Genomic DNA, 53,850 nt, shown 5'->3' with positions numbered 1-53,850 from the left:
CTGGAGACAGAGATGATCCTGGTGGATATAGGAGGTTAGCTGCCATAGAGGGAAGGGTATACACAAGGCCAGTAAAGCGAAAATCAATGACGTTTTATTTCGTATACCATTTAACCGCTATTTCAGTACCTGATACATCGAAATGCTCATAGCTGTGGCTTATTCACTGAGATATGAAAGGTTGAAAAACCTTGAATTTTCAATAAAAAACACTTGATTATATGAGGAGGTGTTTTATATGTTACTGTCAAACACAGAAAATATCGGAAGACCTTATGAAGTATTGTCACTTGTTACTGGCTGCAGTGTTCTCTGTAAGAATATTGGCCGCGATATTGGTTCAAGCTTCAAGAATCTTGTGGGAGGTGAGATGAAGGCGTACGCAGAGATGCTTGACAATTCTCAGGTGCTGGCTGTCCAGAAGATGATGGCAAGAGCAGAAAGCATGGGAGCAGATGCAGTTGTAAATATCCGGTTTTCAAGCTCCAGTATTGTTCAGGGCGGAGCAGAGATTCTTGCCAGCGGAACGGCAGTGAAATTTAAATAGGCAGAGTACAGTAAAAACGAATGGTGTGAAATGAAAACGGATAGAAGCGTAAAGACAGGAACAGAGAAATAGGAACAGAAGAATAGGACCAAAACAGAATAGAAACAGAAATGACAAGGCTGTCAGCGCAGGAAACTGCACTGTGGCCTTTTCTTGTTTTCAGAAAGACAAAATCTATACTTTTTTTGAAAATTGTGGTAGGATAAAAAGCAAATTTGTTTTAATTCGGAGCCAGGACAAAGGAAGAGGGAAATCAGTATGAAAAGGAGAGGCGTGTATGCTGCAGACAATTGAGAAAATTAACAGTGTGGTGAATAATTTTGTTTGGGGCGTTCCGGCAATGGCCTGTATTATCATTGTAGGTCTTTATCTGAGTGTCCGGACTAGGTTTATCCAGATACGGAAGCTGGGCTATGCCTTTAAGGAAACACTGGGGAAGGTATTTCACAAGAAGGAAGCAGCTGTTGGGGCCATGACGCCATTTCAGGCAGTCTGTACGGCGCTGGCGGCAACTGTGGGAACGGGAAATATTGCCGGTGTAGCAGGTGCGATTGCCATTGGCGGACCAGGTGCGGTATTCTGGATGTGGATGTCGGCACTGCTTGGTATGTGCACGAAGTTTGCGGAAGTAACGCTGGCAGTTCATTATCGTGAAAAAAATACGAAGGGTGACTGGGTCGGCGGCCCATGTATTACATAAAGAACGGACTTGGAAAGAACTGGCAGTGGCTGGCGGTAACCTTTTCAATCCTCGGCGTACTGACTGTGTTCGGAACTGGAAATGCGACCCAGGTAAATACGATTACAACAGCCATTAATTCGGCATTGCTGAATTATGGAGTGATCGGTCAGAATTCGGTAGCAACGTCGAATCTGATTATCGGAATTGTGATCACAGTACTGGTGGCAGTCATCCTGCTGGGCGGAATCAAGCGGATCGGTAAGGTAACAGAGCGCCTTGTTCCGTTTATGGCGCTGCTTTATATCCTTTTGGGAATCGGCGTAATTGTGATCCACATCAATCGTGTACCGATGGTGTTTGCGCAGATTTTTGAGTGTGCGTTCAGCCCCCGGGCGATTACCGGAGGTGCGGTCGGCGGTATGTTCATGGCCATGAAAAAGGGCTTTTCCAGAGGGATCTTTTCCAACGAGGCCGGTCTTGGTACCGGTTCCATCGCCCATGCCTGTGCTGATACGGATGAAGCGGTTCATCAGGGATTATTCGGAATCTTTGAAGTATTTATGGATACCATTGTGATCTGTACGATGACAGCACTGGTTATTTTGTGCAGTGGTGTGACCGTTAACTACGGAGCGGCAGCAGGTGCAGAGCTGACCATCAGCGGCTTTACGTCAACATATGGAAACTGGGTGTCGATTTTTACCGCTGTGGCAATGTGCTGCTTTGCTTTCTCTACGATTTTGGGCTGGGGACTTTATGGAACCCGGTGTCTGGAGTTTTTGGCGGGATCGAAGATGAACAAGCCCTTTATGGTAGTTTATGCACTGGTGGCGCTGCTTGGAGCAACCATGGATCTGGGGCTGTTATGGAATATTGCCGAGACCTTTAATGGCCTTATGGCGATTCCCAACCTGATTGCATTGTTCTTACTGGGAGGAACCGTTGTAAAGCTGGTAAAAGAGTACATGGCGAAAGAAGGATAATCGTACAGAGTATTTATATATGGAAGAAAGGACAACAGGATGGCAGTACGGCTGATTGCGCTGGATCTGGACGGGACAGCGCTTCGAGAGCACAGGGAGATGACGGAGCGGACGCGGGAGGCAATCCTGGCGGCACTGGATGCCGGGATTCTGGTGGTTCCGTCCACCGGACGATCTTACCGGGATATTCCGGGGGAAGTCAGGAATATTCCGGGGATTCCGTATTTTCTGACCTCCAACGGAGCCAGGGTGCTGGAAGGAAATCCGGAAACGTCAGCAGAGACTCTGCCATCCAGTGTCTATACGGATCTGATTCCATGGGAACGGGCGGAGCAGGCACTGCGGATCCTGGAGGAGTACGATGTGCAGCCGTCGGTTCATATGTGCGGGTTAAGTGTGAACTTAAAGACAGCGGATCCCCGTGTTATTGCCAGGTATGGGAATACGGATTATTTTACGAGGAATAGTGCCGATAATCTGGCGGAGCATGTGCGGGAGAAGCGGATCGGAGTGGAAAAGATTTTTGCAATCCTGTTTCGGGACGAGGCAAAAGAAGAAATTTTACAACGGATGGAGGCAATTTATCCCTTTGCAGTGTCGGCATCAGGGGATGATAACCTTGAACTGAACAGCCAGACGGCCGATAAGGGGCGGGCGCTGGGAGAACTGACGCGCTTCCTTGGGATCAGCAGGGAGGATACAGCGGTTATCGGTGACAGCATCAACGATCAGACGATGTTTCAGTTTGGCGGTCATCGGATCGCCATGGGAAATGCAGCTGTTTCGATTAAGAAAATGGCACAGCATACGGCACCCTCCTGCGAGGAGGATGGCGCAGCGTATGCGATGGAACGGCTGATCCGGGGCGAATGGTAAGAGGAGACTGTTTTAGGAGACTGTTTTGACAGTCTCCTTGCTGTTTTCAGAGAAAATCCGGAGAACTGACCGGAATGAAAAGAAATTTTGACAGTTTTTTGTATTTTGTTTTTTTAAAGGACTTGACATTGCAGAAAAAGGGAAGTACAATAGGCAACACGATAAGAAACAAAAACAAATGTCTTTCAGGGAAAGACAACGAGGAGGAATTATTATGAAAAGAAGAGGTTTGTGTCTTGTACTTGCTGCGGTCATGGCTATGACAGCAATGGCAGGCTGCGGCGGAAAGAAGAGTGCGTCCAGCGGAGATACGTTTAAGATTGGCGGACAGGGTCCGACAACCGGAAATGCTGCTATTTACGGAAATGCTGTAAAGAACGGCATGGAGCTGGCTGCAAACGAGATCAACGCGGCAGGCGGAATCAACGGCAAGCAGGTCGAGATCAAATTCGAGGATGATGAGGCAGATGCTGAGAAGGCAGTCAATGCCTACAACAATTTAAAGGACTGGGGTATGCAGGCTCTGGTCGGACCGACAACCTCCGGAGCATGTGAGGCAGTCGTAACCAAGACAAAGGAAGCCGGTATGTTCCAGCTTACACCTTCTGCAACATCCTTAAATTCCATTAAGGAAGATAATGCATACCGTATGTGTTTCTCTGACCCGGCACAGGGTACTGTAGCAGCACAGTACATCGCAGCCAATAATCTGGCAAAGAAGATCGCAGTGATCTACGACAGCGGCGATGCTTACTCCAGCGGTATTTATGAGAACTTCGCAAAGGAAGCTCCCAATCAGGGACTTGAGATCGTAGCGGCTGAGTCCTTTACCTCCGAGAGCAACAAGGACTTCTCCGTACAGCTTCAGAAAGCAAAAGACGGCGGCGCAGATATGGTATTCCTGCCGATCTACTACACCGAGGCTTCTCTGATCCTTGCAAAGGCAAAGGAAATGAATTTCGCTCCCACATTCTTCGGATGTGACGGTATGGACGGAATCCTGACACTGGAAAACTTCGATACTTCTCTTGCAGAGGGACTGATGTTAATGACTCCTTTCTCCGCAGAGGCAGAGGACGAGAAGACCCAGAACTTTGTAAAGACTTACAAAGAAAAATATGGTGATACCCCGAATCAGTTCGCAGCAGATGCTTATGACTGCATGTATGTGATCAAGGAAGCGGCCGAAAAGGAAAATGTAACGCCGGATATGAGCGCTTCTGATCTTTGTGAAGCATTGAAGAAAGGCATGAGCGAGCTTAAATATACTGGTCTGACTGGTAAGGATATTACCTGGGGTACAGACGGCGAGCCTACCAAGGAGCCCATTGCGGTTAAGATCGAAAATGGTGCTTATGTATTTATGTAACAGGTAAAAAAGGCAGGGTGTCCCGAGGGATTGGGACACCCTTTTGTCTATGAAAGGGCTGGTGGAGATCCAATGAGTTTTTTATCCTATTTAATCAACGGAGTGAGCCTGGGAAGTGTGTATGCGATTATCGCGCTGGGCTACACCATGGTATATGGCATTGCGAAAATGTTGAATTTTGCCCATGGTGATATTATTATGGTGGGCAGTTTTGCGGCATACATTGCCATGATCAGTGCAGGGGTCTCCCCCATTGTAAGCGTACTTCTGGCAATGGTCATCTGTACGGTTCTGGGTCTCCTCATTGAGCGGATCGCATATAAGCCGCTCCGGAGTGCACCGTCTCTGGCTGTTCTGATCACTGCCATCGGTGTGAGCTATTTCCTGCAGAATATGGCGCTTCTGGTATTTGGATCGGATACAAAGACCTTCCCCAATGTGGTTTCCTTCGGCGGAATCAGTCTGGCGGGCGGAAGCCTTCAGATCTCCGGTGTGACCATTGTGACGGTTGCAGCCTGTATTGTGATCGTCGTGGGACTGAGCCTGTTCATCAACAAGTCCAAGGCCGGCCAGGCCATGCTGGCGGTTTCCGAGGACCGTGGGGCAGCCCAGCTTATGGGAATCAATGTCAATAAGACCATTGCATTAACCTTTGCTATCGGCTCTGCACTGGCGGCGGTAGCAGGCGTTTTGCTCTGTTCGGCGTATCCGGCACTGAATCCCTATACGGGCGCCATGCCTGGCATCAAGGCATTCGTGGCAGCCGTATTTGGTGGGATCGGCTCCATTCCGGGAGCGATGATCGGCGGAATCCTTCTTGGTATCATTGAAATTCTGGCGAAAGCTTACATTTCCTCCCAGCTTGCAGACGCGATCGTGTTTGCAGTGCTGATTGTGATCCTGTTGGTAAAGCCTACCGGAATCTTCGGCAAGAAGATCCAGGAAAAGGTATAAGGAGGACTGGAAATGAAGCAGATGAAGCAAATGCAGAAAACAACAAAATATAATTTCTCTATTTATGCCATGGTGATCATCTTTGCCATTGTGATGCAGCTGATGTCCGCCCTGGGAATGTTGTCCAGCCTTTTAGAGGGGCTGCTGGTTCCCATGACAGCGTACATGATCCTGGCAGTTTCTCTGAATCTGGTAGTTGGAATTCTTGGGAATTTAAGTCTCGGACATGCAGGCTTTATGTGTGTCGGCGCCTTTTCCAGTGCATTTTTCTCTAAGCTGGCAGAGGGAGCCATGCCTGACGGCCTGCGGTTTTTCCTGGCGTTACTGATCGGCGTCATTGTGGCCGGTATTTTCGGAATCCTTATTGGAATCCCGGTACTGAGACTGCGCGGCGATTATCTGGCCATCGTAACACTGGCATTCGGTGAGATCATTAAAAACGTGATCAATGCCATGTATGTCGGTGTGGACGGAAGCGGGTTCCATTTTTCGTTAAAGGATTCGGTTTCCCTGAATCTGGATTCCACCGGCGAGGTCATCGTCAATGGAGCCCAGGGGATCAATGGAACGCCTCATGATTCTTCATTTATCATCGGGATCCTGCTGTTATTGCTGACACTGGTTATCATTCTGAACCTGATCAATTCCAGAGGCGGACGCGCGATCATGGCGATCCGTGACGACCGGATCGCAGCGGAATCGGTGGGAATTAATATTACAAAATACAAGATGATGGCATTTGCCATGTCGGCAGCCATTGCCGGAGCAGCAGGTGTGCTTTATGCCCATAACCTGTCCTCCCTGGTGGCATCGCCCAAGAACTTCGGTTACAATATGTCCATCATGATCCTGGTTTATGTGGTTCTCGGAGGAATCGGAAATATGAGAGGTTCCCTGATCGCGGCAGTTGTCTTGACGCTGATCCCGGAGCTTCTGCGAGGCCTGTCCAACTATCGTATGCTGATCTACTCCATTATCCTGATCGTGGTTATGATCTTTAACTGGAGCAAGGGCGGCAGGGAATTCAAGGAAAAGCTGGCAGTGAAGCTGCGTAACGTGTTCCGTTCCAAGAGAAAGGAGGCCAGGTAAGATGGCGTTATTAGAGGTTAAAAATCTCGGCATTTCGTTCGGCGGCCTCCGTGCGGTCAATGCCTTTGAGATCCAGATCGAAAAAGGCCAGCTTTACGGACTGATCGGTCCCAACGGTGCAGGAAAGACCACCGTGTTCAACCTGCTGACCGGTGTTTATAAGCCAACGGAGGGAATTATCCGTCTTGACGGCGTGGACATCACAAGAAAAAAGGCGATTGAGATCAACAAAGAGGGAATCGCAAGAACCTTTCAGAATATCCGGCTGTTTAAGGAACTGTCTGTTCTTGACAATGTAAAGGCAGGACTTCATAATAATTATAAATATTCGACAATCGCGGGAATCCTGCGTCTTCCTTCTTACTTTAAGGTGGAGAAGCAGATGAACGAGAAGGCCATGGAGCTGTTAAAGGTATTTGACCTGGATTCCAAGGCGGATTACAAGGCATCCAATCTTCCTTATGGTGAGCAGAGAAAGCTGGAGATTGCCAGAGCGCTGGCAACAGAGCCGAAGCTTCTTCTGCTGGATGAGCCGGCGGCCGGAATGAACCCTAATGAGACAGAGGAGCTCATGGAGACCATCAAGTTTGTCCAGAAGAAATTTGATATGACGATCCTTCTGATCGAGCATGATATGAAGCTGGTCGGCGGAATCTGTGAGCAGCTGACGGTACTGAACTTCGGTGAGATCCTCTGCCAGGGAGAAACGAAGCAGGTACTGAATGACCCGCAGGTAATCAAGGCATATCTGGGTGATGAATAGGAGGAACGGAACATGGCATTACTGGAAGTAAAGGATTTACAGGTATATTATGGCATGATCCAGGCCCTGAAGGGGATCTCCTTTGAAGTAGGACAGGGAGAGGTCGTTGCACTGATCGGCGCCAACGGCGCAGGAAAGACCACGACGCTTCATGCAATTACCGGGCTTCTGCCCATTAAAAACGGAACGGTGACTCTGGCCGGAACGGAAATTACAAAGGCTCCGCCCCATAAGATCGTGGAGATGGGCATGGCTCATGTGCCGGAGGGACGACGGGTATTTGCGAACCTGACCGTTTACCAGAACCTGCGTATGGGTGCATATACGAGAAAAGACAAGCAGGAATACGAAGAAACACTGAATATGGTCTATGAAAAATTCCCGCGTCTGAAGGAACGCCGGAATCAGCCGGCAGGTACACTTTCCGGCGGCGAGCAGCAGATGCTGGCCATCGGACGTGCATTAATGTCCAAACCGAAGATCATGCTCATGGATGAACCGTCCATGGGTCTGTCTCCGATCTATGTAAATGAGATCTTTCAGATCATTCAGGAGGTCAGTGCAGCAGGAACGACCGTTCTTCTGGTTGAGCAGAATGCTAAGAAGGCGCTGTCTATTGCTGACCGCGCGTATGTGCTGGAAACCGGAAAGATCGTTCTTGACGGAAAGGCATCGGAGCTTCTGAACGACGAGTCCATCAAGAAAGCATATTTAGGTGAGTAAAGGGGGATCGCTCATGAAGAAAGCAGTTATTACTATTGCACGGCAGTACGGAAGCGGCGGACGGACCATCGGAAAGATGCTGGCGAAGGAGCTGGATATTCCGTTTTATGACCGGGAGGTTTTAAGACGGGCTTCGGAGGACAGCGGAATCCATGAAAAGCTGTTCGGTGCGGCAGACGAAAAAGCACCACGTGGTGCAAAGCTGTTCGGCTCCAGGGTTTATCAGGGTGAAGTAATTGAACCGGAAAACAAGGCATTTATCTCCGAGGACAATCTCTTTAATCTGACGGCCAGAACGATCAAGAAGATTGCAGAGGAAGAGTCCTGTGTCATCATCGGCCGCTGCGCGGACTTCGTATTAAAAGACCGGGATGATGTCCTCAGCGTATTTGTTCATGCGGATGAAGCGTTTTGTCTGGAGCAGGCCATGGAGCGCAACAGCATGACCCTGAAGGAAATGAAGAGGTTCATCGAGCAGACGGATAAGTATCGCGGCGATTTTTACAAATATTACACCGGACATGAATGGAATGATCTGCGCAACTATGATCTCAGTCTTAACAGCGGAAAGCTGGGATTTGAGAAGTGTGTGGAGATGATCAAGGCATATCTGAAGATTCGGTTTTAAACAGAGAGTTGACAGGAAAATGAGCGGGAAGCCAGAGCTGGCTTCCCGCTTTCTGTAAAAAGAAAGGTACAAAACGCGGAGTTCCTTTTTCCCTCCAGCGACACTTCTACAGGCTGATTTTTTCCACAGCGGTTTCTTTCACATAGATTTCTTTGATGTCTGCCCGGAACTGAGCCATGTGAGGGGTCTGAAGATGGAGAAGCTGTTTTTCCTCGGATTCCCATTTTTCTACCAGAAGAATGGCCTCGGGATCATCGGCGCTCAGAAAATAATCGTAGCGCAGGCAGCCGTCCTCTTTGCGGATCGTTTCCAGAATCCCGGAGGTTTCCATAGCGCGAAGAAAGTCGGCTCTGGCACCGGTACGGGTGTGATAGGTGACGAGAAGCAATAACTGATTCATAAGAATACCTCCGACTTTGTTTTTAATCTTATTATATCGTCGGGTGACGAAGGCCGTCAAGAATTCAGCTTTAGAAAGATTTCAGAAACAAATGGATGACGGACTGCGAAAAATACGGTATGATAAAATAAAATAAGCAGTGCAGGGGAGGGCGTTTCATGGCATTTGTGGAAGTAAAGCATGTAAAAAAGATATATAAAATGGGCGAGGTTGTGATCAACGCGGTGGATGATATGAACTTTTCCATTGAAAAGGGAGAGTTTGTAGTGATCGTCGGCCCCAGCGGAGCGGGAAAAACAACGGTTCTGAATATTCTCGGCGGTATGGATCAGGCAACTGAGGGACAGGTTCTGGTGGATGGTGTTGATGTGGCGTCCTTTGACCGGAAAAAAATGACGAAGTACCGGAGGGAAGACATCGGATTTGTGTTCCAGTTTTATAATCTGGTCCAGAACCTGACTGCACTGGAGAATGTAGAACTGGCGCTTCAGATCTGCCGGGATCATCTGGATGCCGAGGAGATCCTGAAGGAGGTAGGTCTTGGGGAACGGATGGGAAATTTCCCGTCTCAGCTTTCCGGCGGAGAGCAGCAGCGGGTATCCATTGCCAGAGCTCTGGCGAAAAATCCGAAGCTCCTGTTATGTGATGAGCCTACCGGTGCGCTGGATTATCAGACAGGAAAGGCGATTCTGAAGCTTTTGCAGGACACCTGTCGCGAGAAGGGAATGACGGTCATAGTCATCACCCATAATTCGGCTCTGGCGCCTATGGCGGACCGGATCATTAAAATCAAAAACGGACGGGTTTCGTCCATGCGGCTCAATGAGCATCCGATTCCTGTAGAAGAAATCGAATGGTAAAATTGAAAGGACAGGACAGGGAATGAAACAGGCACAGCGTAAAGATTTTTTCCGGGAAATCAGGCGAAGCCTGAACCGGTATCTTTCTATCTTATTTATTGTGGCGCTCGGCGTGGCATTTTTCTCCGGAATCCGTGCAGCTGAGCCGGATATGCGGCTGTCTGCGGATGCTGTGGCGGATCAGGCGAATTTTATGGATCTCCGGATCCTGTCGACGATGGGACTGACCGGGGCGGATCTGGAGGCAATCCGGGCGGTGGACGGGATTTCTCAGGCGGAGGGCGAGCAGTCGGTTGAGGTGCTGACCCAGTGCGGAGAAAAAGAGCTGGTGATTCATGTAGCCACACTGATGACGCAGTTAAATTATGTGACGATTGACGAAGGACGGCTGCCGGAGAAGGAGGGAGAGTGTTTCCTGGATAATCAGCTCTGTATAGCCGGAGATTATCAGGTGGGAGACAGGATCACTCTGAAATCAGGAACAAAGGATCCGCTGAGTGATACGCTGAACCATGAAACGTATACGATCGTCGGTATCGGCTCCAGCCCCTATTATCTGAATTTTGATAAGGGCTCATCAACCATCGGGAACGGGGATATCCGGGGCTTTGTCATGGTGCTGCCGGAGGAGTTCAAGTCGGATATTTATACACAGATCTATGCAACATGCGACAGCCTGAAGCCGTATATTACAGCCAGTGATGCCTATTTTTCTGCGGCGGATCAGATTAAGGCACAGGTGGAGGACATTGCAGGGGAACGCTGTGAGGTTCGTCTTTCTGAGGTGCGGAAGGAAGCGCAGGATAAGATCGATGACGGGCAGCGGAAGTTGGACGACAGCCGCGCGGAGGCAGAAGAAAAACTGGCAGATGCGGAGACGCAGATCACAGATGGAGAACAGGCGCTTCAGGACGGCCGGGAACTGATTGCCGAAAATGAACAGAAGCTGGCGGAGGGAAGGGCCGAGCTTCAGGCCAGTGAAAAAACACTGGAAGACGGAAAGGCTGAGCTTGCAAAACAGGAGCAGGAGCTGTCAGGCGCAAAGAACACTCTTGCGGAGAAGGAGCAGGAGCTCCGGAATGGAAAGGCTGCGCTGGAAGACGGAAAAGCGGCGCTGGCGGAGCAGGAACAGAAGCTGGAATATGGAAAAACGGAAATCCGGAATGCCAGAGCCAGACTTCAGGAACAGGAGGCAGTGCTGGAAGACGGAGAGGCGTCTCTGGCATTGGCGAAAAGCCAGTATGAGAACGGAGCGGCGGAGATCCAGGAGGGATGGCAGGCGTTAGAGACTGCAAAAACGGAGCTTGCGAAGAATCAGGCTGCGCTTGCATCCATGAGAGAGGCTCTTTTGGCAGCCGGAATCGATCCGGAGACAAATCCGGAGTATCAGGCGGCGCAGTCAGCTGTTTTGGCGGCAGAGGAGCAGATCCGTGCACAGGAAGCAGTGCTTTCGGCGCAGGAGGCAGAGCTTTCCGAAATGAAAGAGCTGCTGAATGAAAAGGAAACAGAGCTTCTGGCGGGGCGGCAGGCGCTGGAGAGCGGAAAGGCGGAGCTTGATCATCAGGAGGCAGCACTGCAGGCAGCGGAGGTACAGCTGAACAGTGGAAAGTCAGAGCTTTTGGAGAAGGAAGCACAGTTAAAGCAGGGAGAGGAAGCTCTTGCGGCAGCAAGGTCGGAGCTGGAGGCCGGAGAAAACCAGCTTGCAGAAGCAAAGGCGAAGCTGGCAGAGGGGGAAAATCAGCTTCAGTCAGCAAAGGCTCAGATTGCAGACGGAGAAGCTCAGCTTCTGGATGCAAAACAGGAGCTTGCAGATAATGAGGAAACGCTTAACGATGCCAGAGCGGATTATGCGGAAGCAAAGGCGGATGCAGAACAGCAGCTTTCCGACGGAGAGCAGGAGCTTGACGATGCCCGGGCAGAGCTTGATAAGCTGAAGCTGCCAGAGTGGTATGTGCTGGGCCGTGACACAGTTCAGTCTTATGTGGAATATGACAGTGATGCAGATCGGATCGGCGCCATTGGAAAGGTCTTCCCGGTGATCTTTTTCCTGGTGGCAGCACTGGTGAGCCTGACAACCATGACACGCATGGTGGAAGAGAAGCGGACGGAGATCGGCACCATGAAAGCGCTGGGATACAGTACCTTATCCATTGCGGCGAAGTATCTGGGGTATGCAGTCTCAGCCAGTGTGCTGGGGAGTGTGCTGGGATTCCTGGTGGGAGAAAAGCTTCTTCCCTGGGTCATCATTACATCCTATAAGATTTTATATGTGAATCTGACAATTATCCGCGTGCCCTATAACTGGGGCTATGCGCTGGGGGCTTCAGCTATCGCAGTACTTTGTACCGGCGGAGCAACGCTGGCGGCCTGTTATCGCGCAGCCCTGTCCCAGCCGGCGGAGCTGATGCGGCCGGCGGCACCTCTGCAGGGAAAGAAAATTCTTCTGGAGCGGATCCGCCCGATCTGGAAGCATCTGAATTTCAGCCAGAAATCAACGCTTCGGAATCTGTTCCGGTATAAAAAGAGGTTTTTGATGACGGTGTTCGGGATCGGTGCCTGTATGGCACTTCTGATCGTAGGCTTTGGCCTGCGCGATTCGATTTATGCCGTATCGGAAAGCCAGTATGGAGAGCTCTGGCGGTATGATGTGGTGGCTGGGATCGATACAGACTGCGGGGAAGTGGATCGAGAGAAGCTGGATCAGACTCTTTCGGAGACAGACAATGTCGATGAGGTGCTGACGGCACATACGGCAACCCTTGATGCGGAGGCTAACGGTGTAACCAGGGAGATTAATCTGGTTGTACCGAAGGAAATCGGGGAGTTTCCGGATTTCTTTGTGCTTCGCGACCGGATCTCGAAGCAGGTCTATGAGCTCGATGACGAGGGAGCTGCAATCAATGAAAAGCTGGCAAAGTTTTTGGACTTGCAGGTAGGAGATTCGTTCCGGTTAAAGGAGAGCGATACGGAAAGTGTAACGGTCACGGTGTCTCATATTGTTGAAAATTATGTTTATAACTATGTATATCTGTCTCCGACGCTTTATGAGAAGCTGTATGGAGCGGAGCCGCAGTATGACAAGGAGTATATCCGTCTTCATGAAAACGGGAAGGAACCGGAGCAGAGGCTGGCGGAGCTCCTTCTGGAGGAGCCTGCCGTTTCCGGCGTGACACTGGTGACAGACATGAACCAGACGATCCTGGATATGCTGGAGAGTCTTGATTCCGTGATCGGGGTGTTGATCACCTCTGCCGGACTGCTGGCGTTTGTGGTGGTTTATAATCTGAACAATATCAACATCACGGAGCGGCGGCGGGAGCTGGCGACAATCCGGCTTCTGGGCTTTTATGATATGGAGCTGGCGGTGTATGTGTATCGCGAAAATGTGCTGCTGACAGCCATCGGTATTGTAGTCGGAATTTTCATGGGAAATCTTCTGCATCGGTTTGTCATTAAGACCGTAGAGGTAGATCTCATCATGTTCGGACGGGTAGTCCATCCCATCAGCTATGTTTACTGTGCGGCGCTGACGGTGCTGTTTGCGCTTCTGGTGAATGTATTTATGTATTTTAAGCTGCGGAAGATCGACATGGTGGAGTCGTTAAAGAGTGTGGAATAACTGTCAGACGTGAACGAAAGGCGCTTCGGGAGACCGGGGCGCCTTTTCAGGCCGAACTTTACACAAATTTTACATGCTCATGGTTTTGATTTGACCTGAATTTTGTATAGTGGTAATTGTACGAATATGAAAAGAGCAGAAATGTGGAGGGTGTTATGGCACTGAGCGATGTAAAGCTGTTGTTTGAATTTATCGGCGGCCTCGGAATGTTCCTGTACGGCATGAATATCATGGCGGACGGACTTCAGAAAGCAGCCGGCGGAAAGATGAAGCGGATGCTGGGATATATCACCAACAATCGTTTTCTGGGAGTTCTTCTCGGAGCGCTGATCACAGCGATCATTCAGAGCTCTTCGGCAACGACGGTTATGGTGGTCGGTTTTGTAAATGCAGGAATCCTGACTCTGAATCAGGCGGTTGGCGTTATCATGGGCGCAAACATTGGTACAACCATCACGGCATGGCTGGTTTCCATGAGTGAGTGGGGCGAGGTCATGAAGCCGGAGTTTTTTGCGCCGGTACTGATCGGAATTGGTGCGTTTATGCTGCTGTTTGCAAAGAAGGAGCGGAAGAGGGAGATCGGTACTATTCTCGTCGGCTTCGGCGTTCTGTTTATCGGACTGAGCTTCATGTCCGGGGCGATCAAGCCTTATCGTGATGCACCTGTTTTTTCAACGATATTTGCAACACTGGGAAGCAATCCCATCTTCGGAATCCTGGCCGGTGCGGTTATCACCGGTATTATCCAGAGCTCTTCGGCATCGGTCGGAATCTTACAGACGCTGGCCATGAACGGTGTCGTGACCTGGAGTGCGGCTGTTTATATTACGCTCGGACAGAACATCGGTACCTGTGTAACGGCGCTGCTGGCCAGTATGGGTGCCCATAAGACCGCGAAGCGTGCTGCTGTAATCCATCTGATGTTCAATGTGATCGGTGCGATCCTGTTTGCGGTCGTGATGTGCGTGGTATTCTTCCTGAATCCGGCATGGGGAGGTTCGACCATCAGCAGTACCCAGATCTCCATCTTCCATACCGTGTTTAATGTGGTGAATACGATCCTTCTGTTCCCCTTCGCCGGAAAGCTGGTGGCGTTATCGGGAAAGCTGGTTCGCGAGAAGAAGCCGGATCAGACCGAGTCGGCAGAGCAGCAGGTTATGTCCCATCTGGACACCAGAATTCTGGAGAACCCGTCCTTTGCCATTGAGACAGCAAAGCGTGAGGTGATTCATATGGGCGAGCTGTCCATGGAAAATGTGCGTCTGGGCGAGGATGCGGTCTTAAATAATAACCAGGAATCAGTGGAGAAGATTTATAAAAATGAGACACTGATTGATTTCATAGAAAAGGCGCTGACGGAATATCTGGTGAAGATCACCAACCTGTCCCTTATGGAGGATCAGTCAGAGCAGGTCAAGAACCTGCTGTACTCGGTCAATGACCTGGAGAGGATCGGTGACCATGCAGAGAACATTGCCGAGCTGGCGGAGTCGAAGATCCAGGGTGATATCCAGTTCTCGGAGATGGGGCAGGAGGATCTGAAGGAAATGTTTGAGTGTGCGATCGGAGCCGTAAAGAATGCGGTGGAAGCCAGAAGAAGCGGCAGTGTCGAGGCAATCCGACAGGTGATCAAGTTTGAGGATCAGGTAGATAGCATGGAGGAGGATCTCCGCGACAAGCATATCGCCCGGCTGGCAAACAATGAGTGCCGCGCGTCCCATGGTGTGATCTTCCTGGATATCATCGGAAATCTGGAGCGTGTGTCCGACCATGCGTATAATGTGGCCGGATACGTAAAAGATGAGATGTAGGAAGAAGCAATCCTAAATGAAGTTTACGGCAGGTGGCCTGAATGGCCGCCTGTTTTGGAACAGAAAGAGAGTGTGAGAGATATGGAAGAAAAAGAATTGGATAAGCATATGAGGGAGCAGAAAAAGGAAGAGAAGAAGGCAGAGAAAAAGCACATGAAGCTGGAGAAAGCGGTACAGATGGAGGAGAAGCCCCTTGTAACCTATGACCTGCTGCGCCAGTCGGAGGAAATCCGGGCGTATGTTGCGCAGGGAAACCTGGCACTGGGAGTTCTGGGCTTCACAGACCATTCAGAGATTCATGCAGTTAAAACGGCGGAAACCGCAGGGAAGATCTTAAAGGAACTCGGATATCCGGAACGAATGGTGGAACTGGCGCGGATCGCAGGTTATCTTCATGATATGGGAAACTGTGTGAATCGCAATGACCATGCCCATAACGGGGCACTGATGGCGTTTCAGATTCTCCGGGAGTATGGAATGGATCCCAAGGAGATCGCAGTGGTGGTCAGTGCCATCGGTGAGCATGATGAACATACAGGAACGGCAGTGGATGCTGTTTCGGCGGCACTGATCCTGGCGGATAAGACCGATGTACGGCGGAACCGTGTACGCAATAAGAAAAAAGAAACCTTCGACAAGCATGACCGGGTGAATTATGCGGCAAAGTCTTCAAAGCTGACGGTGCGCCGGGATAAAAAGGTTATTACGCTGGAGATCGAGCTGGACGAGAATATCTGCTCCATGATGGACTATTTTGAGATCTTTCTGCAGCGGATGCTGATGTGTCGCCGGGCAGCGGAGCTTCTTGGCTATCGATTTAAGCTGACAGCAAACGGAAGCAAAATCGTCTGAGCCATTCATGTTTCATACTCCTCCATCATAGGATAGAAATAGTCATTTCGGGGATTTTCAGGGTTTGGAGGGGTGAATGTGAATGAGCGGGGAACCGGAGTATTGGAACAGTATGAGCTGGAGGTTTACAGAACCTGCCGCGCACGGGGCGCGGTGCTGTGTGAGACCGGTAAGGGATTGAAGCTATTAAAGGAGTGGGCCGGTTCCCGTAAGCGGATCTGGCTGGAGTACGAGATCCTTTCGGCTCTGGAGGAGGATGCAGGGATCGCGGTTGATAACTGTATGCGGAACCGGGAGGGTGAGCTTCTGGCTGTGGATGGGGATCAGACGGCCTATGTGCTCCGAAACTGGTACGAGGGACGGGAATGCAGCACCAGAGAGCCGGGAGAGATTCAGGAAGCAGCACGGATGCTGGGAAAGCTTCATCTTGCCTTTGAACGGTTTCAGAAGGAAGGAATTCTGGAAAGCCGTCATGAGAAGCTTGCAGAGGAAGAGCGGAAACGGCAGGAGGAGCGGGAGAAAGCCCGGCAGACGGAGACAGAACAGGTGGAAGGAGAGACTTCGGAGAACGACGGAGAAACAAAACAGCCGGAGTGGAGCCGGACAGAGCAGCTGTTCGGAGGCGGTGAGGAAACCAATGAAGAGAGTCTGGCAGCGACGCTGGAACGCCACAACCGGGAGCTGAAACGGACACGGAGCTTTGTCAAGGGAAGAAAGCGGAAAAACGGGTTTGAGCTGATGGTTATCGGCGGATTTGAGAAGTTCTACCGCCAGGCCATGGAGGCGGCGGAGCTGGCAGAAGGACTTTCGGAAATTCCGGAGCAGGGCTGGTGTCATGGAGAGTACAGCCATCATCATGTGCTGCTGGGCAGAAATCTCTGTGCGGTGACTGATTTTTCCAGGCTTCATAAGGGCGTTCAGGTGACAGATCTTTATTATTTTACAAGAAAGATCCTGGAGAAGCATCGGTGGAATCTGAGGCTTGGATGTCAGATCCTTGATACCTATGCGGCGGTGCGGCCCATGACCGGAGCAGAGTGGCAGTATCTTTATATTTTATTTCTATATCCGGAAAAATACTGGAAGCAGATGAATTATTATCTGAATTCCAATAAGGCATGGATCCCCGAGCGGAATATCGACAAGCTGAAGGTCCTGGAAAATCAGTTTGAGGTCAGATCCTGTTTCCTGGACGAATTGAAGCTGCGGACGGGGTAACACAGGAGGCAGGAAAAGACGGAGCGGGAAAGCGCGGAAAACAGGCTGACTGGAATGAAAGCGGGAAAAGAAAAAACAGGAAGATTCGGTCGAGATCAGACGGTGAAAAAAGTGGTTTCGGCTGGATCTTCCTTGTCATTTGGAAACGGATATACTATAATAAAAGACAGAGGGACGGAGAAAAACGGGACAGGCACTTGCCGGAGATGAGAAAAGCCCGAATACTCCGCCGGACAGTTAAAAGAAAACAGGCGGTCTGCGAAAAAACGGAGATCTGCCACAGGGAGGGTTAGTACAATGGACTACCGTAAAGCTTATGAGGACTGGCTTTCCAGCCCGTACATTGATGAGAAGACAAAGGAAGAGCTGAGATCCATCGCCAATGATGAAAATGAGATCAAGGAACGTTTTTATACGGAGCTTTCGTTCGGAACGGCAGGGCTCCGCGGAATTATCGGCGCCGGAATCAACCGTATGAATATGTATACTGTGAGAAAGGCGACCCAGGGGCTTGCCAATTATATCCTGAAGGCCGGCGGCAAGGACAAGGGCGTTGCCATTGCCTTTGATTCCAGAAGAATGTCTCCGGAGTTTGCCGATGATGCGGCATTATGCCTGGCGGCAAACGGGATCAGGGCGTATGTGTTTGAATCTCTGCGGCCGACACCGGAGCTTTCCTATGCAGTAAGAAAGCTGGGCTGCATTGCGGGGATCAATATCACCGCAAGCCATAATCCGCCGGAATACAATGGCTATAAGGTATACTGGGAGGACGGCGCACAGATCACACCGCCCCATGATACCGGTATTATGGCTGAGGTGAAAGCGGTAACAGACTTTGCTTCCATGAAGACGATGGATAAGGCGGAGGCTGTAAAGGCCGGATTGTATGAACAGATCGGGGCCGCCATTGATGATGCGTACATTGCCGAGTTAAAGAAGCAGGTAAAGCACTGGGACAGCATTGAGGCTGAGGGAAAGAACTTAAAGATCGTTTACACGCCCCTTCACGGAACCGGAAATATTCCGGCCAGACGGGTGCTGAAGGAGCTTGGCTTTACCAATGTCTATGTAGTTCCGGAGCAGGAGCTTCCGGACGGTAACTTCCCGACGGTAAGCTATCCCAACCCGGAGGCGGCGGAAGCGTTTGCGCTGGCCTTAAAGCTTGCAAAGGAAAAGGATGCAGACCTGGTTCTGGCGACCGATCCCGATGCAGACCGTCTCGGTGTTTATGTAAAGGACAGCAAATCCGGAGAATACATCTGTCTCACCGGAAATATGTCCGGCTGTCTGCTGGCAGATTATGAGATCGGACAGAAGAAGGCTCTGGACGGCGGACTTCCCGCCGACGGTGCACTGATCAAGACCATCGTAACCTCAAATCTGGCAGATGCCATTGCTAAGTATTACGGCGTGAAGCTCATCGAGGTGCTGACCGGCTTTAAGTACATTGGCCAGCAGATCCTGAACTTTGAGCAGAGCGGAAAGGGAACGTATCTGTTCGGCTTTGAGGAAAGCTACGGCTGCCTGATCGGAACCCATGCAAGAGATAAGGATGCCATCGTGGCAACCATGGCGCTCTGTGAAGCGGCAGCTTACTATAAGACAAAGAACATGACACTGTGGGATGCCATGATCGAGATGTATGAACGCTACGGCTATTATAAGGATGGCGTGAAGGCCATCACACTCGGCGGAATCGAGGGGCTGGCGAAGATCAAGGAGATCATGGAGACACTGCGGAACAATACACCTGCGGAAGTTGCCGGCTATCAGGTGCTTTCCGCGAGAGATTATCAGAAGGATACCGTCCGTGATCTGGCAACCGGCGCCGTGACAACGACCGGTCTGCCCACCTCCAACGTACTGTACTATGATCTGAGCGACGGAGCATGGCTCTGTGTACGCCCGTCCGGTACCGAGCCGAAGGTGAAGTTCTACTATGGCGTAAAAGGAACATCTCTGGCAGATGCGGATGAAAAATCGGAGAAGTTCGGAAAAGAAGTTCTGGAAATGATCAACAAGATGTTATAGGTGCGGAGGCGCTCATAAACGAATCATTCCCGGCATAGACTGCAAAGAGAAAGCCGGGAGAATCGGAAATGAAGCCAGGATTCCATAAGCGGATCAGCCGCTTCCTGTACCTGGAGATGGAAGCAAAACGAAAAAAACAAAAGAAACTGCGGTCTGCGGCAGCATGGTTCTGCCTGCTGGCCGCAGTTTTTCTTACCGCCTGCGGACAGGGGCGCGCGGGAGAAAAGGAGGGGCTGGAGTATGAGGTCGTCACCGAGGCGGAGCTTCCGGCGGAGCTGGCATCCATCATTTCAGAAAAGAAGGAGGGCGAGTTCAAGCTGACTTATGTATGTGACGGCTCGTTGTATCTGGTGGCCGGTATGGGACAGCAGAAGACCGGCGGTTACAGCATCGGGGTGAAGGATCTGTATCTTCAGTCCGGATCCATCTGCCTGGAGCTGGAGACCATGGGGCCGGAGCCGGGAGAACCGGTGTCCAATGCGCCGTCCTGCCCGTATCTGGTGCTGCGGCTGCCGTACCGGGAAGAGCCGGTGGTATTTCTTTGAGCAGCAGGAGGAGATCATGGAGTTAATCAAAAAGCGTATCCGTATGTGTCGACTGAAGAAAAAGATTGTTTCACAGATTACTATGGACGAGGATTTTATTGTTCCGGACGTGAAGCCGGACATGGAAAAGCTGGTGCTGGAGGACGGAACGGTGGAACTGGAGGAGATCCAGCGGCTGGAGGAACGGGTAAGACTACGTGGAAAGCTGGTCTGCCGCCTGCTGTATTATCCGGCGGAAAGCGGCAGCCTCCAGTCCATGGAGGCGGAGCTTTCTTTTGATGAGATCATCAACGCGCCGGAGCTGGCAGCCAAGGACTATTTACATACGGAGGGGGAGCTGGAGGATCTGACAGTGGAAATGATCCATTCCAGAAAGGTGAGTGTAAAGGCGATCCTGACCTTCCGCCTGATCCTGGAGGGAATCGAGGAGGCAGCGGCGGTGACGGAGATTGAGTCGGAGCAGCCGGTGGAACAGCGAATCCGGCGGATCCGCGCCGCGCAGACCGCTGTATGCCAGAAGGACACGTTCCGAATCCGGGAAGAGCTGGAGCTGTCGGGAAATCAGCCGGACATGGAGGAGCTTCTGTGGACTCAGTGCCGTCTGAAGCAGGTGGAGACAAAGCCTCTGGATGGCCAGATCCGGATCCAGGGAGCTTTGCAGGTTTTTGTGATCTATCGTGGTGCGGAGGAGCATGTTCCGCCCCAGTGGATCGAGAAGGAGGTCCCTTTTTCAGGCACCATCGACCAGGCGGACGCGGTGGAAGAGATGTATCCGGAGATTCTGGTGCAGATGGGACACTGCCAGCTTGAGATCCAGCCGGATTACGACGGGGAGAACCGGAAGCTGTCCTTAGATGTGGTGCTGGAGCTGGATATCCGGCTTTATGAAGAGGAGGAGCTTTCCGTCATCAGCGATGTCTACACGCCGGTGAAGACGCTGATTCCACAGGCCGTTCCGGCGCAGATCGATGAGATTCTGGTCAAAAACTGTTCCAGAACAAAGGTATCGGGAAAGATTTCCGGTTCATTTACCGATCAGCTTCTTCAGATCTGCCATGTGGACGGAGCAGTGAAGCTGGACAGCGCCGAGCCGGAGACCGGCGGTCTTATGCTAGAGGGAGCACTCTGCGTGACGGCACTGCTCATGACCGATAACGACAGCCACCCGCTCCAGTCGGTGAAGGGCGTGATTCCGTTTCAGTACCGGGTCGAGGCCGGCGGCATGGACAAAAACAGCATCAGCCAGTTAACAACCGGGCTGGAGCAGCTTGGGGCAGTGATGCTTGGTGGTGGTGAGATCGAGATCCGTGCCGTGCTTCTGTTTGATCTTCTGGCAAGGCGGACCAGTGAAGAACAGTTCATCACTGAGATCACCGAGGAGGCCGCAGACTGGGCAGAGATCAGCCGCCTTCCGGGAATTGCAGCGTATGTGGTGCAGCCTGGGGATTCCCTGTGGACAATTGCGAAAAAATTCCATACCTCTGTGGATTCCCTGAAAAAGCTCAACAGCTTATCCGGGGAAGAGATCAAGCCCGGAGACCGGCTGCTGGCGGAAAAGATCGCGGGGTAAGGAAAGAGTAGACAAAAACACGGAAACCGCATAAGATAAAGTAGATGCAGTGCAGAATACAGCCCGCGCCGGAGAAACTTACGGGGCAGTTGACAGGCGGCGGATCGCCGGGAAACCGGCGGAAGCCCTGCCGCGGATGCAGCAGGAGACGCCGCAGCTCCATGGCTCAGCCGTGGAGCGCTGGTGGATAATACAGAGCAAGGCAGCTTCCGGCGCTTCAGATAGATGGCGTGTACGCCCGGACATCATGGCAGACAGGACAGGAAAGGCGTCACGCTTACATAGGAGGCACAAAAGAAAAATTTATGAGTGATCGAAAGTGGAATTACACGTATATGCTGAGGTGTCGGGACGGAAGTCTTTACACCGGCTGGACAAACCATCTGGCAGAGCGTGTTGCTGCCCATCAGGCGGGCCGCGGCGCTAAATACACAAAAAGCCGGGAGCCGGTGGAGCTTTGTTATTATGAGGTGTTTCATACAAAGGAGGAGGCCATGCGGCGGGAGTATGCGATCAAGCAGATGAGCCGGAGTGAAAAGCTTGCTCTGACGGAACGGAAAAACGGGAGCCGTTTTCTTCATGGTATGAAGGGTGTGATTTTTGATTTCGATGGAACCATATTTTATGACGAAGGGATTCAGGGGAAAAAAGAGGCTTACAGTCGGGAGTGTTGCCTGAAAAGCCCGGATTTTCATCTGGCGCCGGAGTTTCCGGCTTTCCTGGACAGGCTCCTGGAGGAAAAGATCCCCTTTACCATTGCCACAGCCTCCGGGAAAAACAAGGTCCGTTTTTTCTTTGAACATCTGGAGCTGGAACGGTGGTTTGATCCGGAGCAGGTGGTTTATAACGACGGGACGCTTTCGGAGAAGCCGGAGCTTTATCTGAAGGCAGCAAAGCGGCTGGCAGTTTCGCCGGAGGAGTGTATGATCTTTGAAGATTCCGTTTCCGGGCTTGAGTCTGCCAGACAGGCAGGCTCAAGCCAGATTATTGGGATCTCATTCATGAAGCCCGCAGAGGCACTGAGAAAGGCCGGGGCAGATGAAATCATAAGATGTGAGCATCTACCGGATTAACGGCATAGTTGATACAAACCGGTACATCAGGATAAAGTGGCAGAGGCTTCCGCCCATGACGAACAGATGGAAGATCTCATGGGAGCCAAACGCTTTATGTCTGGAATTGAACAGCGGTAGCTTCAGCGCATAGATAATCCCGCCAACGGTGTAGATGATCCCGCCTGCCAGAAGCCAGCCGAAAGCGGCACGGCTCAGGTTATTGAGAAGCTGGGTAAAGGAAAGAACGCAGACCCAGCCCATGCCGATATAAAGAACGGAGGAAAACCATTTGGGGCAGGTGATCCAGCAGGCCTTGATGATCATGCCGGCGATGGCAATCACCCAGATCAGGGTTAAAAGCAGTATTCCCTGAGTACCGCCGATGACGATGACGCAGACCGGAGTATAAGTGCCGGCGATCAGGATAAAGATCATCATATGATCCAGCTTCCGCAGGATCCGGTTGACTCTGGGAGAAATATCAAATGTGTGGTAGATCGTACTGGCACCGTAGAGCAGGATCATGCTGACGATGAAAACGGCCAGACAGATCACATGGATCCGGTCATGTTCCTTTGCCGCACGCAGGAGTAAGGGAAGCGCTGCAAACACTGCCATGAGCCAGCCGATGAAGTGAGTGATAGCACTGCCGGGATCCTTCGGTTTCATTTTTCTGATATATTTCATGATCGATGCCTCCTTATATACAATAACATATCATGTAGTTTTTAAAACTAGATTATCTATATGCAGATAATACAACACATATGACCGGCTGTCAAGAGGAGACCGATAAATTTTGAGGCGGCTGGCAGTACTGCGTTTGGAAAATCTGATTTGAGGAGGACATGGGAAGAGATGGGAAGCATCTGAAATGAGATAGAGGAGGACATGGGAAGAGATGGAAGTGTCTGAAATGAGATAAAGGAAGCTGTGCACATGAAACGAAAGGGTTTTGCGTACAGCTTCCTTATTTTTTAATCGCTATTTTTTATCGGTGAAAATAAGTTGGAAACAGATAATTTATGCGCATCCTACGGTCAGAAGGATGTTGGCGAACACACGCTTCTCACCGGTAGAAATGGCCAGAACAACATCAGGCTCACAGCAGAGATCATAATATTCAAAGCGTCCGACACCGGATAACGGCAGCCCCAGTTCTTCTTCGAATTCCTTGAAAATTTCGGGGGTGGAACCGTCGCCGGGGATCATGACCTCGGCCTTTTCGATTTCAATCACCGAATGGATGGCCTTCAGCACATCGGTAACGGTGGGGAGACCGGGGGTCAGTCCGAGGTAAACCTTATCGGCATCACCGCTTTTTTCAGCCAGCGGGTAATTGCCGTCTGCGATCAGGATTTTGCTTCCGTGGCCGCAGTAGGAAAGTGCGCTCATGATTTCCGGGTGGATCAGTTTTGTCGTCAGCATAAGAAATACCTCCTTAAATTCAGAATGGTTTCCGCCACAGACGGAAAAAACCGTCTGTACGGAGCCGGTTGGTTTATTTTTCGCTGTCCCGAAGCTTTCCAAGGCTTCCGCCGGGATGCCACTTTACATACTGTTTCGGAGAAACAGCTTTATGTGCCTGCAGGGCAACGGAAAGAGCCTGGAGTACCAGGGTTTCTGCCAGGATAGACATTCTGGGAGCGCGGTCAAGCGGTCCGCCTTCGCTGGGAACGCCGGCAAAAATATGTACGGCACTTTCTGCGGCGAGCCAGGAGTTCGGGTTTCCACTGACGCCGATTACCTTACAGTCATTGTTTTTAACTGCCAGGACAGTAGATCGCATTTCAGCAGTTTCTCCGCTGTTGGAAATAAAGATTACCACATCACCGGGAACAAGCTGGCCGCAGGAGCCATGAACGGCTTCTGTTCCGTGAAGGAAATAAGTCGGATTTCCGGTGGAAGACAACAGGGAAGCAATGTAACCGGAGATGTGACCGGGCTTGCCGATACCGGAAATATGGACACGTCCGCCGTTTTTCTGTGCTTCCACGATCAGATCTGCCGCCTTCTCAATCTCAGAATAATTCATCTGTTCAATAAATGCGGGCAGGTCCGTTTTTACAGTGTTAAGAAACGAATCATAAGCGTTTCTGCATGTTTCGTCCATGTGAACCCCTCCAAGTCTATATTCCATTCGTATATCTGGTTTACTTCAATACGGAAGTATCAGGAACCTGACGTCCTTTTTCGTTCATAAATGCCTCTACCTTGTCAAGAGTCGGGAGCGAAGGCATTGCGCCGAGAGAGGAAACGGTCAGGCCGGCGGTGTGATTTGCAAATACAAGCGCATCTTCATAACCCCAGCCACAGCTTAAGCCGACACAGAGTGCACCAACGAAGGAGTCACCGGCAGCAGTCGGGTCAACAGCCATGATGCCGTCTACACAGGGGCTGTGGAAGAATTCGCCGCCTTCAGTATCAAGAACCGCACCGGCCTCGCCCAGAGTGATCAGGACATTTTTAACACCCTTTGCCTTTAATGCAGCGGTGGCCGCCTTTGCCTGTTCCAGGTTTACGCTCTTTCCTTCGTGCTCGATCCGGATGCCGATCATGTTGTAGGCCTCATGCTCGTTGGGAGAGATGTAAGCCAGGTGAGACAGCAGCTCATCGGACAGGGGGGCACTGGGAGCGGAGTTCAGCATAACCGGAACGCCCTTTGCATAAGCATAAGAAGCTACCAGCTCATTGATTTCCATAGGGATCTCCAGCTGTAATACCACGAGATCATAATCAGCGATCTTTTCCTGTAAGAAGGAAACATCCTCGGGGGTGATGGTCATGTTAGAACCGGAGAGAACCAGGATGCGGTTTGCGGTCTGCTTTCCGGGAGCCTCCTCCAGAATGATCATGCTGCAGCCGGAGGGCTCTGTTTCATCATAGAGCACGTAATCCGTGTTGATGCCGGCATCCTGGCAGGTTTTTAACATATCTGCGCCGTTGGCATCATGACCAAGCTTTCCGACCATGGTAACATCCGCACCGAGACGGGACATCTGAACTGCCTGGTTGGCACCCTTTCCGCCGGGAGCCTTGGAGAACTTTCCGCCGAGAACGGTTTCACCCTGTTTCGGGAATACGGTTGTCGTACCGATCTGATCCATAACAAAACTTCCAACAACAAGAATTTTAGGTTTAGCCATTGTAAAAAACTCCTTCCTATAGTATAATGATTAAAAATAAAAACGTTTTTATTTTCAGCTAACAATATTCTATCACAAACCTGTTCAAGGGTCAACGGGGGAGGAGGAACTTTATGGAACGGGAACGAAAAAACGTTACCATTAAGGACGTGGCAAAGCGTGCGGGGGTGGCGATTTCAACAGTTTCCAGAGTCTTAAACGGGCTGGATAAGGTCAGTGAGAAAACGCAGAAAAAGGTGCGGGACGCTGTGGAGGAGCTGGGCTATGTTCAGAATGCGCTTGCGGTATCCATGGTGACAGGGCAGACGAAAACAATACTTATGGCAGTGCCGGATTTTACCAATGATTTTAACGCGGCGGTGATCCAGGGAGCGGAGGAAGCCCTGAAAGCCCGGGGCTATACCATGCTGATCATTTCTACCAAGGATTATACCGAGGAGGATTATCAGCTGCTTCACCGGAGGTTTTCTGCCCTGGTGGATGGAGTTCTGGTAATTCCATCCAATCCCGATGTGATGGACTATACCTTATGGGAAAAGCCGCTGGTTCAGATCGACTGCTACCGGCCTCAGGGAGATTGTTATACGGTGGAGATCGAGAATGCCAGAGGAGCTTATCTTTTAACGGAGGCACTGATCAAAAAGGGTCATCGCCGGATTGGGTTTGTGGGCGGAATTCCCGGCCAGAATCTGGGCGGACGCCGGATTGCCGGCTATCGTCGGGCGCTGCTGGAATACAAGATCCCCAGTGATGAGTTTCTGGTGATGTACGGGTATCATTTTGAGGAGACCGGTTACAAGGGGATGAATCGCCTGCTGGATCTGCCGCCGGAGCTGCGGCCGACGGGGGTAGTGGCAGTCAATAACCTGACCTGTATCGGCTGCATCCGGGCACTGGAGGAGCGGGGACTCCATGCCGGACGGGATATATCCCTGGCCGGATTTGATGATCATCTGCTGGCAAGGTATTCAACACCCGGAATTACCGTTATCGACCGTCCGACCCTTGGCATGGGGAAAAAAGGAGCGGAGCTTCTCCTGAAGCTCCTTCGCGGTGAGCAGGTGGAGAAACGGAATATCATGGAGATCTCGCTCATAGAACGGGAGTCCATTCTGCCGGTGGAGAAGCAGTAGAAACGGTCGATGAAGCCGGAAAAAGGAAAGAAACGGAAGTGGATGGTGCTGCCGGAGTGAGAGAAGAGAAGGACAGCAAAAGTAATAAAAAACAGTGGAAAAATTTTGGTAAAAATAGCTATTTGCCAAACCGGATCAGATGTTTTATAATGACACAGAATAACGAGTAGCTGAGAGGCGTAAATCCAGTTTTGGATTTACGCCTTTTTGCGTTGTATGAAAGGTATGGTGTGTCTTCTGAGACACAGAAAGGCACATGAAAGGAGAAAGCTGTGAAAGAGAAAGAACAGAACAAAATGGCGGCGGCGCCCATGAACAGATTATTCTGGAAGATGGGGCTGCCTATGATCATTTCCATGGTGCTGCAGGCACTTTACAACGTGATCGACAGTATTTTTGTGGCAAACATGGAGGGAACCGGTGCGGTGGCCAACCAGGCATTGACCTATGCGTTTCCGGTGCAGATCATGATCATTGCGGTCGGTGTCGGAACCGGCGTGGGCCTCAATGCCCTGCTGTCAAAAAGCCTTGGAGAAAATAACCGGGAAAAAGCCAATAAAGCAGCAGGAAACGGAATCTTTTTAAGCATCTGTATTTATGCGGTCTTTCTGATCTTTGGCCTGTTGGGATCCCGATGGTTTATCTCACTGTTTACGAAGGAAACGCAGGCACTGGAGTTGGGAACAATGTATCTTCGAATCTGTACCTGTCTGTCCCTGGGCTCCATCGGATTCACGGTTTATGAGAGATTTTTACAGGCGACCGGAAAAACGATGTTATCCACCATCGCTCAGATTTCCGGCGCAGTTACCAACATTGTTCTGGATTATGTGTTTATCTATCCTCTGGGCATGGGGGTTGCCGGAGCGGCATGGGCGACGATTATCGGACAGTTTGTATCTCTGTTTATAGCCATGCTGTTTCACTATACAAAGAATAAGGAGATTGACGGTGCACCGCGCTATATTCGTCCGGAGGCAGCAGTTATCCGGGGCATTTACAGCATCGGGATTTCCGCGGCGCTCATGCAGGCCCTTTTGTCGGTGATGATGGCGGGAATGAATGCGATTCTGGGACTGGCCGATGTGAATCAGACGGTTCTCATCGGATCCTTTGGAATCTATTACAAGATCCAGCAGATTGCCCTGTTTTCAGCATTCGGCCTTTCCAATACCATGATTTCAATTTTGTCATTCAATTATGGAATGCAGGATAAGAAGCGGATCGATGACTGTATCCGCTTTGGAATTCAGGATACCGTTATTGTGTCACTGGTTTTGACGGTACTGTTTGAGGCATTTGCAAAGCCGCTGGTAAGTCTGTTCGGTCTGGCGGGCGGGACAACAGAAGAAATTATCACGGTCTGCACCCGGGCGCTGCGGGTCGCCAGCGTAGGCTTTATATTTATGGGGATTTCGGTAGCAATTCAGGGTGTACTTCAGTCGATCCGGTACGCGCTCCGTCCGCTTCTGATCTCTCTTTTGCGGCTTGTGATCTTTGTATTTCCTGTAGCATACGCCTTTACGCGGTCGCCGAGAGTGACGGAGCTTGTCTGGTGGACATTCCCCATCGCAGAGGTCCTGACAGCGGTGATTTCTCTCTTTATTTTGAAGGATTCCTATAAGAGGCGAATTGCAGTACTGGAAACGGCAGAGAAAAAGGATCAAAAAGGGGCTGGCATCTCCGGATTATACGGAAGAGGAGCTGTATGACCGGTATCTTTCTCTGGATGCAGGAAGAGAGGCTGTGATCACTCAGAGAAAGGTGATCGAAAAAATCGCAGAACAGGGGAGTGCAGTGATCGTGGGGCGTTCGGCAGATTATATTCTGAAAAATCAGCCGGGGCTACTGCGGGTATTCCTTTATGCGCCGATTGAATATAAGGTTCAGAATGTCATGCGAAAATATGGAGATACAGAAAAGGAGGCGCGGAAGCATATTCAGACGTCAGATCGGTCCAGAGCAGATTATTACAGTGTGATCACAAATCGTGCCTGGGGAGATAAGCAGGGATACGATCTCTGCATCAATACCGCAATGGGTGATGAGGCGGCGGTGGAGCTGATCTGTACCTGTGCGAAAGAACAATCAGTACGGTGATGAAGCCAGAAGAATGTGGATGTTGTGAAATTTTGTGTTTGCTGAAAAAAATCCCCTGATCTGTGCTATAATAAAAAAGATAGCAACAAAAAGAAAAAGCAGTGTTTACTGTGGGGAGTGATTGTATGCGACGAATCTTGCATAGTATGGGGGATACGCTCCGGACGAACTGGGGCGGAATCCTCCTTTTTGAAATGATATACAGGCTGTTTTCGACAATTCTGATCGTAGAGACGGCGTCCCATGGGATCCGGTTTGCGCTGAAAAGGGCAGGGTTCAGTTACCTGACGGCGAAGAATGCGCTGCGTTTTCTCTGCTCTCCCATAACGATCCTGGTATTGCTGGGACTGGTGTTTCTGATCCTGTTTTTAATTTGTCTGGAGATGTGTGTGCTTTATACGGCATTTCAGGCCGGAGTTGTCCGGGAAAAAATGAGTCCGGTGAAAATGCTGGTGTTCGGAGTAAAAAATCTCTGGGAGCTGTTTCAGACGGGAAACAAGCGGGTAATTTTACTGAATATCAATTTTTTTCTGCTGATGCAGGGCTGGATCTGCATCCGGCTTCTGGGACATGTCCGTCCGCTCAGCTATCTGATAGCGGCTGCCGCAGGAATTAAGCTGGTGCAGATTTTAAAATGGGTTCTTCTGGCGGCGCTGGCAGCAGTGGCGGTTTCCTATCTGTATGTGCCGGTGATTGCAACGCTTCGGGATATTTCCTTCCGGGAAGCCACGGAAAAAGGGAGGAAGATTTTTAGACGCTGCTGGATCCAGACGCTGGCGCTGCTGTTATGTGCCAATGGCGCGACGCTTCTCTTTTACTATGGTGTACAGTTTCTGGCAAAGGTGATTGCAACGCTTCTGGTGGTGCTGTTTGCAAACAAATCAGTGGAGCTGGCATTGATTCTGACCATCAGCCATGAGATTGAGGTTGTGGTGCTGATCGTCGCTTCAGTCCTTGGGCTGTTCCTGAATCAGGGGATCATGACTTTTTTACTGTACCGTTATCAGAATCCCAAATATCAGTGGGAGATTCCGCCGTATCATTATCAGCTCCCGATGAAGGTGCGCCGTCTGATGACGGTTCTGGTCGTAGGAGCGCTGGCGATCACGGGTGCGGTTTATGCCTACGACAGCGTTTACACCGGTGCAGTGAAAGCAAGCTCTGTGATTTCAGCGGCCAAGATCACTTCTCACCGCGGGAATTCCTATGAGGCGCCGGAGAACACGATTCCGGCGATCCAGGCGGCCATTGACAATATGTCGGATTATGCGGAGATCGATGTGCAGGAGACAAAAGACGGTGTGGTGGTCGTGTATCATGACGCCACCCTGCGGCGGATCACCGGTGATACGGGGCGGCTCTGGGAATATACCTATGAAGAGCTGCTGATGAAAGATTTCGGAAAATGGTATTCAGACGAGTTTGAAGGAACGCAGATCCCAACGCTGGCCCAGGTGCTGGAACTGTGCAAAGGAAAAATTAATCTGAATATCGAACTGAAAGCAAACAAGATGAGCGACACGCTGGTGGACAAGGTCCTGGCGTTAATTGAACAGTACAGTATGGAAAATCAGGTGGTTTTGAGTTCAACCAGTTATCGTTATCTGCGAGAAGCAAAAGAACGGCAGCCGTCTGTTAAAACCGGTTACATCCTCATGGCAGCGTATGGATATAATTTCGATGATGAGAATATTGACTTTTTCAGTATTCGTTCCAGCTTTGTGACGCAGGCACTGGTGGAAAATGCGCATGGAAATGGTAAAGAGGTTCATGCCTGGACGGTTAATACCAAATCGGAGCTGAGTCGTCTGAAGCGTCTTCAGGTCGACAACATCATTACAGACCGTCCTGTCCTGGCCAGAGAGATCCTGTATCGGGAGAAAGATACGGAAGGGATCTGGGAGTTCTTTAAGCTGGCACTGAAAACCGGAAAATGAGATACAAAAAAGCGAGCGGAAATCCACTCGCTTTTTCGATTTCTGGTTTAATTACAGCTTTACTACGTTAGCTGCCTGCTTGCCACGGGGGCCTTCAACGATGTCGAAAGTTACAGACTGACCTTCGTCAAGAGTCTTGAAGCCTTCGCCAGTGATAGCGGAGAAATGTACGAATACATCCTCGCCGCTCTCAGCAGTGATGAAGCCATAGCCTTTTTCAGAGTTAAACCACTTTACTGTACCGTTGTTCATTTTAGGTACCTCCATTTATATAGATTTCCATGTTACGTGTGTTTTCACATACAAAAATTCACATATTATTACAGACCATCGAGTAAACATAATCTCTAATAATATGTGAATTACTTTAAATCTGTGAACACAGTCTCATTATAACAGAAATCCCAGGAATTACAAGCAGTTTTTGCATAGAATGTTCACAAAATTTTTAAAAATTTAAAAATCAGAAACAACAGGGAAAGGTTTCATTTTGCTGTGAGTTATGTTATACTGCGTAATGCGACAAGCAGTGCAAACAGCTGGGGTCATTGCCTGAAGAAAGCTTGCATTTGCAGGGAAATGACCCCAGCTGTTTATAGGGCGTCCGCCCGACAACGAGGAAAACCGAAGGTTTTTCGAGTATGCACTGCGTGGATTGCACGCGGATAAAGCGCAGATCGCGCGCGGATAAAGTGCGCAGATCGCAGGCAATTGCACTGCCTCAGAAATCAGAAAGGAATGGAAATCAGAATGAAAAAAAGTATTGCGGTTATGCTTGCTGCAGTCATGACATTATCCATGGCAGCATGTGGAAGCAAGAAATCCGATGACACGACAGCAGCGGCGGAGACGACCGGTGCACAGGAGACAACAGCGGCAGCCGGGGAAACATCTGCGGCTGAAATGCCGGAGTATGTAAGCGCCTTTGACCTTGGAGATATCTCCGAGTATGTGGAGCTGGGCGAGTACAAGAACATTGAAGTGACCGAGCAGGACACGACGGTTACCGATGAGGATGTGGAGAAGGAACTTCAGTCTCAGGTGGAGAATGCAACTCCCGAATATGCGCAGATCATGGAGGGAACCGTAAAGGACGGTGATGTGGTCAATATCGATTTTGTCGGCAAAATGAATGGAGAAGAATTTCAGGGCGGAAGCGGAAGTGATTTCAACCTGACCATCGGTTCCGGCCAGTTTATTGACGGTTTTGAGGATGGACTGATCGGAAAGAATGTTGGAGATACGGTGACACTGGATCTTACGTTCCCGGAGGATTATTCCAAGACGAACACCGAGCTCAACGGTGCGGCTGTGGAGTTTACCGTAACAATCAATTATATCCAGGGCGAGGAGCTTGCAAGAGAACTGAATGATGCATTTGTTCAGAAGCAGACAAATGGTCAGTATAATACCGTGGATGAGTATCGTGCGTATATTCGTGAGGATCTGGAGTCCTCCAATCAGGACACTGCAAAAAAAACGGAGATTAATGAGGCATGGGGCAAGATTAAAGAAAATGCCACATTCAAGAAAGATCCGGAAGAGCTGATCAACTATATTCACGACAGCCAGATGTACCAGTTTGAAAGCATGCTTTCCATGTATGGAGTAGATAAAGCGACCTATCTGGCCCAGATGGGACAGACGGAGGAAGAATTTGAAGAGAGCCTGATGGATTATTGCAGAGATTCGGCTCAGACCTCCCTTCTGGTTCGTGCGATCATTGAGGCAGAGAACATTGACCTGACGGATACGGAGTATGAGGAGGGACTTCAGACTCTTGCCAAAGAGAATAATATGGATGCCGATACCATGAAAACGACTTATGCAGAGGCGATGCTCAGAGATGTTCTGAGACAGAGAAGGATCCAGGATTTTGTTGAGGAGAACCTTGTAAGAGTTCCGGCAGCAGAAACCAGTGCAGCAGAAACCAGTGCAGCAGAAACCAGCGCAGCAAACTAAAAACAGAAGCATATAAAAATGAGCCGCTTATTCCGGACTGTGAGGGAATCCCTCTGTGGAACAGGCGGCTCAGTTTTTGTGCCGAAAAGCGTTCTGGTACAAAGCATATTCGTTTCTCGGAAAACCGAAAACTTAATCAGCGAATCCTTCGGCGCGGTTCTTCGGATCAAACAGATGATTATACTGGAGGATCTCGTAATCGTTCAGCAGATCCTTCACCTGATCAAAGTCATCGGCGCTGTAAAAGTTTCCCTCTGCATCATAGCAGTAGTTGGCAGTGAGGACGGGGAGCTGCTCGCGCAGGCTGGTTAAATAGTCCTGATAAGCGGTCTTTTTAAGGCCCGCAGTGTCCATAAGCAGCGAGCTTAAATAGTTGGCGCTGATATTGATTCCTTCGGCTTCGTCAATGTCATAGTTTGCCCAGAGGACAAAGGGCGTCTGATAACGGAGGGAAAGCTCCTCTTCGGTCAGATCATCGTAATCCTTGCCATAAAGCTGTTCCAGAAAGCTGGTTTCCACATTGGGCTGATGATCGCCGAACATGAGAACAATGGTTTTTTCCTCACACTGAGAAAAGTAGGAGATCAGCTCCCGATAAGCATCATCGGTCTTTTTTAACAGTGTCAGATAGGCGTTGATGCGGGGGAGCTTCCGATCATCCATGTCTTCGACCGTGATGGAGCGGGTGAAGTCTGTCCAGTCCTTGGAATAGCCGCCATGGTTCTGCATGGTGACAAGGAAAGAGAAAAACGGGCCGTTCTCCTTCTTTTCTTCATAGGCCTTAATGACTTCTTTGAAGGCTGATTCATCGGTGATGTAGCCTCTGAGCCGTTTTTTGTAGGTGAAGTCGCCATTGAACAGGCTTTCCTCAAAACCAAGAAGCGGGTAGATCTGATCCCGTTTCCAGCCGGTGGAGTTATACGGATGCAGCGCTGTGGTCGTATAGCCATAGCTCTTCAGGAGCGATGGGAGAGCCGGAAGCTCGCCGGTAATAAACTGCTGGTAAGGAATACTTCCTGTGGGCAGAAACGCCATGGTGTCACCGGTGAGAAATTCAAACTCCGTGTTGGCTGTGTTCCCGCCGAGGACCGATACCCGAAGATTTCCAGAGATGGTATTTTCGCTTCCGTACAAGGAGCGGAAATACGGGAGATAATCTTCGGAGGTTTCAAAATCGCCAATGACGGAAAGATCTGAAAAGGCCTCATTCATGATGACAATGATATTGGGCTTTTCTTCAGCCTGAGAAGAAGAGGACGAGCCGGGGGCTATAGGACTTCCGGAAGCAACAGCGGTACTGCCGGAAGCAGATTCCTGAACAGAAGCGTCTTCGCGTGCGCCATCCAGAAGCTCCTGTGCTTTCTTTGCAGAATAGCCATCTGGTTTTTCCACCTTTAAATATTTCGTGTTTACCAGGAAGCTTACATAAAATCCGTTCTGTTCGTAGGTGTAATCCTGGGTGAAGGGCATTTCATAAACATCCAGATAATCGGTGATGGATTCATTCTGAAGGCAGAGCACATAAAGAACGGACAGAACTGCCGCGCCGGTCAGCCCGCCGAGACGGATCAGCCAGTGCTTTTTCAGCCGGAGTTCCACCTTGATGCTGAGAAGGATCAGCACAAGAAATCCGATCAGGCTCAGGATGAGCCTTGCAGACGGAGTAAAGGAAAAATGGTCTGCCACCGATACGGCGGTTTTCATGGATGCGATATCCCATGGCAGGATCGGCGAGGAACGGAATTCCAGAACAAAGTAGTTGACTGTACCAAGAATCGCCTGGAACAGTGTGCCAAGGATCAGACTTACGTTCATACACCCCGTTAAGAAAAAGAGGATCGCTGTAAACAGCCAGACAAACAGCCAGCCGAAAAGCTGGAGCTGAAAAGGGATTTCAAATGGATTATGAGTCAGCGCCTCCAATAGATAGTAGGCGAGAACCGGAATCACAAGTGTCATGACGGCCACAAGCCATCGGGGATATGTAAGAGATTTCAAACGTTTCAATGGGGTACTCCTTATAGAAAGAATTACAAAGACTGCCCTAATATTATAAAGCATATTTTGGAAAATTCAATGGGCACTGAACCAAAACGATGATCAGGATTTTGACTTTGTCCGGCCGGTATTATATAATAAGAATTAAATAAATGAACCGGATCCGGGAAAGTATAAGGACAGACTGATTAATGTGAGGGATAATTATGAGATGGAATTTTAAAAAGATCGAAGCGGAGGATGTGGAGATTCTTCCACGCTTTTATAAACTGCGATCCAATAAGACTTGTGACAGTGTTTTTCTGGATACCTTTTTATGGAAGGATTATTATCATGTAGAGTACTGCGTGGTGGACGAAAAGGCTGTGGAGTGGAAAATGAAGGTGGACGGTGTGCCGTTTGCGGCTCTGCCGCTGTGCACCGAGGAGGATCTTCCTTATTATTTCTTTGATATGAAGAACTATTTCAATGAGGAGCTGGGCGAGAAGCTTCGGATTTATCTGGCGGACGAGGAGGCGGTAAAGCTCCTGGATCTGGATCCGGAGCAGTTTGATGTGGTGGAAAATACGGATGCGGCAGATTATCTGTATGACGGAGAAGCGCTGCGGACGCTGGCCGGGAAAAAGTATCATAAAAAGAAGAATCATGTGAATGCGTTTATGAAAGAGTATGAGGGGCGGTATGAATACCGGACGCTCTGCTGTTCCGATCGTGGAGATATGTGGAAATTCCTGGATCGCTGGCGCGCCATGAAAGGTGCTCAGATGGAGGGAACGCTGGATCCGGAGGTGGAGGGGATCCACAGCATTCTGAATCAGTGCAGTGATCTTGGCGTCCGCATGGGCGGAATCTATGTGGATGGCCAGATGGAGGCATTCACCATGGGCAGCTATAATGAAGCAGAGGATATGGCAATCATTCATATTGAGAAGGCAAATCCGGAGATACGCGGTCTGTATCCGTTCATCAATCAGCAGTTCCTGGTTCATGAATTTCCAACAGTAAGTCTGGTAAACCGGGAGGATGATGTGGGGCTGCCGGGACTGCGGAAAGCAAAGCAGTCCTATAATCCGATCGGATTTGCCAAAAAATATCAGATCAGGGAGAAGTAAGGTGAAGGACTGGATAGCAAGAAGGCTTTCCCGGCAGGAAAAACCTCTTTGCAGAGCACTGTGGCGGGAGATTTTTACAGAGGATTCGGAGGCGTTTCTGGATTATTATGACCGCTGGAAGACAGAAGAAAATCAGTGCTATGGAATTTTTGAGGAAGACCGGCTGGTTTCTATGCTGGAGCTGAATCCATATCGGCTGATGGTACTGGGGCATGAAGTGGAGAGCCGCTATATTATTGCCGTGGCAACCAGGCCGGAGTACCGCCATCAGGGGCTTATGAAGCGGCTGCTGAAAAAAAGCCTGGAGGATATGCGGACGGAGGGGCTTCCGTTTTTGTATCTTATGCCGGCGGCGGAGGCGATTTATGATCCGTTCGGATTTCGGTTTATCTATGAAGCAAATGCGGGGACGGGAATCAGTTCAGCGCCGGATCGGATCACTGCAAAGGTGCAGCAGGATCCGGAACGGAGCATGTCGGAAATCCTGGAGTTTTCCGACCGTGTACTTCCGCATATTTCCGACTGCTATACCAGGCGGGATGCGTCCTATTATCGAATGCTTTTGGCTGAGCTGAAGAGTGAGAGCGGCGGATTGGTTCAGGTACGGGAGCGGGACAGAATCATCGGTCTTGTTCCGTTCTGGGGCGGGAAAAATCCGGAGATCCGGGAAATCCTGTCATTGCCGGAGGATGGTGAGGCGGTGTTGAGAGCGGCGGTTTCGGAAATCGCCGGCCATGGACAGAACCAGCCGGTTGACGGGCCGGTTCCCGAGATAAAAATTCCGGTCATGGGGGCATCGTTCCCAATGGAGGAAAAGAAACCGGTCATTATGGCGCGGATCTGCCATGCAGGACGATTTCTGGAGCTGTTTCGGTTGAAAAAAGGGAATCTGGAATTGGAGCTTCATCTGACGGACGCGCTGATTCCGGAAAACAGCGGCGTTTACCGGTGGTATCTGACGGAGCACGGAAGCCGCGCGGAAAAATCCGGAAGCGGGAACCATGATGCAAAAACGGTTTTCTGTACCGAGGCGGAGCTGGTTTCCTGGCTCCTTGGAAATCGGACGGAAGGATTCCCGAAGCAGGTGCAGACCTGCCGGGCGCCGTTTATCAATGAGATCGTATAGAAAGAAAAGCAGGAAAATCAGAAGACGGAATGTGTTTGCCGGACAGAAAGGAGAGCGGACAGATGGATGAGCGGGAACAGTTGAAGCAGTGGGTCATGGAAAGTGACAATATCGTATTCTTCGGAGGCGCCGGTGTGTCTACGGAGAGCCATATCCCGGATTTTCGGAGTGTGGACGGGCTGTATAATCAGGAGTATGAATATCCGCCGGAGACGATTTTAAGCCATACCTTTTTCGAGCGGCATACGGAGGAGTTTTTCCGGTTTTATAAAAAGAAGATGCTTTTTCCGGAGGCTGAGCCAAACAAGGCGCATCTGGCACTGGCGAAGCTGGAACAGGAGGGAAAACTGAAGTCGGTGATCACCCAGAACATCGATGGGCTGCACCAGAAGGCAGGCAGTAAGGAGGTTCTGGAGCTCCACGGCTCGGTGCTCCGCAATTACTGTACCCGCTGCGGAAAATTTTATGATGAGGAATATGTGCGTCATGCAAAGGGGATTCCGCTTTGCTCCTGCGGTGCGGTGGTGAAGCCGGATGTGGTGCTTTATGAGGAAGCACTGGATTATGGAACCATGCAGCGGGCTATCGCGCGGATCGCAGCGGCAGAGATGCTGATCATCGGAGGGACCTCGCTGACAGTCTATCCGGCGGCCGGCCTGATTGATTATTATCATGGAAAAAAGCTGGTTCTGATCAACAAGAGTGCGACATCCATGGACGGCCGGGCAGATCTGATCATCAAGGCGCCCATCGGAGAGACTCTGGGCATATTTTTATAGGAGGAAAAAGATGGATTTTCAGCTTGGAGATATTGTAAAACTGAAAAAACCTCACCCCTGCGGCAGCAGCGAATGGGAGGTCCTGCGGGTCGGTATGGATTTCAGGTTAAAGTGCATGGGCTGCGGCCACATGATCATGGTGCCGCGAAAGCTGGTGGAGAAAAACTGCCGCGGACATAAGCGGGCCGACGGAACCGAAGTAAAAGGAACATAAAAAATACCGAAAAAAAGGAACATAAAAAGTGCTTGCCAAACAGGGAAAAGCATGATAAAATCTAGATTTGTGACAGTATTTATTCCTTGCTCCCCGGTGAAACAGACAGGGGGCCAGAGACCAAAAGGAGGTAAACAGCATGAACAAGTATGAATTAGCAGTTGTGCTGAGTGCAAAGCTTGAAGAGGAAGACAAAGCAGCCGCTTTAGAAAAAGTAAAGGGCTACATTACCCGTTTCGGCGGCACCATCACAAACGTGGATGAATGGGGCAAGAAGAGACTTGCTTACGAGATCCAGAAGATGAAAGAGGGATTCTACTATTTCATTCAGTTCGAGTCTGATTCTAACTGCCCTAACGAAGTGGAAAACCATATTCGTATCATGGAGCCTGTAATCAGATATTTGTGCGTAAGACAGGACGCGTAATCAGGGAAAAGAGGAGATTACATGAATAAAGTCATGCTCATGGGTCGTCTGACCAGAGAACCCGATATCCGTTACTCCCAGGGGGAGAACGCAATGGCAATCGCCAGATACACATTGGCGGTAGACCGCAGATTCAGCCGCAGCGGAAACGGCGGAAATGATCAGTCTGCTGATTTCATTTCCTGTGTCGCTTTCGGAAGAAGCGCAGAGTTCGCTGAGAAGTATCTTCATCAGGGAACCAAGATCGTAGTGACCGGTCATATCCAGACGGGAAGCTATACCAACCGGGATGGTCAGAAGGTATATACCACTGATGTTGTGGTGGAGGATCAGGAGTTTGCAGAGAGCAAGAGCGCTGCTGCACAGAACGGCGGAGGTTCTTCTTACCGTCAGGAATCCAGACCCCAGCCCAGCAGTGCGGTCGATGATGGGTTTATGAACATCCCCGATGGAGTAGAAGACGAAGGTCTCCCGTTTAACTAAAACCAGTTACGATGATATGAGATGAAGGAGGTTTTAACCATGGCTTATACAAAAGGCGATAGAGCAGATTCTCCTATGAAGAGGAGAGGCGGACGCAGAAGAAAAAAGGTTTGTGTATTCTGCGGAGATAAGAACGGTGTTATCGATTACAAGGATGTTGCAAAGTTAAAGAGATACGTATCTGAGAGAGGAAAGATCCTTCCCAGAAGAATCACTGGAAACTGCGCAAAGCATCAGCGTGCCCTGACGGTTGCAATCAAGAGAGCAAGACACGTTGCACTGATGCCTTATACAATGGAATAAGATCCGGAAATAAAACTGGCGGGACGCTTCGGCGCCCCGTTGTTTTTGTTTCATAGGAAAGTTCGTCCTATGAAATAAAAAACGCTCCGCGGGGATCGCACTGCGGCGGAATGGAAGATTGCCGCTTTGCGGCCCGTCACAGAGTGAATATTCACTGCAAAGGGTGAATGAAGGGTGAATATTCACTTTCGGCATTGAAAAAAGTGAAAAACGGGATATAATAAAAATAAGATGGATCGGAGGTGCAGTATATGGAATATGAAAGTGAACGTATGGAATATAAATCCAGGCTGACAGATGAAATTTACAAGGAAGTCATTGCGTTTGCCAACACAGAAGGCGGTGTGATTTATATTGGAATTGATGATCAGGGGAAAGTGGTTGGCATTGATTCGGTAGATGAAACCTATACACGTCTGACTAATGGAATCCGGGATGCCATCCAGCCGGATGTGACGATGTTTGTACGCTATGTACTGCAGGATAACCACGTGATTCGCATTGAGATTGGCGAGGGGAGTTATAAGCCGTATTATTTAAAAGGAAAGGGGATTAAACCAGCCGGGGTATATGTGCGTCAAGGAGCAGCCAGTGTACAGGCGTCTCCGGAGCAGATCAGGCAGATGATCAAGGATTCAGATGGTGATGTATTTGAGGAAATGCGTACCATGCAGCAGGATCTGACTTTTGAGGAGGCGAAAGCAGCATTTAAACGATATAAAGTTGTGTTTTCGGAAGATAAGTTTATCGCGTTGGGATTACGGAATATTCATGATGATCAGTATACCAATCTGGCGCAGCTTCTTTCCGATCAGTGTCATCATACTACGAAGATCGCTGTGTTTGGTGATTCGGAGAATCTTACTTTTAAAGATGCAAGGGAATTTGGCGGATCGATTTTTAAGCAGCTTGATGACAGTTATGCTTATCTTGCATTATGTAATCGGACAGCTTCGAGGTTTCAGGGACTGGAACGGGTTGACAAATCCGATTATCCTGAGGCGGCAATTCGTGAAGCATTATTGAATGCTTTTGTTCATCGGGATTACAGTTACAGCGGCAGTATCATTATCAATGTCAATGATGAGTGCATGGAATTTATTTCCATCGGCGGATTGCTGCCGGGGCTGTCGGCAGAGGATATTCGCAGTGGTATTTCCCAGCCGCGGAACCGCAGGCTGGCAGAGATTTTTCATCGGCTGCGTTTGATTGAATCATATGGTACGGGGATCCGTAAGATTTATGCGCTGTATAAATCTTGTCCGGTTCAGCCGAAGATTGAAGTGACCCATAATACGTTCAAATTGCTGCTGCCGAATATGAATGCCGCTTCATCTGAGCAGACTGACCAAATTAAAAAGGCGGATAATGAGATTGCGGATTCTGCTGTTACCCCGCAGATGAAAATTGTTCTGGATTATCTTCGGGAATATGGAGAAATGAATGACGAAGAGTTGCAAGAATTGCTGAATATCAAAAAGACGAGAGCTTATCTGCTGACCCGCCAGATGAATGAACGCGGATTGCTCGAAATCAACGGGCGGGGAGCAGGAAAAACGTACCGGCTGAAATAACCGAAATTCTTATAATTTCACCTTCACAAAGGGATGTCCCATGGCGGGAATCACTTTTTCCACCAGATCACTGGTCCGGAATCTGATACTGGAGGTGTTGATGCAAGGATGGCAGCCCACAAACTCACTGCTTAACACATCTTCATCGATCAGGAGCTGCACGCGGTGTTCGGTATCATTCATCAGTCCCAGAACGCTGACGGAGCCAGGGGTGATGTCGAGGAACTGTTCCATGTATTCCGCCTTGGCAAAAGACAGACGCGCGGAGCCAATCTGTGAGGAAAGATCCTTGGTGTGGAATACTTTGGTGTCTGGGATCATCAAAAGATAGAATGAGGTCTCCTGCCGGTTGCATAAAAACAGGTTTTTGCAGATCACGGCCTGTAACACCTTGTCGATTTCCTGACAGATCTCCATGGTCATGGCCGGTTCGTGGTCAACCCGGTCATAGGAGACGCCCAGCCGGTCAAGCAGGTCGTATGCACGAAGCTCTTTTTCCGTCCTGCCTGCGGTGTCCGCAGGCCTTCCATGCTGTAATTCCATTTAGTTATCCTCCATATGCAAGTAATTGCGGTGTGGTTACAGATTCCGGTAAAAATTCCGGATCCGGGAAAAATCTGCCGCAGCAGCCTTCTGGAATGTCATAAATTTCTCCCTGGGTTCATTCATGAAACAGAATCTGGGAAAAATACCGGATTTTCCCGTCATTTCCCCAGCAGATCATGCCGACGGCATCTGCCATCTTCTGGGCATCCACACAGTAGGCGGACATACAGGAGTGATTCTTGTAGGGACCGGCGGTCATGAGCAGCAGATCGGTTTTTCCGTCCAGCTTCATCTGTTCCGCCAGGGCTTCCGTGATCTTGTTATGCTCCAGCTTTTCCTTTTTATAATCCATATCCGGTTCACGTGTGGTCTGGAGAACCAGTGTCTTTTCATAGGAATACGCCCGCTGATCCATTTCCTCCACCGTACCGCTCATAGGCGGACAGGCAGGATTGTGGTTATAGCAGCCGCAGAGGTTTTCCTCGCAGAAGACCCGGTATTCCGGCTTGAATACAAGATTCTTAGTGTCCATAACGGCGGCATCGGAAAAGCCAAGTGCCTTGGCAGCGGCGATAACATCCATAAATAAAACCTTCTTTCCATAAAATTGTTGCCGGGATTCAGTATAGCACAGATGAGCGCGGTTTTACAGTTGCTTTAACCAGTATACCATTGGACGGCGGTTTATTCCATACGGAATTGCTTTACGCCGGAACGACGTCAAAGCGCGAACAAATTTTGTATTCTGGTGTAATGTTTATAGAAAACGAATATTTTATGATAGGCTATGACATAGGAGTGCGCTATAATAAGAGAAATATCGCAGAAGAGGGGGAGACGTGCGTGCAGTATATCAGCGATTATGAATCGCCGCTTGGGAGAATTTTGCTGGCAGCCGATGAAACCGGGCTGGCGGGAGTATGGTTTGAGGGACAGAAGTATTTCGGACGGTGTCTGGAAGCGGAACGGGAGGAGAGGGAAATACCGGTTTTAATACAGACAAAACGCTGGCTGGATCGTTATTTTTCCGGGAAAAGACCGGAGATTCCCGTGCCGTTTCATTTTATCGGAACAGCCTTTCAGAAGGAGGTCTGGGAAATTCTCTGCACCATTCCCTACGGACAGACCATGACCTACGGAGAGATCGCACAGCTTCTTGCGAAGCGGCGCGGAATCGATCATATGTCGGCGCAGGCAGTTGGCGGTGCGGTGGGACATAATGAAATTTCGATTCTTGTTCCCTGTCATCGAGTGGTCGGAACCGGCGGAAGCCTGACCGGATATGCAGGCGGGATCGACCGGAAGGTACAGCTCCTTACATTGGAAGGTGTAAACATGGACTCCCTGTTTGTACCGGAAAAAGGGACGGCACGGTAAAGCCTGCGCCTGTCAGTCGGAAATTTCCTTTCTATTCCGTTAATTCAATTAAATTCCCCTCAAATCCCACAAGACAGCTTTCATAATAGCCGTCGCCGGTGATCCGCGGCCCGCTGAGAACCTGACAGCCGTCCTGTTTCATGGTTTCGGTCAGTTCATCGACAGCAAATCGGCTTCCGAGGCTGAATGCCAGGTGAATATAGCCGGTGCGGTCTGGATCTTTTTGCACATCATGAAGCCCCGGCTTTGTCATAAGCTCCAGTCTGGAACCGTCGGAAAAGCTTAAAAAGTAAGAAGAAAAATCGGTATTTTTGTTATGATACTTCTCACCGGAAACGGCATGAAAATACTTTATAAAAAACGCGCGGGCCGCTTCCAGATCATTGACATACAGCGCCAGATGTTCGATTCGGATTGTTGGGTTCATAGTCGGTCCTCCTGTTAAAGCTGCGGAAAAAGCCGGGGCATGGTTTACGGAGTTGAGTTCCGCGTTTCGTCCATAAGCCGGTTCAGCAGATGGGAAACGGCAAACATGACTGTCTCATAGTGCATGAAATCAAGAATGTTTTTCGGAACCAGGATCTGCAAGCTGGGCGGGAAATCCTCATCAGATTCCCAGAACCGGACGGTGACCGGAAGAAAAGAGAAAAACTGTAATTCACAGGCGGCATCCCCGCCGGAAACAGGTATTCCGTGAAGTGCTTTGCAGGCATGCAGAAATCCGGAAGTATTTCCGTCAAAAAATTCGGCGGCATGCTGAAAAAAGTCCGTTTTTTGTCCCATATTTCCGGTATGAATACTGGAAAGCGTATTCACAGGAACCAATTCTGTACTGGCGGGATTCGGACGGTCAGACCGGCAGAGAACATCATAGATGGTCATAGCTTCATTGTAGTCAGCTGCGTTTGCGGTCTGAGAAAAATCTGCCGACCATTCTACTTGGCCGGATTCCCGGCTGATCCGATACATACGGTCAACAAAAGAAAGATAAAGATATTGAGTATCATGTTCTAAAGAAAAATTTCGGATCATAAGATCCTGATCATGCTGCAGAAAAGAAACAGCCATCTGAGTCTTCATTAACTCATAGTTAGAACGACTGGGATTCATGGAAGCTCCTCCAATTCGCATTTTGTACTAAATATAACACAGAAATGAGGGCGATGCCAGAAGCAGCTTCCGTATATTCTGACTGATTGATGTAAGTGGGGGATGTAAGGAATAGAGAGCTTGCGCAGGCCACCCTCCCGGTCAGAGGCAACTTCGATATGTGCCGGTTGACCGGGAGGGTGCCTGCGCAAGCCATACCCATACATTACAGATCCACGTCCTGAAATCGTTTCATCGCGTATTTCATACTTCCCCATGTTCCAATCGCGTAAACAACTGCGGCGGCGGCCAGGCTCAGCCACAGATCGGTGTTTCTCATGGTGCTGGTATTGTTGAGAAAGCCAAGGCCAGGCAGATGATGGAGGGTTTCTGCAAGTCCGATGAGCAGAAGCGCGGCGATTCCGAAGTACAGAAACGGTATGCCGATCCGATAGCCGGTCTTAAAAAATCCGCAGATAAAAAGCAGATTGAACAGCAGAAACAGAAGAAGCGTAAATGCCAGATAAAGCTGGTTGGCATTCATCATGACGTTGTTCACATATGGTTCGGCATGGGCGAGAACAGTCATGCGCAACAGTGTGAAAATCCCCATGAGCAGAAAGCCGGCGAGCTGGATCATGATGCTGAAGGCGAATTTGCCTTTTACTGTGTCCGACTTTGACAGCGGAAGGAGAACGGAATAGAGGATATCGTTGGTTTCCCGTGTTGCCTGAAAGGAGTGAAAGATCCCGAAGCAGACAAAGAAGCTGCCCACCAGGATCGGATAGCCGGGGATCAGTGCCATGACTGAAAAGGCCAGAAACAGGAAGGAAAGAGGTGAGGCCGCCAGCCGGATTTCTTTAATGAGCAGTTTTTTCATGAAATGCCTCCTGTTCGTCATGGATCATAATTTCCTCAAGAGTTTTTCCGAGACCGCGGGAGCGGCAGTCTGCCAGATAGTCCGGCAGAGCCCCGGAGATCTGCACGGTACCGTTTTTCAGATAGGTGATCATATCTGCACAGTTTTCCAGATCTGTTGTGATATGGGTGGAAAACAGGATCGCTGTGCCGGTCTCCTGCGCCAGATAACGAAATATAGTCAGAAGCTCGCTGCGGGAAACAGGATCAAGTCCGGAGGTGGGTTCATCAAGAACCAGAAGCTCGGCGTGATGGGAAAGAGCCAGTGCCAGGTTCAGCTTCACCCGCATGCCCTCGGACAGCTCCTCCGGTGTCTTTTCTTCCCGCAGAGAAAACAGCTCCAGATAATGACGGTAGGCTGCGTCATCCCAGTTTTCATAGAACAGCTTTGTCACGGCGGCAATGTCACGGATCGGTTTTTTCTTATAATAATCCACAGCACCGCAGGCGTAGCCGATCCGTTTTTTGATTTCTGCTTCGTGGGAGGACAGCTCCATGCCGAAGCAGGAAATGGTTCCGCCGGAAGGACGGATCAGCCCGAGCATGGATTTGATGGTTGTCGTTTTTCCGGCACCGTTGCGCCCCACCAGTCCCATGATGGAGCCGCGGTTCAGAGAAAACGATACATGATTTAAACGGAAGCCGGGATATTCTTTTCGGAGATCCGAAATCTCCAGGATGGTATTTGTATGATGTGTCGGATTCATATAGTCACTGCTCCTCCCGTCTGGTGTTCCGGTTTAGCAGGATCATCAGATCCGCCTCTTTGATGAGAGCCAGTCCCTGAGCTTCATCGCCCAGCAGGATCAGCGAGTCGCCGGGGTGGATGTTGAAGATCCTGCGTGCTTTGGCCGGAATGATGATCTGTCCTTTCTCACCAACAGTCAGAACGCCGAACATGTGTCTGCCCTTCGGCGCAATGCCGAGGCCGGTACCGTCCGGCTCGTAGGTCACCAGATCATCAAGGCTTACATTGAATACATCGGCGATCATCCGGCATTTTTCAATGTCCGGAAGTGACTCGCCGGTTTCATATTTGGAAAGTGTCTGGCGCGAGATGTCCAGCTTTTCCGCCAGTTCCTCCTGTGACAGACCGGCGGCTTTTCGCAGCATGAGCAGATTGTCTTTAAACATCGGAAAATTCCCACCTTTCCTGATTGTAATGTCGCATTTTCTGCCTTCAATGTAACACAGATCCGCTGGAAAGACCATAACGGAACCTTAACAAAAATCCCTGATTTTGTTAAAAATCGTTGCGGCATAAAACCGGTCGGACGGAGCATACTGAGAACAGAAAAAGGAGGCACCTCATGAAAAACAGGCTTACGGAAAAACAGAAAAAGGCGCTGGCAGTGCTCGGAACGACGGCCGGCGTATATCTTGCGCTCAAGTATGTTCTGCGGCTGTTTTTCCCGTTTCTGCTGTCCTGGTGGCTGGCGGTTCTGGTGGGGCCGGCAGCCGTTTCCCTGGAACAGAAAACCTGCGTTAAGCGGACAGTCTGGGCCTCGCTTTTTATTACGGCTCTTTCAGCAGTACTGCTTTTTCTGGGCTATATCCTGGGGAGGCTGTTTCTGGAACAGCTCATAAAAGCAGCGGCACATCTGCCATCATGGTTTGAGGAGCTTTGCGGCTGGCTGGATGGTGTCTGCCGGAACTGTGACCGGTTTCTCGGATTTTCCGGCGGAACGACCATGGAATTTGTGGAATCCAGGGGACAAAGGTTTCTGGAAACTGCGGAGCGCCAGGCCGGAACGTATCTCATGATGTTTTCTCCGGGAATTTTTGCGGGAACCGCGAAGCTTGGCGGGCTTCTTGCTGTTGCGGGGATCGGCGGAGTTCTGGTGGTGGGAGCCCGGGGACGGATCCTTCACTGGAAAAACACCTCGGTTTTCCGCCAGGAGCTTTCGGCGGCGGCCGGCTGCATCAGCCGTGTCGGAAGAAGCTTTCTTCTGGTACAGCTGTTTATCATGCTCCTTACCAGTATTCTCTGCGGCGTGGGATTGTATGCTCTGGGAAATCCCTACGCAGTGCTTCTGGGCGCCGGGCTCGGACTTCTGGACGCACTTCCAGTGTTCGGAACAGGAACGGTCCTGGTTCCCTGGGCCGTGATTATGTTGTTTACCGGAAACTGGACCTATGCCATCGGACTGATGCTCCTTTATCTTCTCAGCTATTTTCTCAGAGAAATCCTGGAGGCAAAGCTCATGGGCAGCCGCATGGGAATCCGCCCGCTGGAAATGCTCATGAGTATGTACGCCGGACTCCTATTATTTGGCGTAACCGGCTTTCTTCTGGGACCGCTGGGGTATCTTCTGGTGCGGGAGCTGAGCGGACTTTACACCGGGGAAGGGTGAATTATCGTTTGACAGACAGAAAACCGCTGGGTTATACTGATAGCATAGAAACAGAGATCATTCATGAAGATATTCCTGCACATGGAGAGAATCTGCCGATGGTCTGCGGCCCGGCGGTTGTCTGCCAGAGTCCGGACGGAGAAAGGAGCTTCTATGTTTTGTACAAACTGCGGATATGAATTGAAGGCGGGTGACCGGTTCTGTGAAAACTGTGGAACGCCGGTAGAGAACCCGCCGGTGGAGAACCCTGTAAAAACCATAAAAGAGGAGCCGGTGCCGATACAGCCGGAGAACACTGCGCTGCCGCCGGAAAGCACAGAAGAGCAGACAGGCATGACAGAGTCGGAAGCAGCTGTAAAAATGCCGGAACAGCCGGAAGAAGCGGCTTCCGGAGACGCCATTCCGGAGCTGGAAAAGCAGATCATGAAAAATATGGAAAATGAGCTGATCCTGGAAATGCCGGAGGAGGCCATGAGGAAGGGAACGCGGGTATATGGCGAAGCAGGCCGCGCGGAACACGGCAGAGAAATGCATCGGGAAGCGGGCAGTGCGGAACGCGGCAGAGAAATGCATCGGGAAGCGGGCAGTGCGGAACGCGGCAGAGAAATGCATCGGGAAGCGGGAAACGGAGAAGCGGGAGCGAAGCCGCAGCGTACGGATGGATATCGGGAAACGGAGCAGCCGGGCAGTCATCCGCCTTATGAATACATACCGGGGAACCGGAAACCGGAAAAAAGCAAAAAGAAAAATGGAAAGAAAAAGGCGTGGATCATTGCATTATCGTCGCTGATCGCGGTGATGCTCCTTGTTCTGGCAGTGTTTGCGTTCGTGCTGTCCAACCCGGCTAATAAGCTTAAGGCGGCCATCAGGGACCGGGACTGGACGAAGGTAGAAGCGATTTATGAGAAGAGCTTTTCCGGAAATGAAAAGAAAAAGGCACAGGCTGATGAGCTGATAAAGAATCAGGTGGAGGCGATTACTTCGGCGTACACCTCCGATTCTATGGATTATCAGACCGCAAAGGGACACTTGACTGCCATCGCAGCATTCTGGGATGATGCGTCTGTGTCGGATGCACTGGTGCAGATCCGGGAATTATATGATTCCAGAAGCGCCTTTGCCGATGGCGAAAAGGCAATGAAGGCTGAGAATTATGAAACAGCCATCGCAGAGTATAAAAAGGTGATCAAGGCGGATTCCAATTATGAGACTGCCCAGAAGCAGCTGGAAGCGGCGGAGAAGGCTTACCGCGAGGCAGTTCTCGACGAAGTGGAAGCGCTGGAGAAAAAGGATGATTATGAGGAGGCGGCAAAAAAGCTTGCCCAGGCGCTGAAAATCCTTCCGGGGGATGAGGCGCTGATCAGGAAACAGGAGGAGCTCGAAGAGGCTCAGGAGGATTATGGAATTCAGTCCGTACTGGAGCAGGGCAAAAAAGCAGCGGATCAGGGGAATTATTACACCGCCATGGAGGGAACCAGGGAGGCTCTGGCAGAGTATAGCGGAAATGCAGAACTTCAGGCTGCACTGGAGGAATACAAAGCGAAGTATCAGGAGGATATCCTGAAAAAGGCGGCGGATGCCCTGGGAACAAATCAGAATTATGAAGCGGCGCTCATTGTGCTTGATGGTGCACTGAATACGCTGGGAGGTGATTATCCGGAGATTGAGCAGGCACTGCGGGAACAGAAGGAGGCCTATGTACAGGAACAGTTAAAGCAGAGCCAGGAAGAGACAGATATTGCGGCGTTTGTCGGAAGCTGGCGCGGCAGCCAGGTGACTTTTGGCGGAATGACCATAGATGCAGATACGTATCTGCAGTATGCGGGGCTGGCTTCTGATCAGCTGCGGATGAATATGCGGTCTGATGGTTCTATGCATGTCCAGCTTCTGGGTGAGACGGCAGATGGCACCTGGAAGAAGACGGGGGATCATGCTTATGTACTCACAATAGAGGGTTCGGATCAGAACGTAACGCTGGAAAACGGACGACTGATCATGAATCTGGATAATGTGGAGCTGATTTTTGTTCGGGAAGCTGCGGCTTGACAAATGACGGAAATTCGCCTAAGATAGAAGCAAAACATGGCGAAGATAAGGAATAGTAGAGATCAGACGGCCAACCCAGAGAGAGGACGGAAGCTGGAAAGTCTTTTTGGCACAGATGTTGAACCCACCTTGGAGTCCTGTATGAAAATACAGCGTAATTCCGGCGATAACGGATCGAGAGTGAGCCAGCCAGATGGCTAACAAGGGTGGTACCGCCGATATTCGGTCCCTTGCTTCGGATGATTCCGGAGCAGGGGATTTTTGTTTATCGGGAGAGTCATTTTCTGATAAATTTCATAGAAGATTGTTTCAGGACAAATTGGCCGGGCCACGGAATTATTATGGAAATTTACAGTTTAAAAGGAGAACTTATCATGGCAAAGGAAAAGAAATTAGTGGAATCCATCACCTCCATGAGTGAAGATTTTGCCCAGTGGTATACCGATGTGGTAAAGAAAGCGGAGTTGGTGGAGTATTCGAACGTGAGGGGTTGTATGATTATTCGTCCCAACGGATATGCGATCTGGGAGAATATTCAGAAGGAGCTGGACAGACGCTTCAAGGAGACAGGGGTAGAAAACGTATATATGCCCATGTTTATTCCGGAGAGCCTGCTCCAAAGGGAGAAGGACCATGTAGAAGGATTTGCGCCTGAGGTTGCATGGGTGACGCAGGGAGGGCTGGAGACCCTGCCGGAGCGGCTTTGTGTGCGTCCGACCTCTGAGACTCTGTTCTGTGATTTTTACTCCAGAATTATCCAGTCCCACAGAGATCTGCCGAAGCTGTATAATCAGTGGTGCTCCGTTGTGCGCTGGGAAAAGACGACCCGTCCGTTCCTGCGTTCGGCAGAGTTCTTATGGCAGGAGGGCCACACCGCTCATGCAACGGAGGAAGAGGCTGAGGCAAGAACCATTCAGATGCTGAATATTTATGCAGACTTCTGTGAGGAGGTCCTGGCCATTCCGGTCATCAAGGGAAAGAAGACCGACAAGGAGAAGTTTGCCGGAGCACAGTCTACCTACACCATTGAGGCGCTGATGCATGATGGAAAGGCACTTCAGTCCGGAACCAGCCATAACTTCGGCGATGGCTTTGCAAAGGCATTCGGTATTCAGTATTCAGATAAAGAAAACAAGCTTCAGTATGTACACCAGACCTCCTGGGGAATGTCCACCCGTATCATCGGTGCACTGATCATGGTTCACGGTGATGACAGCGGATTAAAACTGCCGCCCAGAATTGCTCCGGTTCAGTGTATGGTAATCCCGATTTCTCAGCGGAAAGAGGGCGTGATGGAAAAGGCGGCCGAGCTTCGTGATATCTTAAAGGCAGCCGGTGTCCGTGTAAAGCTGGATGATTCTGATAAGAGCCCGGGCTGGAAGTTCAGTGAGCAGGAGATGCGCGGAATCCCGATCCGTGTGGAGATCGGACCGAAGGATATGGAACAGAACCAGGCGGTGATCGTCCGCAGAGATACCCGTGAGAAGATCACGGTATCCATCGATGAGCTGGGCGAGAAGGCACTGGAGATCCTTGATGTGATCCAGAATGATATGCTTGCAAAGGCAAAGGCTCATCTTCAGAGCCATATCTATGAGGCTCATACCTATGATGAGTTCAAGGATATCGTGGCGAACAAGCCTGGCTTTGTGAAGATGATGTGGTGCGGCGATCAGGCATGTGAGCTGAAGATCAAAGAGGACACCACAGCGACCTCCAGATGCATGCCCTTCAAGCAGGAGCACATCGGAGATGTATGCCCGGTATGCGGAAGACCGGCGAAGACTATGGTATTCTGGGGCAAAGCATATTAAAAGCTGCGAACATATAAAAAAGAATCCGGCGGACAGGAAGCTTCGCTGAAAAACAAGAGACACGGTGCAGAGAATGAGGTTCCTGCATCGTGTCTCTTTTATGAGAAGTTTTAATTTTGGAGATTCTTCATTGCTTTTTTAAACTGGAAGGTGAACAGGACGATGGTAAAAAGGACTGCGGTCACATCTGCAGCCGGCTCAGCCATATAAACGCCTCTGGTGGAATCAGAGACCAGGTGAGGCATGAGATAAATGAGCGGCAGCAGCAGTACAAACTTTCGGACAACGGCGACGATGATCGAGCAGACTGCTTTTCCCAGAGAGGTAAAGGTCATCTGGCAGGCAATCTGGATTCCAAAGAGTCCCAGTCCGCCAAGATAGATCTTCAGCATGGGAGCAGTAAAAGAAACAAGGGCGGCATCGGACGTAAAAATACTCACGAACAGCTTCGGGAAAAGCTGGACAGCAGTCCAGAGAACCATGGAGTACGTAAAGCAGGTGATCAGCAGAAGACGGAAGGTCTTTTTTACACGGTCCGCATTTCTGGCACCATAATTATAACTGGAGATCGGCTGAGCACCCTGGGCAATGCCCTGAAGCGGAAGCAGCGCGAACTGCATCACACTGGTGAGGATCGTCATAGCGCCAACAGCAATGTCACCGCCGTAACGGAGCAGGGAGGAATTAAAGCAGACGGTCACAACACTCTCGCTTGCCTGCATGATAAAGGTAGCGAGACCAAGTGTAATACAGGGGATGATAACCTTTGCCTGCATACGCAGATACTTCTTTCGGATATGGAGAAGCGTCTTTTTTCCACAGAGGAACCGCAGGACCCAGATACAGGAGACGGCCTGGGAGAGTACCGTTGCCAGAGCGGCACCCCGGACACCCATTCCGAAAGCAAAAATAAAGACCGGATCCAGAACGATGTTGCAGACAGCACCGATCAGAACGGAGATCATGGAAATGGTGGTAAAGCCCTGGGCAGTGATAAAGGCATTCATACCGAGCGTGAGCTGTACAAATAAGGTGCCGACCGCATAGATATTCATATAATCCACGGCGTAGGAAATCGTATTTTCGCTGGCACCGAAAGCAAGAAGCAGATCCCGGTTCCAGAGCAGCAGAATTACAGTTAAAATGGCAGAGATCACGATCTGGAGGCTGAAGCAGTTTCCGAGGATTCGTTCTGCTGCTTCCGGATCCTGTTTTCCCATGGAAATCGAGGCTCTCGGAGCACCGCCGGAGCTGATAAGAGCTGCAAAGGCAGAAACAATCATGATGATCGGCATACAGACGCCGACACCGGTAAGAGCCAGACTTCCGTTCAGGGGAATATGGCCGATGTAGATCCGGTCAACGATGTTGTAAAGCATATTGATGAGCTGGGCGATTACAGTTGGAATCGCCAGCTTCAGAAGAAGCTTTCCGATGGGCTCTGTGCCCAGAAAGTTTTTATCCTGCATGGTGTCTCCTTTAGCGTTTGATCTGTCTGGGATTGACAGTACGGTCGGTTTTTCCGGTAAGCGGTTATGGCAGATAGCTCGGTTCCGGTCAGCGGGGGTCATCGTCCTTCCGGTCAGGCGGGAAAGGCTTTGCGGATGACGTTTCTGCCGTCATGGAACGGGCATGCTCCGCCATGGTTTCCATGAGCTTTTGATAGAGGGTAAGTTCCCGCTGGGGAATATCAGCGGTAAGCTGATCAACAAAGGATGTTTGCAAAGCAATGCCGGCGTCTGTAATGGGAACAGCCTTTTCCGTGCAGAAAAGAGCGATTTTCCTGCGGTCGCCGGAAACGGCTCCTCGTTTTAAATAGCCGGCTTTGACCAGTTTTTCCACATGAACGGAAACCAGGTTCTTTTTAATGTTCCGAAACATACTGATCTGCTGAGCAGTACAAAGCTCCGGATTATTTTTTAAAAACATCAGGATATCAAAGGATACCTGAGAAATCCCGAATTTTTGAAGCAGCGGTTCACACATCTGATTATAAGCGTTCAGGATGTCGTGAGAAAAGGCAACAAAAAATGTGGGGGAGTAGTTTTGTTTCATAGGGCATCTCCAAATAGTATTTTTTTGAACTGTATTTAATAATACAATATTAAGGAGAAAAGGTCAAGACGGATCTGCTTTATGTCTGTGTAAAAAATGGATAAATTTTTATCAAAATGCTTGACAAAGGTTTGTCAATGTGATAGGATAAGACCATCAACAAAAGGTTCCGGTTACTGACGGATAATTGTGGAGAACCACAGTGCAGCCGGAGCAATAAAGATAAGCCGACCGTCTGGGCAGCATTTAACATTTAAATGCTGTCCTTTTTTGTTCTTAAGGCGAAGCCTTGTTTTCGCCGTATAGGAATTGGGGAAGGGCAAAAAGGGACAGGTACAACTTTTCTTAAGGAGGAACACATTATGGGATTTAAGACAGACATTGAAATTGCACAGGAGTGCCAGCCGGAACTGATTACCAAGATTGCCGAGAAGGCAGGAATCGATGACAAATATCTGGAGCAGTACGGAAAGTACAAGGCAAAGATTGATTACAATTTATTAAAGGACTCTGACAAGGAGAACGGCAAGCTGATCCTGGTAACAGCGATCAACCCGACTCCCGCAGGCGAAGGAAAGACGACCACCAGCGTAGGTCTTGCAGACGGATTATCCAAGATCGGAAAGAACGTTATGGTAGCGCTCCGTGAGCCCTCCCTCGGACCGGTCTTCGGTGTAAAGGGCGGCGCAGCAGGCGGCGGCTATGCACAGGTGGTTCCCATGGAGGATATCAACCTTCATTTTACCGGTGACTTCCATGCCATCGGTGCAGCAAACAAC

Annotated in this window: 51 protein-coding genes, 2 pseudogenes, 1 riboswitch and 1 other annotated feature; of the genes and pseudogenes, 37 read left to right on the top strand and 16 right to left on the bottom strand. The window is 50.1% G+C overall.

All coding sequences use genetic code 11. The features are described 5' to 3' along the window. The first annotated feature begins 238 nt into the window (after positions 1 to 238). The 9 genes and pseudogenes from ACTQ3K_RS10705 (at position 239) to ACTQ3K_RS10665 (ending at position 8,614) form a co-directional block, all read left to right on the top strand. Positions 239 to 547 (top strand): heavy metal-binding domain-containing protein, encoded by a 309-nt coding sequence (locus ACTQ3K_RS10705; RefSeq protein ID WP_441567812.1) that lies wholly within the window; start codon positions 239 to 241, stop codon positions 545 to 547. Between the two features lie 277 nt (positions 548 to 824). Then, positions 825 to 2,212: pseudogene (locus tag ACTQ3K_RS10700) on the top strand (alanine/glycine:cation symporter family protein). A gap of 39 nt (positions 2,213 to 2,251) precedes the next feature. After that, a complete protein-coding gene (locus ACTQ3K_RS10695; RefSeq protein ID WP_441567813.1) occupies positions 2,252 to 3,088 on the top strand; it encodes an HAD-IIB family hydrolase in 837 nt (278 codons plus the stop codon). 214 nt (positions 3,089 to 3,302) lie between these two features. Next, entirely contained in the window at positions 3,303 to 4,457 is a 1,155-nt protein-coding gene (locus tag ACTQ3K_RS10690) for an ABC transporter substrate-binding protein (RefSeq protein WP_441567814.1), read from the top strand. 72 nt (positions 4,458 to 4,529) lie between these two features. Beyond that, entirely contained in the window at positions 4,530 to 5,411 is an 882-nt protein-coding gene (locus tag ACTQ3K_RS10685; RefSeq protein WP_441567815.1) for a branched-chain amino acid ABC transporter permease, read from the top strand. 12 nt (positions 5,412 to 5,423) lie between these two features. Next, positions 5,424 to 6,500: a branched-chain amino acid ABC transporter permease gene (locus ACTQ3K_RS10680; protein ID WP_441567816.1), complete on the top strand. Its 1,077-nt coding sequence runs from the start codon at positions 5,424 to 5,426 to the stop codon at positions 6,498 to 6,500. A 1-nt stretch (position 6,501) separates the two neighbouring features. Then, on the top strand, positions 6,502 to 7,263 hold the full coding sequence (locus tag ACTQ3K_RS10675; protein WP_441567817.1) for an ABC transporter ATP-binding protein: 762 nt from the start codon (positions 6,502 to 6,504) through the stop codon (positions 7,261 to 7,263). Positions 7,264 to 7,275: 12 nt separating this feature from the next. Beyond that, positions 7,276 to 7,986, top strand: coding sequence for an ABC transporter ATP-binding protein (locus ACTQ3K_RS10670; protein WP_441567818.1), 711 nt, complete (start codon positions 7,276 to 7,278; stop codon positions 7,984 to 7,986). Positions 7,987 to 7,999: 13 nt separating this feature from the next. Continuing rightward, a complete protein-coding gene (locus ACTQ3K_RS10665) occupies positions 8,000 to 8,614 on the top strand; it encodes an AAA family ATPase (protein ID WP_441567819.1) in 615 nt (204 codons plus the stop codon). A 106-nt stretch (positions 8,615 to 8,720) separates the two neighbouring features. On the opposite strand, the gene ACTQ3K_RS10660 is transcribed toward ACTQ3K_RS10665, so the two are convergent. Further along, a complete protein-coding gene (locus ACTQ3K_RS10660; RefSeq protein WP_441567820.1) occupies positions 8,721 to 9,014 on the bottom strand; it encodes a putative quinol monooxygenase in 294 nt (97 codons plus the stop codon). A 158-nt stretch (positions 9,015 to 9,172) separates the two neighbouring features. On the opposite strand from ACTQ3K_RS10660, the gene ACTQ3K_RS10655 reads away from it, so the two are divergent. The 10 genes and pseudogenes from ACTQ3K_RS10655 to ACTQ3K_RS10610 all read left to right on the top strand — a co-directional run bounded on the left by ACTQ3K_RS10655 (position 9,173) and on the right by ACTQ3K_RS10610 (position 22,596). After that, entirely contained in the window at positions 9,173 to 9,874 is a 702-nt protein-coding gene (locus ACTQ3K_RS10655; RefSeq protein ID WP_441567821.1) for an ABC transporter ATP-binding protein, read from the top strand. Between the two features lie 22 nt (positions 9,875 to 9,896). Next, on the top strand, positions 9,897 to 13,493 hold the full coding sequence (locus ACTQ3K_RS10650) for an FtsX-like permease family protein (RefSeq protein ID WP_441567822.1): 3,597 nt from the start codon (positions 9,897 to 9,899) through the stop codon (positions 13,491 to 13,493). A 155-nt stretch (positions 13,494 to 13,648) separates the two neighbouring features. Then, complete coding sequence (locus ACTQ3K_RS10645; protein WP_441567823.1) at positions 13,649 to 15,304, top strand: Na/Pi cotransporter family protein; 1,656 nt, start codon at positions 13,649 to 13,651, stop codon at positions 15,302 to 15,304. A gap of 177 nt (positions 15,305 to 15,481) precedes the next feature. Beyond that, entirely contained in the window at positions 15,482 to 16,156 is a 675-nt protein-coding gene (locus ACTQ3K_RS10640) for an HD domain-containing protein (protein ID WP_441567859.1), read from the top strand. A 78-nt stretch (positions 16,157 to 16,234) separates the two neighbouring features. Further along, positions 16,235 to 17,374, top strand: a complete 1,140-nt coding sequence (locus ACTQ3K_RS10635) for a spore coat protein CotS (protein WP_441567824.1) — start codon at positions 16,235 to 16,237, stop codon at positions 17,372 to 17,374. 297 nt (positions 17,375 to 17,671) lie between these two features. After that, on the top strand, positions 17,672 to 19,408 hold the full coding sequence (locus ACTQ3K_RS10630) for a phospho-sugar mutase (RefSeq protein ID WP_441567825.1): 1,737 nt from the start codon (positions 17,672 to 17,674) through the stop codon (positions 19,406 to 19,408). 68 nt (positions 19,409 to 19,476) lie between these two features. After that, the gene (locus tag ACTQ3K_RS10625) at positions 19,477 to 19,953 is read left to right on the top strand and encodes a protease complex subunit PrcB family protein (protein WP_441567826.1); all 477 of its coding nucleotides are present in this window, start codon (positions 19,477 to 19,479) and stop codon (positions 19,951 to 19,953) included. Positions 19,954 to 19,969: 16 nt separating this feature from the next. Continuing rightward, on the top strand, positions 19,970 to 21,523 hold the full coding sequence (locus tag ACTQ3K_RS10620) for a DUF3794 and LysM peptidoglycan-binding domain-containing protein (RefSeq protein WP_441567827.1): 1,554 nt from the start codon (positions 19,970 to 19,972) through the stop codon (positions 21,521 to 21,523). Positions 21,524 to 21,828: 305 nt separating this feature from the next. Then, a pseudogene (locus tag ACTQ3K_RS10615) lies at positions 21,829 to 22,083 on the top strand (GIY-YIG nuclease family protein); the annotation flags it as partial. Between the two features lie 24 nt (positions 22,084 to 22,107). Then, positions 22,108 to 22,596, top strand: a complete 489-nt coding sequence (locus tag ACTQ3K_RS10610; protein WP_441567860.1) for an HAD family hydrolase — start codon at positions 22,108 to 22,110, stop codon at positions 22,594 to 22,596. Here ACTQ3K_RS10610 and trhA read toward each other — a convergent pair. The 4 genes from trhA to ACTQ3K_RS10590 all read right to left on the bottom strand — a co-directional run bounded on the left by trhA (position 22,585) and on the right by ACTQ3K_RS10590 (position 25,724). After that, positions 22,585 to 23,265: a PAQR family membrane homeostasis protein TrhA gene (gene trhA / locus ACTQ3K_RS10605; protein WP_441567828.1), complete on the bottom strand. Its 681-nt coding sequence runs from the start codon at positions 23,263 to 23,265 to the stop codon at positions 22,585 to 22,587. The genes ACTQ3K_RS10610 and trhA overlap by 12 nt on opposite strands. 336 nt (positions 23,266 to 23,601) lie before the next feature. After that, entirely contained in the window at positions 23,602 to 24,006 is a 405-nt protein-coding gene (locus ACTQ3K_RS10600) for an RbsD/FucU family protein (protein WP_441567829.1), read from the bottom strand. Between the two features lie 73 nt (positions 24,007 to 24,079). Next, a complete protein-coding gene (locus tag ACTQ3K_RS10595) occupies positions 24,080 to 24,691 on the bottom strand; it encodes an SIS domain-containing protein (RefSeq protein ID WP_441567830.1) in 612 nt (203 codons plus the stop codon). Between the two features lie 40 nt (positions 24,692 to 24,731). Further along, positions 24,732 to 25,724 (bottom strand): ribokinase, encoded by a 993-nt coding sequence (locus ACTQ3K_RS10590; RefSeq protein WP_441567831.1) that lies wholly within the window; start codon positions 25,722 to 25,724, stop codon positions 24,732 to 24,734. 113 nt (positions 25,725 to 25,837) lie between these two features. On the opposite strand from ACTQ3K_RS10590, the gene ACTQ3K_RS10585 reads away from it, so the two are divergent. The 4 genes from ACTQ3K_RS10585 (at position 25,838) to ACTQ3K_RS10570 (ending at position 30,894) form a co-directional block, all read left to right on the top strand. After that, positions 25,838 to 26,857: a LacI family DNA-binding transcriptional regulator gene (locus ACTQ3K_RS10585; RefSeq protein WP_441567832.1), complete on the top strand. Its 1,020-nt coding sequence runs from the start codon at positions 25,838 to 25,840 to the stop codon at positions 26,855 to 26,857. Between the two features lie 272 nt (positions 26,858 to 27,129). After that, positions 27,130 to 28,569, top strand: a complete 1,440-nt coding sequence (locus ACTQ3K_RS10580) for an MATE family efflux transporter (RefSeq protein ID WP_441567833.1) — start codon at positions 27,130 to 27,132, stop codon at positions 28,567 to 28,569. Continuing rightward, positions 28,490 to 28,957: an AAA family ATPase gene (locus ACTQ3K_RS10575; protein WP_441567834.1), complete on the top strand. Its 468-nt coding sequence runs from the start codon at positions 28,490 to 28,492 to the stop codon at positions 28,955 to 28,957. The genes ACTQ3K_RS10580 and ACTQ3K_RS10575 overlap by 80 nt, the downstream gene beginning before the upstream one ends. 125 nt (positions 28,958 to 29,082) lie before the next feature. After that, positions 29,083 to 30,894 (top strand): glycerophosphodiester phosphodiesterase family protein, encoded by a 1,812-nt coding sequence (locus tag ACTQ3K_RS10570; protein ID WP_441567835.1) that lies wholly within the window; start codon positions 29,083 to 29,085, stop codon positions 30,892 to 30,894. 51 nt (positions 30,895 to 30,945) lie between these two features. Here ACTQ3K_RS10570 and ACTQ3K_RS10565 read toward each other — a convergent pair whose 3' ends face one another. Next, a complete protein-coding gene (locus ACTQ3K_RS10565; protein ID WP_283231784.1) occupies positions 30,946 to 31,146 on the bottom strand; it encodes a cold-shock protein in 201 nt (66 codons plus the stop codon). A gap of 498 nt (positions 31,147 to 31,644) precedes the next feature. Between ACTQ3K_RS10565 and tig the strand changes: the two genes are divergently transcribed. Continuing rightward, complete coding sequence (tig, locus tag ACTQ3K_RS10560; protein WP_441567836.1) at positions 31,645 to 32,856, top strand: trigger factor; 1,212 nt, start codon at positions 31,645 to 31,647, stop codon at positions 32,854 to 32,856. Positions 32,857 to 32,988: 132 nt separating this feature from the next. On the opposite strand, the gene ACTQ3K_RS10555 is transcribed toward tig, so the two are convergent. Further along, a complete protein-coding gene (locus ACTQ3K_RS10555) occupies positions 32,989 to 34,863 on the bottom strand; it encodes an LTA synthase family protein (protein ID WP_441567837.1) in 1,875 nt (624 codons plus the stop codon). 197 nt (positions 34,864 to 35,060) lie between these two features. Between ACTQ3K_RS10555 and ACTQ3K_RS10550 the strand changes: the two genes are divergently transcribed. The 8 genes from ACTQ3K_RS10550 (at position 35,061) to ACTQ3K_RS10515 (ending at position 40,872) form a co-directional block, all read left to right on the top strand. Next, entirely contained in the window at positions 35,061 to 35,966 is a 906-nt protein-coding gene (locus tag ACTQ3K_RS10550; protein ID WP_441567838.1) for a DUF2156 domain-containing protein, read from the top strand. Position 35,967: 1 nt separating this feature from the next. Beyond that, positions 35,968 to 37,092, top strand: coding sequence for a GNAT family N-acetyltransferase (locus tag ACTQ3K_RS10545; RefSeq protein ID WP_441567839.1), 1,125 nt, complete (start codon positions 35,968 to 35,970; stop codon positions 37,090 to 37,092). A 62-nt stretch (positions 37,093 to 37,154) separates the two neighbouring features. After that, on the top strand, positions 37,155 to 37,871 hold the full coding sequence (locus ACTQ3K_RS10540; RefSeq protein WP_441567840.1) for an NAD-dependent protein deacylase: 717 nt from the start codon (positions 37,155 to 37,157) through the stop codon (positions 37,869 to 37,871). 10 nt (positions 37,872 to 37,881) lie between these two features. Next, positions 37,882 to 38,085 (top strand): DUF951 domain-containing protein, encoded by a 204-nt coding sequence (locus ACTQ3K_RS10535; protein ID WP_441567841.1) that lies wholly within the window; start codon positions 37,882 to 37,884, stop codon positions 38,083 to 38,085. Between the two features lie 139 nt (positions 38,086 to 38,224). Then, positions 38,225 to 38,512, top strand: coding sequence for a 30S ribosomal protein S6 (rpsF, locus tag ACTQ3K_RS10530; protein WP_441567842.1), 288 nt, complete (start codon positions 38,225 to 38,227; stop codon positions 38,510 to 38,512). Positions 38,513 to 38,533: 21 nt separating this feature from the next. Further along, complete coding sequence (locus ACTQ3K_RS10525) at positions 38,534 to 38,995, top strand: single-stranded DNA-binding protein (protein WP_441567843.1); 462 nt, start codon at positions 38,534 to 38,536, stop codon at positions 38,993 to 38,995. A 39-nt stretch (positions 38,996 to 39,034) separates the two neighbouring features. Continuing rightward, positions 39,035 to 39,298 (top strand): 30S ribosomal protein S18, encoded by a 264-nt coding sequence (rpsR, locus tag ACTQ3K_RS10520; protein WP_441567844.1) that lies wholly within the window; start codon positions 39,035 to 39,037, stop codon positions 39,296 to 39,298. Positions 39,299 to 39,549: 251 nt separating this feature from the next. Further along, on the top strand, positions 39,550 to 40,872 hold the full coding sequence (locus ACTQ3K_RS10515) for an RNA-binding domain-containing protein (RefSeq protein WP_441567845.1): 1,323 nt from the start codon (positions 39,550 to 39,552) through the stop codon (positions 40,870 to 40,872). Positions 40,873 to 40,881: 9 nt separating this feature from the next. Here the strand turns inward: ACTQ3K_RS10515 and ACTQ3K_RS10510 are convergent, their stop codons facing one another. Continuing rightward, complete coding sequence (locus ACTQ3K_RS10510; RefSeq protein WP_441567846.1) at positions 40,882 to 41,415, bottom strand: prolyl-tRNA synthetase associated domain-containing protein; 534 nt, start codon at positions 41,413 to 41,415, stop codon at positions 40,882 to 40,884. A 118-nt stretch (positions 41,416 to 41,533) separates the two neighbouring features. Further along, on the bottom strand, positions 41,534 to 42,001 hold the full coding sequence (locus ACTQ3K_RS10505; RefSeq protein ID WP_441567847.1) for a DUF2284 domain-containing protein: 468 nt from the start codon (positions 41,999 to 42,001) through the stop codon (positions 41,534 to 41,536). A 260-nt stretch (positions 42,002 to 42,261) separates the two neighbouring features. Between ACTQ3K_RS10505 and ACTQ3K_RS10500 the strand changes: the two genes are divergently transcribed. Further along, the gene (locus ACTQ3K_RS10500) at positions 42,262 to 42,795 is read left to right on the top strand and encodes a methylated-DNA--[protein]-cysteine S-methyltransferase (protein WP_441567848.1); all 534 of its coding nucleotides are present in this window, start codon (positions 42,262 to 42,264) and stop codon (positions 42,793 to 42,795) included. A gap of 31 nt (positions 42,796 to 42,826) precedes the next feature. Here the strand turns inward: ACTQ3K_RS10500 and ACTQ3K_RS10495 are convergent, their stop codons facing one another. From ACTQ3K_RS10495 to ACTQ3K_RS10475, 5 genes are all read right to left on the bottom strand, one after another. Beyond that, positions 42,827 to 43,222 (bottom strand): VOC family protein, encoded by a 396-nt coding sequence (locus tag ACTQ3K_RS10495; protein ID WP_441567849.1) that lies wholly within the window; start codon positions 43,220 to 43,222, stop codon positions 42,827 to 42,829. Positions 43,223 to 43,266: 44 nt separating this feature from the next. After that, positions 43,267 to 43,905 (bottom strand): DUF3786 domain-containing protein, encoded by a 639-nt coding sequence (locus tag ACTQ3K_RS10490; protein WP_441567850.1) that lies wholly within the window; start codon positions 43,903 to 43,905, stop codon positions 43,267 to 43,269. Positions 43,906 to 44,110: 205 nt separating this feature from the next. After that, positions 44,111 to 44,764: an ABC-2 transporter permease gene (locus ACTQ3K_RS10485; protein ID WP_441567851.1), complete on the bottom strand. Its 654-nt coding sequence runs from the start codon at positions 44,762 to 44,764 to the stop codon at positions 44,111 to 44,113. Next, positions 44,745 to 45,509 (bottom strand): ABC transporter ATP-binding protein, encoded by a 765-nt coding sequence (locus ACTQ3K_RS10480; RefSeq protein ID WP_441567852.1) that lies wholly within the window; start codon positions 45,507 to 45,509, stop codon positions 44,745 to 44,747. Before ACTQ3K_RS10480 ends, ACTQ3K_RS10485 begins: the two co-directional genes overlap by 20 nt. Positions 45,510 to 45,513: 4 nt before the next feature. After that, positions 45,514 to 45,936: a helix-turn-helix domain-containing protein gene (locus tag ACTQ3K_RS10475; RefSeq protein ID WP_441567853.1), complete on the bottom strand. Its 423-nt coding sequence runs from the start codon at positions 45,934 to 45,936 to the stop codon at positions 45,514 to 45,516. Positions 45,937 to 46,112: 176 nt separating this feature from the next. Here ACTQ3K_RS10475 and ACTQ3K_RS10470 point away from each other — a divergent pair, with 176 nt between their 5' ends. The 3 genes from ACTQ3K_RS10470 to proS all read left to right on the top strand — a co-directional run bounded on the left by ACTQ3K_RS10470 (position 46,113) and on the right by proS (position 51,016). Then, positions 46,113 to 47,156 (top strand): AI-2E family transporter, encoded by a 1,044-nt coding sequence (locus tag ACTQ3K_RS10470; RefSeq protein WP_441567854.1) that lies wholly within the window; start codon positions 46,113 to 46,115, stop codon positions 47,154 to 47,156. A gap of 153 nt (positions 47,157 to 47,309) precedes the next feature. After that, complete coding sequence (locus ACTQ3K_RS10465; protein ID WP_441567855.1) at positions 47,310 to 49,202, top strand: zinc-ribbon domain-containing protein; 1,893 nt, start codon at positions 47,310 to 47,312, stop codon at positions 49,200 to 49,202. 33 nt (positions 49,203 to 49,235) lie between these two features. Beyond that, positions 49,236 to 49,436 (top strand) — a binding site (T-box leader). Positions 49,437 to 49,576: 140 nt separating this feature from the next. Further along, entirely contained in the window at positions 49,577 to 51,016 is a 1,440-nt protein-coding gene (proS, locus tag ACTQ3K_RS10460) for a proline--tRNA ligase (protein WP_441567856.1), read from the top strand. A gap of 110 nt (positions 51,017 to 51,126) precedes the next feature. Here the strand turns inward: proS and ACTQ3K_RS10455 are convergent, their stop codons facing one another. Further along, the gene (locus tag ACTQ3K_RS10455; protein ID WP_441567857.1) at positions 51,127 to 52,485 is read right to left on the bottom strand and encodes an MATE family efflux transporter; all 1,359 of its coding nucleotides are present in this window, start codon (positions 52,483 to 52,485) and stop codon (positions 51,127 to 51,129) included. A gap of 88 nt (positions 52,486 to 52,573) precedes the next feature. Beyond that, positions 52,574 to 53,071, bottom strand: coding sequence for a MarR family winged helix-turn-helix transcriptional regulator (locus ACTQ3K_RS10450; RefSeq protein ID WP_441567858.1), 498 nt, complete (start codon positions 53,069 to 53,071; stop codon positions 52,574 to 52,576). A 162-nt stretch (positions 53,072 to 53,233) separates the two neighbouring features. Continuing rightward, positions 53,234 to 53,319: riboswitch (ZMP/ZTP riboswitch) on the top strand. A gap of 114 nt (positions 53,320 to 53,433) precedes the next feature. On the opposite strand from ACTQ3K_RS10450, the gene ACTQ3K_RS10445 reads away from it, so the two are divergent. Then, positions 53,434 to 53,850 (top strand): formate--tetrahydrofolate ligase (locus ACTQ3K_RS10445; RefSeq protein ID WP_441565225.1); only part of this gene is annotated, 417 nt, incomplete at its 3' end.

The organism is Candidatus Paralachnospira sp. LCP21S3_A2, assembly GCF_052118925.1.
In the GTDB taxonomy this organism is placed as follows: Bacteria; Bacillota; Clostridia; order Lachnospirales; family Lachnospiraceae; genus Lientehia.
Note: the sequence above shows the minus strand (reverse complement) of the source record. Positions and strands in the feature narration are given on the sequence as shown.

What these genes read in the sequence shown, in the direction of transcription:
- ACTQ3K_RS10480 (WP_441567852.1), bottom strand. Translation starts at nt 45,509, where the DNA reads ATGAATCCGACACATCATACAAATACCATCCTGGAGATTTCGGATCTC.
- ACTQ3K_RS10450 (WP_441567858.1), bottom strand. Translation starts at nt 53,071, where the DNA reads ATGAAACAAAACTACTCCCCCACATTTTTTGTTGCCTTTTCTCACGAC.
- ACTQ3K_RS10665 (WP_441567819.1), top strand. Translation starts at nt 8,000, where the DNA reads ATGAAGAAAGCAGTTATTACTATTGCACGGCAGTACGGAAGCGGCGGA.
- ACTQ3K_RS10680 (WP_441567816.1), top strand. Translation starts at nt 5,424, where the DNA reads ATGAAGCAGATGAAGCAAATGCAGAAAACAACAAAATATAATTTCTCT.
- proS (WP_441567856.1), top strand. Translation starts at nt 49,577, where the DNA reads ATGGCAAAGGAAAAGAAATTAGTGGAATCCATCACCTCCATGAGTGAA.
- ACTQ3K_RS10675 (WP_441567817.1), top strand. Translation starts at nt 6,502, where the DNA reads ATGGCGTTATTAGAGGTTAAAAATCTCGGCATTTCGTTCGGCGGCCTC.
- ACTQ3K_RS10455 (WP_441567857.1), bottom strand. Translation starts at nt 52,485, where the DNA reads ATGCAGGATAAAAACTTTCTGGGCACAGAGCCCATCGGAAAGCTTCTT.
- ACTQ3K_RS10475 (WP_441567853.1), bottom strand. Translation starts at nt 45,936, where the DNA reads ATGTTTAAAGACAATCTGCTCATGCTGCGAAAAGCCGCCGGTCTGTCA.
- ACTQ3K_RS10525 (WP_441567843.1), top strand. Translation starts at nt 38,534, where the DNA reads ATGAATAAAGTCATGCTCATGGGTCGTCTGACCAGAGAACCCGATATC.
- ACTQ3K_RS10610 (WP_441567860.1), top strand. Translation starts at nt 22,108, where the DNA reads ATGAAGGGTGTGATTTTTGATTTCGATGGAACCATATTTTATGACGAA.
- ACTQ3K_RS10485 (WP_441567851.1), bottom strand. Translation starts at nt 44,764, where the DNA reads ATGAAAAAACTGCTCATTAAAGAAATCCGGCTGGCGGCCTCACCTCTT.
- ACTQ3K_RS10470 (WP_441567854.1), top strand. Translation starts at nt 46,113, where the DNA reads ATGAAAAACAGGCTTACGGAAAAACAGAAAAAGGCGCTGGCAGTGCTC.
- ACTQ3K_RS10645 (WP_441567823.1), top strand. Translation starts at nt 13,649, where the DNA reads ATGGCACTGAGCGATGTAAAGCTGTTGTTTGAATTTATCGGCGGCCTC.
- ACTQ3K_RS10505 (WP_441567847.1), bottom strand. Translation starts at nt 42,001, where the DNA reads ATGGATGTTATCGCCGCTGCCAAGGCACTTGGCTTTTCCGATGCCGCC.
- ACTQ3K_RS10590 (WP_441567831.1), bottom strand. Translation starts at nt 25,724, where the DNA reads ATGGCTAAACCTAAAATTCTTGTTGTTGGAAGTTTTGTTATGGATCAG.
- ACTQ3K_RS10540 (WP_441567840.1), top strand. Translation starts at nt 37,155, where the DNA reads ATGGATGAGCGGGAACAGTTGAAGCAGTGGGTCATGGAAAGTGACAAT.
- ACTQ3K_RS10705 (WP_441567812.1), top strand. Translation starts at nt 239, where the DNA reads ATGTTACTGTCAAACACAGAAAATATCGGAAGACCTTATGAAGTATTG.
- ACTQ3K_RS10685 (WP_441567815.1), top strand. Translation starts at nt 4,530, where the DNA reads ATGAGTTTTTTATCCTATTTAATCAACGGAGTGAGCCTGGGAAGTGTG.
- ACTQ3K_RS10465 (WP_441567855.1), top strand. Translation starts at nt 47,310, where the DNA reads ATGTTTTGTACAAACTGCGGATATGAATTGAAGGCGGGTGACCGGTTC.
- ACTQ3K_RS10495 (WP_441567849.1), bottom strand. Translation starts at nt 43,222, where the DNA reads ATGAACCCAACAATCCGAATCGAACATCTGGCGCTGTATGTCAATGAT.
- ACTQ3K_RS10550 (WP_441567838.1), top strand. Translation starts at nt 35,061, where the DNA reads ATGAGATGGAATTTTAAAAAGATCGAAGCGGAGGATGTGGAGATTCTT.
- ACTQ3K_RS10620 (WP_441567827.1), top strand. Translation starts at nt 19,970, where the DNA reads ATGGAGTTAATCAAAAAGCGTATCCGTATGTGTCGACTGAAGAAAAAG.
- ACTQ3K_RS10690 (WP_441567814.1), top strand. Translation starts at nt 3,303, where the DNA reads ATGAAAAGAAGAGGTTTGTGTCTTGTACTTGCTGCGGTCATGGCTATG.
- ACTQ3K_RS10595 (WP_441567830.1), bottom strand. Translation starts at nt 24,691, where the DNA reads ATGGACGAAACATGCAGAAACGCTTATGATTCGTTTCTTAACACTGTA.
- ACTQ3K_RS10585 (WP_441567832.1), top strand. Translation starts at nt 25,838, where the DNA reads ATGGAACGGGAACGAAAAAACGTTACCATTAAGGACGTGGCAAAGCGT.
- tig (WP_441567836.1), top strand. Translation starts at nt 31,645, where the DNA reads ATGAAAAAAAGTATTGCGGTTATGCTTGCTGCAGTCATGACATTATCC.
- rpsR (WP_441567844.1), top strand. Translation starts at nt 39,035, where the DNA reads ATGGCTTATACAAAAGGCGATAGAGCAGATTCTCCTATGAAGAGGAGA.
- ACTQ3K_RS10660 (WP_441567820.1), bottom strand. Translation starts at nt 9,014, where the DNA reads ATGAATCAGTTATTGCTTCTCGTCACCTATCACACCCGTACCGGTGCC.
- ACTQ3K_RS10670 (WP_441567818.1), top strand. Translation starts at nt 7,276, where the DNA reads ATGGCATTACTGGAAGTAAAGGATTTACAGGTATATTATGGCATGATC.
- ACTQ3K_RS10600 (WP_441567829.1), bottom strand. Translation starts at nt 24,006, where the DNA reads ATGCTGACGACAAAACTGATCCACCCGGAAATCATGAGCGCACTTTCC.
- ACTQ3K_RS10625 (WP_441567826.1), top strand. Translation starts at nt 19,477, where the DNA reads ATGAAGCCAGGATTCCATAAGCGGATCAGCCGCTTCCTGTACCTGGAG.
- ACTQ3K_RS10535 (WP_441567841.1), top strand. Translation starts at nt 37,882, where the DNA reads ATGGATTTTCAGCTTGGAGATATTGTAAAACTGAAAAAACCTCACCCC.
- ACTQ3K_RS10490 (WP_441567850.1), bottom strand. Translation starts at nt 43,905, where the DNA reads ATGAATCCCAGTCGTTCTAACTATGAGTTAATGAAGACTCAGATGGCT.
- ACTQ3K_RS10570 (WP_441567835.1), top strand. Translation starts at nt 29,083, where the DNA reads ATGCGACGAATCTTGCATAGTATGGGGGATACGCTCCGGACGAACTGG.
- ACTQ3K_RS10510 (WP_441567846.1), bottom strand. Translation starts at nt 41,415, where the DNA reads ATGGAATTACAGCATGGAAGGCCTGCGGACACCGCAGGCAGGACGGAA.
- trhA (WP_441567828.1), bottom strand. Translation starts at nt 23,265, where the DNA reads ATGAAATATATCAGAAAAATGAAACCGAAGGATCCCGGCAGTGCTATC.
- ACTQ3K_RS10655 (WP_441567821.1), top strand. Translation starts at nt 9,173, where the DNA reads ATGGCATTTGTGGAAGTAAAGCATGTAAAAAAGATATATAAAATGGGC.
- ACTQ3K_RS10640 (WP_441567859.1), top strand. Translation starts at nt 15,482, where the DNA reads ATGGAGGAGAAGCCCCTTGTAACCTATGACCTGCTGCGCCAGTCGGAG.
- ACTQ3K_RS10630 (WP_441567825.1), top strand. Translation starts at nt 17,672, where the DNA reads ATGGACTACCGTAAAGCTTATGAGGACTGGCTTTCCAGCCCGTACATT.
- ACTQ3K_RS10515 (WP_441567845.1), top strand. Translation starts at nt 39,550, where the DNA reads ATGGAATATGAAAGTGAACGTATGGAATATAAATCCAGGCTGACAGAT.
- rpsF (WP_441567842.1), top strand. Translation starts at nt 38,225, where the DNA reads ATGAACAAGTATGAATTAGCAGTTGTGCTGAGTGCAAAGCTTGAAGAG.
- ACTQ3K_RS10565 (WP_283231784.1), bottom strand. Translation starts at nt 31,146, where the DNA reads ATGAACAACGGTACAGTAAAGTGGTTTAACTCTGAAAAAGGCTATGGC.
- ACTQ3K_RS10695 (WP_441567813.1), top strand. Translation starts at nt 2,252, where the DNA reads ATGGCAGTACGGCTGATTGCGCTGGATCTGGACGGGACAGCGCTTCGA.
- ACTQ3K_RS10650 (WP_441567822.1), top strand. Translation starts at nt 9,897, where the DNA reads ATGAAACAGGCACAGCGTAAAGATTTTTTCCGGGAAATCAGGCGAAGC.